Annotated in this window: 56 protein-coding genes and 2 pseudogenes (2 of these 58 running past the window's edge); 25 read left to right on the forward strand and 33 right to left on the reverse strand. The window is 41.9% G+C overall.

What is annotated here, in order from left to right:
- Both C3007_RS07570 and dusA read left to right on the forward strand, forming a co-directional pair.
- Window positions 1-1,027: the 3' portion of a chloride channel protein gene (locus C3007_RS07570; protein WP_103853879.1), read on the forward strand. Its footprint begins 380 nt before the window's first position; 1,027 of the gene's 1,407 nt are visible here — the last part of the coding sequence; the start codon falls outside the window, past its left edge; the stop codon is at window positions 1,025-1,027.
- Window positions 1,027-2,025, forward strand: coding sequence for a tRNA dihydrouridine(20/20a) synthase DusA (dusA, locus tag C3007_RS07575; protein ID WP_103853880.1), 999 nt, complete (start codon window positions 1,027-1,029; stop codon window positions 2,023-2,025). Before C3007_RS07570 ends, dusA begins: the two co-directional genes overlap by 1 nt.
- A gap of 53 nt (window positions 2,026-2,078) precedes the next feature.
- Here the strand turns inward: dusA and C3007_RS11845 are convergent.
- From C3007_RS11845 to C3007_RS11460, 4 genes and pseudogenes are all read right to left on the reverse strand, one after another.
- A pseudogene (locus C3007_RS11845) lies at window positions 2,079-2,282 on the reverse strand (IS3 family transposase).
- Entirely contained in the window at window positions 2,242-2,565 is a 324-nt protein-coding gene (locus tag C3007_RS07585; RefSeq protein WP_103853882.1) for a DDE-type integrase/transposase/recombinase, read from the reverse strand. The pseudogene C3007_RS11845 and the gene C3007_RS07585 overlap by 41 nt, the downstream one beginning before the upstream one ends.
- Window positions 2,562-2,819, reverse strand: coding sequence for a helix-turn-helix domain-containing protein (locus tag C3007_RS11850; RefSeq protein ID WP_103853883.1), 258 nt, complete (start codon window positions 2,817-2,819; stop codon window positions 2,562-2,564). Before C3007_RS11850 ends, C3007_RS07585 begins: the two co-directional genes overlap by 4 nt.
- 103 nt (window positions 2,820-2,922) lie before the next feature.
- Entirely contained in the window at window positions 2,923-3,114 is a 192-nt protein-coding gene (locus C3007_RS11460; protein ID WP_123772535.1) for a hypothetical protein, read from the reverse strand.
- 203 nt (window positions 3,115-3,317) lie between these two features.
- Between C3007_RS11460 and mprA the strand changes: the two genes are divergently transcribed.
- Genes mprA through C3007_RS07605 form a run of 3 tightly spaced genes read left to right on the forward strand, consistent with a single transcriptional unit; the run spans window position 3,318 to window position 6,516 of the window.
- On the forward strand, window positions 3,318-3,821 hold the full coding sequence (gene mprA, locus C3007_RS07595; RefSeq protein ID WP_103853884.1) for a transcriptional repressor MprA: 504 nt from the start codon (window positions 3,318-3,320) through the stop codon (window positions 3,819-3,821).
- Window positions 3,822-3,833: 12 nt separating this feature from the next.
- Window positions 3,834-5,000 (forward strand): EmrA/EmrK family multidrug efflux transporter periplasmic adaptor subunit, encoded by a 1,167-nt coding sequence (locus C3007_RS07600; protein ID WP_103853885.1) that lies wholly within the window; start codon window positions 3,834-3,836, stop codon window positions 4,998-5,000.
- A 1-nt stretch (window position 5,001) separates the two neighbouring features.
- Window positions 5,002-6,516 (forward strand): DHA2 family efflux MFS transporter permease subunit, encoded by a 1,515-nt coding sequence (locus C3007_RS07605; protein ID WP_103853886.1) that lies wholly within the window; start codon window positions 5,002-5,004, stop codon window positions 6,514-6,516.
- Between the two features lie 75 nt (window positions 6,517-6,591).
- Here C3007_RS07605 and crp read toward each other — a convergent pair whose 3' ends face one another.
- From crp to coaBC, 5 genes are read right to left on the reverse strand one after another with little or no spacing between them, the layout of a single operon-like run.
- A complete protein-coding gene (crp, locus tag C3007_RS07610; RefSeq protein ID WP_103853887.1) occupies window positions 6,592-7,236 on the reverse strand; it encodes a cAMP-activated global transcriptional regulator CRP in 645 nt (214 codons plus the stop codon).
- An 18-nt stretch (window positions 7,237-7,254) separates the two neighbouring features.
- Entirely contained in the window at window positions 7,255-7,479 is a 225-nt protein-coding gene (locus C3007_RS07615) for a YheU family protein (RefSeq protein ID WP_103853888.1), read from the reverse strand.
- Between the two features lie 21 nt (window positions 7,480-7,500).
- Window positions 7,501-8,199, reverse strand: a complete 699-nt coding sequence (slmA, locus tag C3007_RS07620; protein ID WP_103853889.1) for a nucleoid occlusion factor SlmA — start codon at window positions 8,197-8,199, stop codon at window positions 7,501-7,503.
- Between the two features lie 7 nt (window positions 8,200-8,206).
- Window positions 8,207-8,662 (reverse strand): dUTP diphosphatase, encoded by a 456-nt coding sequence (gene dut, locus C3007_RS07625; protein ID WP_103853890.1) that lies wholly within the window; start codon window positions 8,660-8,662, stop codon window positions 8,207-8,209.
- A gap of 19 nt (window positions 8,663-8,681) precedes the next feature.
- On the reverse strand, window positions 8,682-9,893 hold the full coding sequence (gene coaBC / locus C3007_RS07630; protein WP_103853891.1) for a bifunctional phosphopantothenoylcysteine decarboxylase/phosphopantothenate--cysteine ligase CoaBC: 1,212 nt from the start codon (window positions 9,891-9,893) through the stop codon (window positions 8,682-8,684).
- 173 nt (window positions 9,894-10,066) lie between these two features.
- On the opposite strand from coaBC, the gene radC reads away from it, so the two are divergent.
- From radC to mutM, 4 genes are all read left to right on the forward strand, one after another.
- Complete coding sequence (gene radC, locus C3007_RS07635; RefSeq protein WP_103853892.1) at window positions 10,067-10,723, forward strand: RadC family protein; 657 nt, start codon at window positions 10,067-10,069, stop codon at window positions 10,721-10,723.
- Between the two features lie 226 nt (window positions 10,724-10,949).
- On the forward strand, window positions 10,950-11,186 hold the full coding sequence (gene rpmB / locus C3007_RS07640; RefSeq protein ID WP_011608297.1) for a 50S ribosomal protein L28: 237 nt from the start codon (window positions 10,950-10,952) through the stop codon (window positions 11,184-11,186).
- Window positions 11,187-11,197: 11 nt separating this feature from the next.
- Window positions 11,198-11,368 (forward strand): 50S ribosomal protein L33, encoded by a 171-nt coding sequence (gene rpmG / locus C3007_RS07645; protein ID WP_005542835.1) that lies wholly within the window; start codon window positions 11,198-11,200, stop codon window positions 11,366-11,368.
- A 163-nt stretch (window positions 11,369-11,531) separates the two neighbouring features.
- Window positions 11,532-12,347: a bifunctional DNA-formamidopyrimidine glycosylase/DNA-(apurinic or apyrimidinic site) lyase gene (gene mutM / locus C3007_RS07650; protein ID WP_103853893.1), complete on the forward strand. Its 816-nt coding sequence runs from the start codon at window positions 11,532-11,534 to the stop codon at window positions 12,345-12,347.
- 85 nt (window positions 12,348-12,432) lie between these two features.
- Here the strand turns inward: mutM and folA are convergent, their stop codons facing one another.
- The 3 genes from folA to C3007_RS07665 are packed head-to-tail and all read right to left on the reverse strand — an operon-like array spanning window position 12,433 to window position 14,212.
- Window positions 12,433-12,930: a type 3 dihydrofolate reductase gene (folA, locus tag C3007_RS07655; RefSeq protein WP_103853894.1), complete on the reverse strand. Its 498-nt coding sequence runs from the start codon at window positions 12,928-12,930 to the stop codon at window positions 12,433-12,435.
- A gap of 32 nt (window positions 12,931-12,962) precedes the next feature.
- Window positions 12,963-13,427 (reverse strand): threonine/serine exporter family protein, encoded by a 465-nt coding sequence (locus tag C3007_RS07660; RefSeq protein WP_103853895.1) that lies wholly within the window; start codon window positions 13,425-13,427, stop codon window positions 12,963-12,965.
- Window positions 13,424-14,212, reverse strand: a complete 789-nt coding sequence (locus C3007_RS07665; RefSeq protein WP_103853896.1) for a threonine/serine exporter family protein — start codon at window positions 14,210-14,212, stop codon at window positions 13,424-13,426. The genes C3007_RS07660 and C3007_RS07665 overlap by 4 nt, the downstream gene beginning before the upstream one ends.
- A 158-nt stretch (window positions 14,213-14,370) precedes the next feature.
- Here C3007_RS07665 and proB point away from each other — a divergent pair, with 158 nt between their 5' ends.
- Complete coding sequence (gene proB / locus C3007_RS07670) at window positions 14,371-15,474, forward strand: glutamate 5-kinase (protein WP_103853897.1); 1,104 nt, start codon at window positions 14,371-14,373, stop codon at window positions 15,472-15,474.
- 56 nt (window positions 15,475-15,530) lie between these two features.
- Here proB and C3007_RS11855 read toward each other — a convergent pair.
- From C3007_RS11855 to galT, 4 genes and pseudogenes are all read right to left on the reverse strand, one after another.
- Window positions 15,531-16,597 (reverse strand): annotated as a pseudogene (locus C3007_RS11855) (Abi family protein).
- 146 nt (window positions 16,598-16,743) lie between these two features.
- A complete protein-coding gene (galM, locus tag C3007_RS07680) occupies window positions 16,744-17,772 on the reverse strand; it encodes a galactose-1-epimerase (protein ID WP_103853898.1) in 1,029 nt (342 codons plus the stop codon).
- Complete coding sequence (gene galK / locus C3007_RS07685) at window positions 17,766-18,923, reverse strand: galactokinase (protein ID WP_103853899.1); 1,158 nt, start codon at window positions 18,921-18,923, stop codon at window positions 17,766-17,768. The genes galM and galK overlap by 7 nt, the downstream gene beginning before the upstream one ends.
- A gap of 20 nt (window positions 18,924-18,943) precedes the next feature.
- Window positions 18,944-19,987 carry a galactose-1-phosphate uridylyltransferase gene (galT, locus tag C3007_RS07690; RefSeq protein WP_103853900.1) on the reverse strand — a complete coding sequence of 348 codons (1,044 nt, stop codon included), beginning with the start codon at window positions 19,985-19,987 and terminating at the stop codon, window positions 18,944-18,946.
- A gap of 219 nt (window positions 19,988-20,206) precedes the next feature.
- Here galT and C3007_RS07695 point away from each other — a divergent pair, with 219 nt between their 5' ends.
- The 4 genes from C3007_RS07695 to mglC all read left to right on the forward strand — a co-directional run bounded on the left by C3007_RS07695 (window position 20,207) and on the right by mglC (window position 24,945).
- Complete coding sequence (locus tag C3007_RS07695; protein WP_103853901.1) at window positions 20,207-21,208, forward strand: substrate-binding domain-containing protein; 1,002 nt, start codon at window positions 20,207-20,209, stop codon at window positions 21,206-21,208.
- Between the two features lie 145 nt (window positions 21,209-21,353).
- Complete coding sequence (gene mglB, locus C3007_RS07700) at window positions 21,354-22,346, forward strand: galactose/glucose ABC transporter substrate-binding protein MglB (protein WP_103853902.1); 993 nt, start codon at window positions 21,354-21,356, stop codon at window positions 22,344-22,346.
- A gap of 52 nt (window positions 22,347-22,398) precedes the next feature.
- On the forward strand, window positions 22,399-23,916 hold the full coding sequence (mglA, locus tag C3007_RS07705; RefSeq protein WP_103853903.1) for a galactose/methyl galactoside ABC transporter ATP-binding protein MglA: 1,518 nt from the start codon (window positions 22,399-22,401) through the stop codon (window positions 23,914-23,916).
- Between the two features lie 18 nt (window positions 23,917-23,934).
- On the forward strand, window positions 23,935-24,945 hold the full coding sequence (gene mglC / locus C3007_RS07710) for a galactose/methyl galactoside ABC transporter permease MglC (RefSeq protein ID WP_103853904.1): 1,011 nt from the start codon (window positions 23,935-23,937) through the stop codon (window positions 24,943-24,945).
- 1,413 nt (window positions 24,946-26,358) lie between these two features.
- Here the strand turns inward: mglC and C3007_RS07715 are convergent.
- From C3007_RS07715 to C3007_RS07730, 4 genes are all read right to left on the reverse strand, one after another.
- A complete protein-coding gene (locus C3007_RS07715) occupies window positions 26,359-26,628 on the reverse strand; it encodes a hypothetical protein (RefSeq protein WP_103853905.1) in 270 nt (89 codons plus the stop codon).
- A gap of 528 nt (window positions 26,629-27,156) precedes the next feature.
- Window positions 27,157-27,945, reverse strand: a complete 789-nt coding sequence (locus tag C3007_RS07720) for a TatD family hydrolase (RefSeq protein WP_103853906.1) — start codon at window positions 27,943-27,945, stop codon at window positions 27,157-27,159.
- Between the two features lie 11 nt (window positions 27,946-27,956).
- Window positions 27,957-28,574, reverse strand: coding sequence for an NUDIX hydrolase N-terminal domain-containing protein (locus C3007_RS07725; protein WP_103853907.1), 618 nt, complete (start codon window positions 28,572-28,574; stop codon window positions 27,957-27,959).
- Window positions 28,575-28,673: 99 nt separating this feature from the next.
- The gene (locus C3007_RS07730; RefSeq protein WP_103853959.1) at window positions 28,674-29,183 is read right to left on the reverse strand and encodes a peptidylprolyl isomerase; all 510 of its coding nucleotides are present in this window, start codon (window positions 29,181-29,183) and stop codon (window positions 28,674-28,676) included.
- Window positions 29,184-29,297: 114 nt separating this feature from the next.
- Here C3007_RS07730 and cysS point away from each other — a divergent pair, with 114 nt between their 5' ends.
- The gene (cysS, locus tag C3007_RS07735) at window positions 29,298-30,674 is read left to right on the forward strand and encodes a cysteine--tRNA ligase (protein WP_103853908.1); all 1,377 of its coding nucleotides are present in this window, start codon (window positions 29,298-29,300) and stop codon (window positions 30,672-30,674) included.
- A 251-nt stretch (window positions 30,675-30,925) separates the two neighbouring features.
- Here the strand turns inward: cysS and hmpA are convergent, their stop codons facing one another.
- On the reverse strand, window positions 30,926-32,125 hold the full coding sequence (gene hmpA, locus C3007_RS07740) for an NO-inducible flavohemoprotein (protein WP_103853909.1): 1,200 nt from the start codon (window positions 32,123-32,125) through the stop codon (window positions 30,926-30,928).
- Window positions 32,126-32,263: 138 nt separating this feature from the next.
- Between hmpA and C3007_RS07745 the strand changes: the two genes are divergently transcribed.
- Complete coding sequence (locus tag C3007_RS07745; RefSeq protein ID WP_103853910.1) at window positions 32,264-32,692, forward strand: RrF2 family transcriptional regulator; 429 nt, start codon at window positions 32,264-32,266, stop codon at window positions 32,690-32,692.
- A gap of 119 nt (window positions 32,693-32,811) precedes the next feature.
- Here the strand turns inward: C3007_RS07745 and glyS are convergent, their stop codons facing one another.
- From glyS to C3007_RS07790, 9 genes are all read right to left on the reverse strand, one after another.
- Entirely contained in the window at window positions 32,812-34,980 is a 2,169-nt protein-coding gene (gene glyS, locus C3007_RS07750; RefSeq protein WP_103853911.1) for a glycine--tRNA ligase subunit beta, read from the reverse strand.
- 323 nt (window positions 34,981-35,303) lie between these two features.
- Entirely contained in the window at window positions 35,304-35,636 is a 333-nt protein-coding gene (locus C3007_RS07755; RefSeq protein WP_103853912.1) for an endonuclease domain-containing protein, read from the reverse strand.
- 20 nt (window positions 35,637-35,656) lie between these two features.
- Window positions 35,657-36,079 (reverse strand): hypothetical protein, encoded by a 423-nt coding sequence (locus tag C3007_RS07760; protein ID WP_103853913.1) that lies wholly within the window; start codon window positions 36,077-36,079, stop codon window positions 35,657-35,659.
- A gap of 32 nt (window positions 36,080-36,111) precedes the next feature.
- Window positions 36,112-37,149: a PDDEXK nuclease domain-containing protein gene (locus C3007_RS07765; protein WP_103853914.1), complete on the reverse strand. Its 1,038-nt coding sequence runs from the start codon at window positions 37,147-37,149 to the stop codon at window positions 36,112-36,114.
- A gap of 42 nt (window positions 37,150-37,191) precedes the next feature.
- Entirely contained in the window at window positions 37,192-37,455 is a 264-nt protein-coding gene (locus tag C3007_RS07770) for a hypothetical protein (RefSeq protein WP_103853960.1), read from the reverse strand.
- Window positions 37,456-37,484: 29 nt separating this feature from the next.
- A complete protein-coding gene (gene glyQ / locus C3007_RS07775) occupies window positions 37,485-38,393 on the reverse strand; it encodes a glycine--tRNA ligase subunit alpha (RefSeq protein WP_103853915.1) in 909 nt (302 codons plus the stop codon).
- Window positions 38,394-38,673: 280 nt separating this feature from the next.
- Window positions 38,674-44,265: a YadA-like family protein gene (locus C3007_RS07780; RefSeq protein ID WP_103853916.1), complete on the reverse strand. Its 5,592-nt coding sequence runs from the start codon at window positions 44,263-44,265 to the stop codon at window positions 38,674-38,676.
- Window positions 44,266-44,960: 695 nt separating this feature from the next.
- Window positions 44,961-45,542 (reverse strand): aminotransferase class IV family protein, encoded by a 582-nt coding sequence (locus tag C3007_RS07785; protein ID WP_103853917.1) that lies wholly within the window; start codon window positions 45,540-45,542, stop codon window positions 44,961-44,963.
- Complete coding sequence (locus tag C3007_RS07790) at window positions 45,542-46,537, reverse strand: aminodeoxychorismate synthase component I (RefSeq protein WP_103853918.1); 996 nt, start codon at window positions 46,535-46,537, stop codon at window positions 45,542-45,544. The genes C3007_RS07785 and C3007_RS07790 overlap by 1 nt, the downstream gene beginning before the upstream one ends.
- A 58-nt stretch (window positions 46,538-46,595) precedes the next feature.
- Here C3007_RS07790 and C3007_RS07795 point away from each other — a divergent pair, with 58 nt between their 5' ends.
- Window positions 46,596-47,165 (forward strand): anthranilate synthase component II, encoded by a 570-nt coding sequence (locus tag C3007_RS07795; protein WP_103853919.1) that lies wholly within the window; start codon window positions 46,596-46,598, stop codon window positions 47,163-47,165.
- Window positions 47,166-47,283: 118 nt separating this feature from the next.
- Entirely contained in the window at window positions 47,284-47,763 is a 480-nt protein-coding gene (locus tag C3007_RS07800) for a Dps family protein (protein WP_103853920.1), read from the forward strand.
- Window positions 47,764-47,875: 112 nt separating this feature from the next.
- Here the strand turns inward: C3007_RS07800 and adhE are convergent, their stop codons facing one another.
- Entirely contained in the window at window positions 47,876-50,500 is a 2,625-nt protein-coding gene (adhE, locus tag C3007_RS07805) for a bifunctional acetaldehyde-CoA/alcohol dehydrogenase (protein ID WP_103853921.1), read from the reverse strand.
- A 296-nt stretch (window positions 50,501-50,796) separates the two neighbouring features.
- Here adhE and C3007_RS07810 point away from each other — a divergent pair, with 296 nt between their 5' ends.
- The 3 genes from C3007_RS07810 to C3007_RS07820 all read left to right on the forward strand — a co-directional run bounded on the left by C3007_RS07810 (window position 50,797) and on the right by C3007_RS07820 (window position 52,449).
- A complete protein-coding gene (locus C3007_RS07810) occupies window positions 50,797-51,291 on the forward strand; it encodes a hypothetical protein (protein WP_103853922.1) in 495 nt (164 codons plus the stop codon).
- Window positions 51,234-51,530, forward strand: coding sequence for a hypothetical protein (locus tag C3007_RS07815; RefSeq protein ID WP_123772536.1), 297 nt, complete (start codon window positions 51,234-51,236; stop codon window positions 51,528-51,530). Before C3007_RS07810 ends, C3007_RS07815 begins: the two co-directional genes overlap by 58 nt.
- A gap of 199 nt (window positions 51,531-51,729) precedes the next feature.
- Complete coding sequence (locus C3007_RS07820) at window positions 51,730-52,449, forward strand: pirin family protein (protein ID WP_103853924.1); 720 nt, start codon at window positions 51,730-51,732, stop codon at window positions 52,447-52,449.
- Window positions 52,450-52,556: 107 nt separating this feature from the next.
- Here C3007_RS07820 and ypfJ read toward each other — a convergent pair whose 3' ends face one another.
- On the reverse strand, window positions 52,557-53,387 hold the full coding sequence (gene ypfJ, locus C3007_RS07825; protein WP_103853925.1) for a KPN_02809 family neutral zinc metallopeptidase: 831 nt from the start codon (window positions 53,385-53,387) through the stop codon (window positions 52,557-52,559).
- 189 nt (window positions 53,388-53,576) lie between these two features.
- On the opposite strand from ypfJ, the gene lysM reads away from it, so the two are divergent.
- The 4 genes from lysM to clpX all read left to right on the forward strand — a co-directional run bounded on the left by lysM (window position 53,577) and on the right by clpX (window position 57,522).
- Window positions 53,577-54,020, forward strand: a complete 444-nt coding sequence (gene lysM, locus C3007_RS07830) for a peptidoglycan-binding protein LysM (protein ID WP_103853926.1) — start codon at window positions 53,577-53,579, stop codon at window positions 54,018-54,020.
- A 194-nt stretch (window positions 54,021-54,214) separates the two neighbouring features.
- Window positions 54,215-55,513 (forward strand): trigger factor, encoded by a 1,299-nt coding sequence (gene tig / locus C3007_RS07835; protein ID WP_103853927.1) that lies wholly within the window; start codon window positions 54,215-54,217, stop codon window positions 55,511-55,513.
- Between the two features lie 182 nt (window positions 55,514-55,695).
- Window positions 55,696-56,286, forward strand: a complete 591-nt coding sequence (clpP, locus tag C3007_RS07840; protein WP_103853961.1) for an ATP-dependent Clp endopeptidase proteolytic subunit ClpP — start codon at window positions 55,696-55,698, stop codon at window positions 56,284-56,286.
- 3 nt (window positions 56,287-56,289) lie between these two features.
- Window positions 56,290-57,522: an ATP-dependent protease ATP-binding subunit ClpX gene (gene clpX, locus C3007_RS07845; RefSeq protein ID WP_103853928.1), complete on the forward strand. Its 1,233-nt coding sequence runs from the start codon at window positions 56,290-56,292 to the stop codon at window positions 57,520-57,522.
- A gap of 70 nt (window positions 57,523-57,592) precedes the next feature.
- Here clpX and rluC read toward each other — a convergent pair whose 3' ends face one another.
- On the reverse strand, window positions 57,593-57,671 hold the end of the coding sequence (gene rluC, locus C3007_RS07850; protein ID WP_103853962.1) for a 23S rRNA pseudouridine(955/2504/2580) synthase RluC. 899 nt of this gene lie beyond the right edge of the window; the window shows 79 of its 978 coding nt (coding positions 900-978); its start codon lies beyond the right edge, outside the window — the gene reads right to left on this strand; the stop codon is at window positions 57,593-57,595.

Consider the following 57,671-nt stretch of genomic DNA (forward strand, 5'->3'; position numbering starts at 1 on the left):
GTTTTTAGCGATGTTATTTGGTGCCTCTGTGGGGCGTGAAGGGCCGTCTGTGCAAGTGGGCGCGGCGGTAATGTATGCGTGGGGCAATGTGTGTCGCCGCCACGGCTTGGCATTCAAAGGCTTAAATGCCAATGAATTAATGGCAACAGGTGCGGCAGGCGGTTTAGCGGCAGCCTTTAATGCGCCGTTGGCTGGGGTGATTTTTGCTATTGAAGAATTAGGCCGGGGCATTTTGTTACGTTGGGAACGCCGCGTGTTACTCGGCGTGCTGACCGCAGGGTTTATTTTGGTTGCCATTGAAGGCAATAACCCTTATTTCCCGAATTATCAAGGGGAAACCTCCGTGCCTTATATGTTCTTATGGGTGATGTTATGCGGTGTAGCGAGTGGCATATTTGGTGGCATTTTTGCTAAATTATTAGCCAAAGGCGTGGCAGGCAGCGCTCCTGCGAAAATTCGTGGTTGGATTCGCCGCCACCCTATTTATACCGCCTTTATTTTAGGTTTAATCCTTGCGGGGCTTGGTACATTCACTCACGGACAAACTTACGGCACAGGCTATGATGTGGTTACCCAAGCACTGAGCGGCACAGAAATTGGCAGCGAAGTGGGGATAAGCAAACTGTTTGCTACAGTTGCCACTTATTGGACTGGCACAGCAGGGGGGATTTTCACCCCATCATTAACCACAGGCGCAGGCATTGGCGCGCAGATCTGGGCGCTGACTGGCGGCATTGTCGATCAGCGTTTACTGGTTTTATTATGTATGGCGGCGTTTTTGGCTGGCGCAACCCAATCCCCGGTTACGGCAAGTGTGGTGGTAATGGAAATGACATCAAGCGAACCCGTGCTATTTTGGCTCTTGATTTGTAGCCTTATCGCTTCTATTATTTCACGCCAATTTAATGCCAAACCGTTCTATCATTTTGCTGCAGGGCGTTTCCGTCAGCGTATTCAAGAACAGGCAAAGCAAGATGAGCTGAAACAGCAAGAACAGCAAAAAGCCGTACAAGAAGAAAACAAATAATGAATCAACAACAATTAACAAAAAAACCACCGCACTTTTATCGTGGGCGATTTTCTGTCGCCCCAATGCTGGATTGGACAACACGCCATTGTCGTTATTTTCATCGCCAATTTAGCCAACACGCCTTGCTTTATACGGAAATGGTTACCACAGGCGCGATTATTCACGCCAAATACGATCATTTAGCATTTGATCTGGCAGAAAACCCCGTGGCGCTTCAGCTTGGCGGCAGCGATCCCGAGCAGTTACAACATTGCGCAAAATTGGCCGCCGAACGTGGCTATCAAGAAATTAATCTGAATGTGGGCTGCCCCTCTGATCGTGTGCAAAATGGAATGTTTGGCGCGTGCCTAATGGCAAAAGCGAATTTAGTTGCTCAGTGCGTGCAACAAATGCAAGCGGTGGTGGATATTCCTGTTACAGTGAAAACCCGTATTGGTATTGATGATTTAGACAGCTATGAATTTCTTTGTGATTTCGTGCAGAAAGTGAGTCAAGCTGGTTGCCAAGAATTGATCGTTCACGCACGCAAAGCGTGGTTAAGTGGTTTAAGCCCAAAAGAAAATCGTGAAATTCCACCGCTGGATTACGAGCGTGTTTATCGGCTAAAACGCGATTTCCCACAACTTTTGATTAGCATTAATGGCGGCATTAAAACCCTTGAAGAAATGCAACAGCATTTGCGTTATGTGGACGGCGTTATGGTGGGGCGTGAAGCCTATCAGAACCCAAGTTTATTAGGTTATATTGACCAAACTTTGTTTGATCCACAAAGCCCCATTGTGCGCCCAAGAGAAGCGGTGGAAAAAATGTTCCCTTATATTGAGCAACAGCTTTCGCAAGGTGTTCATCTCAACCACATCACGCGCCATATGCTCGGAGCATTCCAACACTGTAAAGGCGCACGCCAATGGCGCAGACACCTCAGCGAAAACGCCCATAAAACAGGGGCTGGCATTGAAGTGGTGGAACAGGCTTTAGCCTTTGTGGAAGCCTAATTGTGCTGGATATTGAAGTAAAAAAAATGATCTGCACCCCAAATCCTAGACACCTAGGAAGTTAAATATTGAGCTCTGTATTGCACAGGGCTCAAATTGTTTAATGCGGGTTTAATCCGCAATTCGTTATATTAGCGAATATATTCGTGCAGCGCCTCCTCCAGCTCTACGATATTGGCAAAACGATTCGGGTAAAAACATTCCGACTTCACAATGCTAAAAAAGCGCTCTATCATCGCAATTCCCCTTGCGACCATGCTTTGAATCTTGGTCGCACTGAATCAGTGGAGCTGCGCCAGAATCTCGCTTCGATAAGGCTTCTTTAAGCATTTTTGAAACAAGCCCAAAACGTTGTCGCCGTCCGATTTGGTAGGCAATAATCTCACGGTTCGCCAAATCCATCATCGGTGAAAGATACAGCTTTTCATTCCCTACACGAAATTCGGTCACATCAATGACCCACTTCTCGTTTAGCGCCTTCGCTTTAAAATTTCTTGCCATCAAATTTGGTGCGAGATAAGCGGCTCCTCCCATCTTCATACACTTTTTCGCTTTACGCAGGAGTGGATATTTAGGTGACGCATTCGTTTCAGCATCGTTTTTCCACTTAGATAATGCCCTTGCTCGTGTAGCTTTGCTCGAATAATACGGTAACCATCTCGTCCTTGACTCGCCTTAAATATTTCCAGTATCAAGTTATTAATATCATCTAACCCATTGATTTTTCTTGCATAATAGAATGTAGTGCGAGGCAGTTTCGCCACTGTCAGTAATACGGAAAGGGGAAATTGCACCCTTAACTCTCGGACGGTGGCACACTTTCCGCTTGAGTTTGAGGCCTATGAGCGCCAAAGACTTTTTTAAATAGGAATTCTCCGCACGAAGATACTCAAGTTCTTATAATAAAAGTTCTTTTTCAGCGGTTTTGACGGGGCGTTTGGGTAATCTCATCACATTCTTCTTCCGATTAGGCTGACGGATGAGCCCATTAATACCGTATTTCTTGTATTTCTTAACGCGTTGCAACCAAATCACAATTTGGCTATGATTGGAAAGAGAACAATATTCCGCTGCCTGACGTACGCTCATTCCCTACTCAGAGACTAACGATATCGCCCACAGTTTAAACTCTGTTGAATAATATTTTCCCATAAAAAATCCGCTCCTTAATTTGTGGATGCTGTCCAACTTTTGGGGAGCAGATCACTTTACACTAAAGTGCGGTATTTTTTTTGACTTAAATAGTAACCAGAGTTACTATTACGCAGTTTATTTTCTACTTGGTTATTATTATGTCTATGCCGATTTCGTTTTCAGAACAAGAAAGGTTAATTCGTCAATCTGCGCAAAATAATCCCGTGATGCCTGTGGAGCAAATTTTGTTGGCGCGTTTGTTGCTACACAACAGTAGCCATTATGTGGAAAGACGCAATCAGTTATTAAAAAAATATCAGCTCAATGACACCCTATTTATGGCGTTGGCCGTGCTGTATTGCCAGCCAAATCATTCTTTGCAGCCGAGCAAATTAAGTGAGATTTTTGGTTATTCTAAAACCAATGCCACACGCATTGCTGATGAATTAGTGAAGCGGGAATGGTTAGAACGCACGGAAGTAGCAGGCGATCGCCGTGCTTTTTCTTTAAAACTCACAGCGCAAGGTGTGCAGTTTTTGGAGCAACTATTGCCAAATCAATGGAAACAAGTCAATGACATTTTTTCCGTGTTAGACAAGCAAGAACAACAGCAGTTAAAGCAATTATTACTCAAACTGCTCAGCAATTTAGAAAATCTTTAATAGGTAAATAAAATGACCGAACAAACAGACTACAAAAAACCGGCTTCGCCAAAAGCCAAACGTAAAAAAGCCCTTGGCTATTTCATTACGATTTTGCTGCTGATCGCGATTATCACGAACGTATATTGGTTTTTCTTTGTGCGAAATTATGAAGAAACGGAAGATGCCTATGTGGCAGGCAACCAAGTGATGATTTCGGCACAAGTGAGCGGCAATGTGAGCAAAATTAATGTGGACGATATGGATTTTGTCCACGCAGGCGATGTGTTATTGCAACTTGATGATACGGATCTCAAACTGCATTTCCAGCAGGCGCAAGATAATCTCGCCAGCAGCGTGCGTCAAATTGAGCAGTTAGGTTTTACGGTGAAACAATTACAATCCATTTTGAACGCAAAAAGCACCGCACTTAATAAAGCCAAAGGTGATTTGCAACGCCGTGAGCAATTAGCCAAAACGGGATCTATTGATAAAGAAACCTTACAGCACGCCAGAGAAGCGGTGAATATGGCGCAAGCAGATCTGCAAGCCACGCAAAATCAATTAGCAGCCAATCAAGCCTTATTAAAAGATTTGCCGCTACGAGAACAACCTGCGGTGAAAAATGCGGTGAGTGCCTTAACCCTTGCTTGGTTGAACTTACAACGCAGTCAAATTGTCAGCCCTGTTGATGGTTATGTGGCGCGCCGTAATGTGCAAGTGGGGCAAAAAGTCGCGGTGGGCAGCCCATTAATGGCGGTGGTGTCCAATCAACAAATGTGGGTGGACGCGAACTTTAAAGAAACCCAGCTCGGCAAAATGCGTATTGGTCAGCCTGTGAAATTAGTCTTTGATTTATACGGTGATGATGTGAGGTTTGATGGTAAAATCAGCGGTATTTCAATGGGAACGGGCAGCGCATTCTCTCTTTTGCCTGCACAGAACGCCACAGGGAACTGGATCAAAGTGGTGCAACGTGTACCAGTGCGTATCGATCTCGATCCTGAACAAGTAGAAAAATATCCGTTGCGCATAGGGCTTTCTGCCACGGTGGAAGTGAATGTGGCAGACACGCAAGGCAAGGTGCTGCGTGAATCTCGTCCAAACCAAGTGCTATATGAAACCAAGGTGTTAGATTACGATTTAAGCCCTGTACATCAATTAGCCGAACAAATTATTCAAGCCAATGCAGGTGAATAAAATGCAAAAACCGATTCAGGGCGCAGCCCTTGCGGTGATGACCATTGCCCTATCCTTGGCAACCTTTATGCAAGTGCTGGATTCCACCATTGCTAATGTGGCAATACCCACCATTGCAGGGGATTTGGGTGCATCGTTCAGTCAAGGCACTTGGGTGATTACTTCATTCGGCGTGGCAAATGCGGTGTCTATTCCCATTACAGGCTGGCTGGCTAAACGCTTTGGTGAAGTGCGCTTGTTTTTAATCGCCACTGGATTATTTGTGCTGGCTTCTTGGCTATGTGGCATTTCTCATAGCCTAGGAATGTTGATTTTATGCCGCATCTTCCAAGGGCTAGCAGCAGGGCCGATTATTCCCCTTTCACAAAGTTTATTGCTCAATAATTATCCCCCTGCAAAACGCAGTATGGCACTGGCGTTTTGGTCTATGACCGTGGTAGTTGCACCAATTTTTGGCCCGATTCTTGGCGGTTGGATCAGTGATAACCTGCACTGGGGCTGGATTTTCTTCATTAATGTGCCGATTGGGCTATGTGTGATTTTTCTCAGCTGGAAAATCTTAGGCAAGCGAGAAACCAAAACTTTCCAACAGCCTATTGATATGATTGGCTTAATTCTGCTTGTGGTAGGTGTGGGCTGTTTGCAATTAATGCTTGATCAAGGACGCGAGCAAGATTGGTTTAATTCCACTGAAATCGTGGTGCTAACTATTGTTTCCGCCATCGCCTTAATTGCGTTGATTATTTGGGAATTGACGGACGAAAACCCTGTGGTGGATATTTCCCTGTTCAAGTCACGCAATTTCAGCGTTGGCTGTCTGTGTACCAGCCTTGCGTTTTTAATTTATCTCGGCTCGGTGGTGCTGATTCCTTTACTGTTACAACAAGTGTACGGCTACACTGCCACTTGGGCAGGGCTGGCGGCTGCACCAGTGGGTTTATTCCCAATTTTGCTTTCGCCAATCATCGGACGTTTTGGCTACAAAATTGATATGCGCATTTTGGTTACAATCAGTTTTATGGTCTATGCGCTAACCTTCCATTGGCGTGCCGTAACCTTTGAACCTGCGATGACCTTTGCTGATGTCGCCTTGCCGCAGCTAATTCAAGGGATTGCCGTAGCGTGCTTTTTTATGCCGCTCACCACCATTACGCTATCAGGCTTACCGCCAGAAAAAATGGCGTCTGCATCAAGTTTATTTAATTTTCTGCGCACCCTTGCCGGTTCAATTGGCACATCGCTGACCACCTTTTTATGGTATAACCGTGAGGCGGTGCATCACACCCAATTCACCGAAGCGATTAATCCTTATAACCCCAATGCGCAAGCCTATTACGATACAATGGCGCAAGTGGGTTTGAATGATACGCAAACATCAATGTCCTTAGCGCAAAGTATTACTGCGCAAGGATTTATCATCGGCGCCAATGAAATTTTCTGGCTGTCTGCCATAATGTTTATGTTGCTTTTCGTTGTGGTGTGGTTCGCCAAACCGCCTTTTGGTAATAAGCACTAGTGGCGAAAGTGAAAAAAAGAAAGAGCGGTGAAAAATTTCTAAATTTTCCACCGCTCTTTTCGTTAATAGATATTTTTATCTTGAATGATAAACCACAATAGTTTTGCCGTGAGCAGAAATAAGATGTTGATCTTCCAACATTTTCAAAATTCGCCCTACGGTTTCACGAGAACAGCCGACCATTTGACCAATCTCTTGTCGTGTAATTTTGATCTGCATTCCTTCAGGGTGGGTCATTGCGTCAGGCATTTTTGCTAGATTTAGCAAGGTTTGTGCTATGCGACCAGCGACATCAAGGAAAGCAAGGTTGCGAACTTGTCTTGATGTATTTTGTAAACGACGTGCAAGCTGCCCTGATAAATACATTAAAATTTCAGGGTTTACTTGAATAAGCTGGCGGAATTTTTTGTACGAAATTTCTGCCACTTCACAAGTCGTCTTCGTTTTCACCCAAGCGGAACGTTCCTGACCTTCTTCAAATAATCCCGCTTCGCCGAAGAAATCCCCTTGATTTAGGTAAGTTAGGATCATTTCTTTGCCGTCTTCATCTTTCACCAAAATCGCTACAGAGCCTTTGATGAGATAATAAAGGGTTTCCGCTTTTTCACCTGCGTGAATAATTGAGCTTTTGGTTGGGTATTTGTGGATATGACAATGGGATAAAAACCACTCTAAGGTTGGATCCATTGGTGGAGTGTGTTGCCCTTGTTGTTCCTGCACGGTGTCCTCCTACATTTATCATCTATGATTAAGAAATTCCATTTTATCTTTAATGTCAATGGACTCGTGTAATTCCGACCAAACAATTACAGCCTTTCCTTGACGTATGTTGGTCAGCAAGTTTTGAGTTTTCTGTTGCAGAGAAAGCTCCTGTTCACCGTAATCCGTCCCTTCACGCAGAATGAAACTTTCTGCAATATTAATGAGCGTTTCTTCTTCTAAATCTTGCCAAGGAATGATCATCATCTTACCTAAAAATTACTATTATGCAAAGTGTACCGCAATAAGTTTCCACTGTTGTTCAAAGTTCTGGTTTGAATTATGGCGAAAATTCGACCGCACATAACGCATAAACTGCCCTTCGCAGAGATTGACTAAATAAGTGGCGATGATACGCTCATCAATGCTAAAGGCGCGCCCTTCACGCAGTTTGCGCATTTGTAAAATATTCACAAATTGGAATTCTAGGCGATCGAAAAATTGCGCCACGCGTGCTTGTAATTTTGGATCTTCAAACATTAAGGCGTGGCCTGTTAGCACTCGGGTTAGCCCAGGGTTTTTGCGTGCAAAATCTAAGATCATTTGTAAAATATCGCGCACGCGGTTCATTGTGTTGGTTTCGTTTTTGATTGATTGGTTAATACGGCTAAATAATGTGCCTTCCAAATTTTCAATCAAGGCCTCGAACATTTTGGTTTTGCTTGGGAAATAGCGATATAACGCGGCTTCAGATACCCCCACTTTTTCTGCAAGACGTGCTGTGGTCATTCGTTCCATTCCTTGTTCTGAATGAAGCATATGAGTGAGTACAGTTAGCACTTGCTGACGGCGTTCTTTTACACTGCGTTTGTCGCTTTTCGGTGCTTTTTCTGTATTTTTTTCGCTGAGCTTAGCTGGATTATTTTGCTTAGTTTGCTCAGGCGCAGGCTCAATGCCTGCAATTTCCAGTTGTTCTTCGACCATAGTTCCTCTATTGTTTGCCTGAATGGCCAAATCCGCCTTCGCCACGTTCTGTTTGTTCAAAATCACTCACAATATTAAATTCTGCTTGCACCACTGGCACGAAAACTAGCTGCGCAATGCGATCGCCCACTTCCACTTTAAAAGGCTGCGAGCCACGGTTCCACATTGATACCATTAACGGCCCTTGGTAGTCTGAATCAATTAAGCCCACCAAATTGCCCAATACAATCCCATTTTTATGCCCAAGCCCTGAACGTGGCAAAATTACTGCCGCAAGGTTAGGATCGCCGATATAAATAGAAAGCCCAGTGGGGATTAATTTGGTTTCCCCCGGTTGAATTTCAAAACTTTCTTCCACCAACGCACGCAGATCTAAGCCCGCTGAACCGCTTGTGGCATAAGCTGGCAAGGGAAATTCTGTGCCAATTCGGCTATCTAAAATTTTTACGTCAATCTTTTTCATTTTTCGTTTATTCCTTCGTTCAAACTTGAGCTTGAAAGCGTTCTACAATCTGTTGCGCAAGTTGCACCGCCAGATCTTTTTTACTGCTACGCGGTAATTGCACGCTGCCATCACGCCAGAAAAGCTGGAGCTGGTTGTCATCACCATTAAAGCCTTGTCCGTTAGACACATCATTGGCGCAGATCAGATCTAAATTTTTACGCGCTAATTTGTCTTGTGCATATTGTGCAACATTTTGCGTTTCTGCCGCAAACCCCACCACAAATGGGCGATTTTCATTCAGCGCCGCCACCGCCGCAATAATATCAGGGTTTTTCACCAATTCTAAGGTGAGTGTATCGCTATCGGCAGTTTTCTTCATTTTTTGCTCGGCGATTTGCGCGATACGGTAATCCGCCACTGCAGCGCAACCAATAAAAATATCCACTTGTGGTGCAAGGGAAAGAGATGCGTCTGCCATTTCTTGCGCGGAAATCACATCAATTCGTTCCACTTGAGCTGGCGTAGGCAAATTCACTGGCCCTGCAATTAATTTGACTTTCGCGCCCCGTTTGGCAAAAGCTTCAGCGATAGCAAAGCCCATTTTGCCCGAACTATGATTGCTAATATAACGCACAGGATCAATGGCTTCGCGAGTTGGGCCAGCGGTGATAGCAATGGTTAAATGGCTAAGATCTTGTGGTGGTAACAAGATTTCGCAAAGTGCGGTGTAAATTTCCGCAGGTTCTGACATTCGCCCAAAGCCCATATCTCCACAAGCCTGTTCACCACTGTTAGGCCCAATGGTTGCAATGCCACGGGCTTTTAAACTGGCCAAATTTTGTTGGGTAATGGGTTGGCGGAACATTTGCTGATTCATCGCAGGCGCAAGCAAAATCGGTGCGCTAGTGGCAAGACAAATAGTCGTGAGCAGATCATTGGCCATTCCTGCATTTAAGCGTGCCATAAAATCTGCGCTGGCAGGGGCGATTACAATGAGATCTGCCCATTTCGCTAGTTCAATATGCCCCATTGCCAGCTCCGCTTGGGGATCAAGCAATGACTGCGCCACCGCATTACCTGAAATGGCTTGCAAGGTGAGTGGCGTAACAAATTCTGCCGCCGCTGGTGTGAGAACCACACGCACTTCCGCTTGGCTTTTGCGTAACAAGCGAATTAGCTCAATGCTTTTATAAGCCGCGATCCCACCTGTTATGCCAACAACAATACGTTTTCCTTGAAGATCTTGCATTATTTCCAATCAATCCAAATTAAAAGTGCGGTTAATTTTACTGTAATTTTCCCCAATAAAAAATTCAATTTTTCGATCTGGATCGCAAAAGTCGTAGGGAAGCCTGTCAGAACACAGCTGTCTATGTTAAAAAGATCCGCAATTTGATATTAAAAATGAAATGATCGCCACAAATGACCATCTTAATGCCACGGGAAAAACTGATAAAATTTGGCGCAGAAGCCCTTAATGATAGCGAATTATTAGCTATTTTTTTACGCACGGGAATCAAGAATTGTTCGGTAATGGAATTATCTCGTGTGGTTCTTGAACATTTTGGATCGTTGCGGCAATTAATCAGTGCGGATCAAAAAGCCTTTTGCAACGTTAAAGGCTTAGGCATTACACAATTTATCCAGCTGCAAGCCAGCACAGAAATGACAAAGCGTTATTTATTGCAAGAATTGGAAATGGCGCAGGCATTTACTCGCCCAGAGTTGGTGAGAATGTATTTGCAAACAGAGCTAGAACATAAAGAGCGGGAAGTTTTTTTGGTACTTTTTTTAGATAATCAGCATCGTCTGATCAAAAAAGAAGAAATGTTTTTAGGTACGATTAACACAGCCGCGGTGTATCCTAGAGAAATTGTTAAAAGCGCACTTTTTTGTAATGCGGCGGCGATTATTTTGGCGCATAATCACCCATCAGGCATTGCAGAGCCGAGCAATTCCGATCGGATCATCACGGAAAAGATCCAAAAAGTGGCAGAATTAGTGGAAATTCGCGTGCTGGATCATTTTGTGATCGGCAAAGGCTGTTATGTTTCTTTTAGTGAAAAAGGGTGGTTATAATAGCCATTCTGCAAGAATGAAGCGGTGGAATTGCTGATTTTTTTGTCATTTATTGCGTTAATTAAGTGATTTAGGCTTGAGTATAGCAAATAAAGTGAGTATAATTTGCCACCTTTAATATAGTATGCGGGTCGGTTACAGCGACCTGACGAGGTGGCTTGCAAACCTAGTTTGCAGTAATCCGAACCCTAAGCTCGAGCTTATATTTGATTTATTGGAGATTAATATGTCTAGAGTCTGTCAAGTAACAGGCAAGCGTCCAGCAGTTGGTAACAACCGCTCACACGCAATGAACGCGACTCGTCGTCGTTTTCTTCCTAACTTACACACTCACCGTTTCTGGGTTGAGTCTGAAAAACGTTTCGTAACTTTACGCTTAACAGCGAAAGGTATGCGTATTATTGATAAAAAAGGCATTGATGCAGTGTTAGCTGAAATCCGTGCTCGTGGCGAGAAAATCTAAGGAGCTAAAAAATGGCAGCTAAAGGTGCTCGTGAAAAAATCCGTTTAGTTTCAACAGCTGAAACCGGTCATTTCTACACAACAACTAAAAACAAACGTAATATGCCAGAAAAAATGGAGATCAAAAAATTTGATCCTGTTGTGCGTAAACACGTTATTTACAAAGAAGCTAAAATCAAATAATTTGGCTTTGATGAATTAGAAAAACCCGACTTGTTCGGGTTTTTTTATGTCTTTTATAGGCGCTTTTCTTGGATTTTAATTGATTGCCCCTATTTATAGCGTAACGCAGAGAGATTTTCATTAGAACCCAAACCCTATTTACCCCTATTCGCACGGAGAAAAAATGCCTGAATTACCTGAAGTTGAAACCACTAAAAATGGGATTTCCCCTTATTTAACCGGATTTACCATTGAAAAAATCGTGGTACGCAATCCTAAATTACGTTGGGAAGTCAGCCCACAATTAAGTGAGTTTAAGCAGGTTAAAGTGAGCCATCTTTCCCGCCGTGCAAAATATCTGATCATTCATACGGAAAAAGGTGTGATCATAGGGCATTTGGGAATGTCGGGATCTTTGCGTGTAGTGCCACAGGATAGTCCCATTGATAAGCACGATCATTTAGATATTGTGATGAATAATGGCAAGGTGCTGCGTTATAACGATCCTCGCCGTTTTGGTGCGTGGCTTTGGACGGATAATCTGGCAGATTTTCATCTTTTTGCCAAACTTGGCCCAGAACCCCTTTCAGCAGAATTTACTGGGGAATATCTGTTCAAAAAATCTCGTAAAAAACAGACCGCACTTAAAACCTTTTTAATGGATAATGCGGTGGTGGTAGGCGTGGGCAATATTTATGCCAATGAAACGCTCTTTTTGTGCGGTTTACATCCGCTGAAATTAGCCAAAAACTTAACCAAATCTCAATGCGAATTGCTGGTTCAAACCATTAAACAAGTGCTTGCCACCGCCATTGCGCAAGGTGGTACAACCTTGAAAGACTTCTTACAACCTGACGGCCGCCCCGGTTATTTCGCCCAAGAACTACGGGTTTACGGCAATAAAGATAAGCCTTGTCCAACGTGCGGGACAAAAATTGAAAGTTTAGTTATCGGACAACGTAATAGCTTTTTCTGCCCGAAATGTCAGAAAAAAGCATAAAAATAGTTAAAAAAAGCACCGCACTTTTGTATAAAGCTAATTAACCAAACGAAGGAAGGTAAGCCAAATCGACCTTCCTTTTTTGTTATGGATGCGTTCTATTAATTCGTTGTAAAATTAAAAACCGACAATCATAAGGATTATTTTCATCGGCGGGGCGATATTGCTCAAATTCAATTTGCCATTCTGTCCAATCAATTTGTGGAAAAAACGTATCGCCGTCAATTTCTGCTTGAATTTCAGTAAGATAGAGTTTATCCGCGATAGGAAGATATTGTTTAAATAGCTCACCACCGCCGATAAGCATTATTTCAGGAAAATCTTTGACAAAATCCACCGCACTGGCAAAATCACTTTTCCAAATCACGCCTTCGTGCTGAAAAGGGGAACGGGAAAGCACAATATTGGTGCGTTTTGGCAACGGACGACCAATGCTCTCAAAGGTTTTTCGCCCCATAATCACCGGCTTGCCTTGCGTATTTTGGCGAAACCACGCAAGATCAGCCGGCAAATGCCACGGCATTTGATTATCTTTCCCGATCACATTATTTTTCGTCATTGCCACAATTAAACTGAGCGTCATTTGCTTTCCTTTTATTTACCTTGCTTTGCCTATTATATTACAGGTTTTTGTCGATAGAACAATAAGCCCGGTAGCGCCAAGCCAAAAACCAATGCACCTAAAATAAAGCCAGTTTTAATAAAATAATCAATCATTTGGGCAAATAACACATCGGAAAAGCCATAATGGTGAATTTGCACAATGGCGATCATCGCTTTATAAGCATAAACCCCTGGGATCATCGGAATAATCGCCGCGACGGTAAACACTTTTGGGTGGGCAAGATAACGGTGGGATAAATGCACGCCGATAAAACCAATTAAACTTGCGCCTGCAAAAGTGGCAAACACTAAGGGCACATCAAAATGCACGAGCAAGGTTCGCAAGCCGTGTCCTAACGCGCCTAAAATCGCACAATATTTCAAAGCCTTAGGCGGAACATTAAAAACTAAAGCAAAGCCCACCGCAGGAATGGCGGCAAACAGCATATCATCGAATAAATTCAGCAATAAGGTCATTTTAATTCTCCCCAATAGGGAATGTTCAACAACGCTAGGGCAAAGACAATGCCCAAACACGCGCCAAAGGTGAGAATGGTGGCAATCGTCCAACGCCCTAAGCCCATACCAACGTGGCCTTTGAGAATATCCGCCAGCGAATTAATCAATGGAAAGCCCGGCACGAGCAAAAGCACGCTAGAAGCAAGGGCGATTTGCGGATCATTGCCTAACTGATATTTCAGCGCCATTCCTGAAATAATCGAGGCGATAAAGGCTGTAATGGAAAACACAATAATCGGATTGTAATGCCGATGGGCAAGGGCTTGGCGAATAAACATCGCAATGGCTGCGGCAACAAAGGTGATGAGTGAAATCCGACTATCACCGCCAGACAAATGGGCAAAACAGGCGCAAGATAAGCCAATCATCAGCACCACAAGATAACGGTTATACTTAAATGGCTTAATTTTCTCAAGGCGTTTTTTCACTTGGTGCAGATCATAAATACGGCGTTCGGCAGTAATCACCACCCGCTGCACTTCCGTAACAATATGCATATTTATGCCCTGATCAACATTTTTGCGTGCGGTGGTAATACAATGATTATGATAGAGCGTGGTGATAATCACCGCGTTGGGTGTTAATGCACATTCCACACTATCCATTCCCAAGGCGCGTCCTAATCTATGCGACATTTGCACCACAACAGCACTTTCTGCCCCGTGTTGAAGTAGCATTAATGCGACTTTTATACATAACCTTGTTACTTCACGTTGGCGTTCAATACGACTTTGCTCTGACATTTTGGCTAAGATAAGTTGATTAAAAAATGTCGATATTATAACGCTTTTTAGGTAACAAAGATTGTTTTAAATCATAGAAAGTGCGGTGAAAATTTAATGAAATTTTTCTCATTTAATGATAGGGTTTCGGGCATTCAACATTAACAGGAAAATTTTGTATGGAACAAAAGAAAACCATTGTCGTGAAGTTTGGTACAAGCACCTTAACCCAAGGCACAACCAAGCTTCATCGTCCACATATGATGGAAATTGTACGCCAAATCACCCAACTGCACCAAGCAGGCTTTCGCATTATTATTGTTACTTCTGGCGCAATGGCGGCAGGGCGCGATTATCTCAACCACCCACAACTTCCGCCTACTATTGCATCAAAGCAATTATTAGCTGCCGTGGGGCAAAGCCAGCTAATTCAAACTTGGGAACAGCTATTTTCCATTTATGATATTCACATCGGGCAAATTTTGCTCAGCCGTGCTGATATCGAAGATCGCGAGCGTTTTCTTAATGCGCGAGATACCCTTAACGCCTTATTAGATAACGGCATTATTCCTGTAATTAATGAGAATGATGCTGTTGCTACGGCCGAAATTAAAGTGGGCGATAACGATAATTTATCAGCACTGGTGGCCATTTTGGCACAAGCGGAGCAACTTTATTTACTCACCGATCAACAAGGCTTGTTCGATAGCGATCCAAGAAAAAATCCGCAAGCCAAATTGCTTTCCGTGGTGGAAAAAATCACTGATGATATTCGCCAAATTGCTGGCGGAAGTGGCACAACCCTCGGCACAGGCGGAATGTCCACCAAAGTCATCGCCGCGGACGTTGCCACCCGTTCGGGCGTGGAAACCATTATCGCCCCCGGCAATCGCCAAAATGTGATTGTGGATCTGGCTTATGGGGAAAATATCGGCACCAAATTTACCGTACAAACAGATCGCCTTGAAAGCCGTAAGCAATGGCTTTTTGCCGCGCCATCTGCAGGCACGATCATCATTGACGAAGGGGCAACAAGTGCGGTGCTAATTCAGCATAAATCCTTGCTTCCAGCAGGCATTGCACAAATCGAAGGGCGCTTCTCGCGCGGCGAAGTGGTGAAAATCCAACAGCCTAACGGTAAAGTTATCGCCCTTGGTATTCCACGCTACAACAGCGATGCGTTGAATTTAATCAAAGGCAAAAAATCGCAAGATATTCCGCAAATTTTGGGCTATGAATACGGCTCTGTCGCGGTGCATCGTGATGATATGGTGGTGTTGTAGATAAATCCGGGAAAAAACTACCGCACTAGAAAAGAGCGGTAGTTTTTTCATTGTTTTTATTTTAAGGCATTTTTCCAAAAGCTATCTTGATGCCAATTCTCAGGGATTCCCATATTAAACAAAGAGAGTTGGGGATATTTCTCTATTAGTGCTTTTAATCGTTTTGCCCAGCTGGATTTAGGACTTACGGTATAAAGTATTGTTTGTAGTGCTACCAATATAGAATAAATCCGGCGCTCAAATTGGATATTATTAAGCTGGTTTCGTTGTGGAATAACAGATAGCCAGCGGATTTTAGTAGAATGAGGTATTTTAATTGCAATTCCTAATTCACGATTCCAAAGGCGGCTATGGTGTGCACAAATATTGCGAATCGTATTAAACGCTTTTAGCCAAGATTCCAATATTTCCCTAGTTACGCCTAAATTAGTAGCAATTTGTTTTTTAAACTTGATGAACGTAAATGTGCGTATAAATTACTTAATTCACCCCAAGTAAGCATTTCAACCATCATCCAGCAAGGGGGAAGTTTGGGATTGTCATATTGGGATACATAATGGCGTACAAAGTTTTCTTTTTGGGCTTTTTCTATTAGGGTTTCTTTCTGCTCTCTAGAAAGGTGTTCTCTTTTTTCAATCTTTTTAATATCACGCTCTAGTTTATTCTTTTCATCTAGAAGATGTTTTTCTAGCTTTGACAAAAACTGAAAATGAGCGAATTTATGCAGAAAATGTTTCCCTTCTAAATACCAAAAAGCGCCTAAAGAATCTTTATTGTCATCTTTTTGTAAAGAAAGTACGTTACAAATTTGCGTACGTATCGCGACTTCGATACGTTCTATCGCGTCCATAACTAATAACCGAAGCTCTCTATCAAAGATATACAAATTTAAAATATCATCAAATGTAGTATTTGGCTTAAACTGATGAGGTTGTGTAGAAGATGGGGTTTGAAAAGGAATCGTATAGGCTGAAAGTCGATAATAACTAATGAATTCTAAATAACGTTCCGCGCGTTGTTCATCAGGAATGGTTAATCCTCTTTTCTTCCATTCTTTAATCAACTCAGTATTACTTTTTTCGGGTTTCTTAAAAGTAAGCATTTTATTATTGACATTCCTCATATATAAAAAAACTCGCCGATTTGTGCAATATCATTGTATATACAATGATAAGAGGCCTGGCGAGTGTGTTACTGAAGATTTTACTCAAGATAATAGTTCTTTACAAGAACTATTAATGTGTAAGGCTATACTCCAATCAAAACCATTTAATTGTTTACCCCAAACTGATACTCAATCCATTGCTTGTAAGGCCGATTTTTCTTACCAATGCCGCCGTATTTTTGCCATTCTGGGTGATTTGGGGTATCAGGCAGGTACTCGGGTTCAAGGGCGATGCCTTGATAATCTTGGTAAGTATAGCCTAGGCGATTTGGCGTGCCAGCCAGATAATTCCCTGTGTAAATTTGCAACGCTGGTTGCGAGGTGGAAAGGGCAAGGGAAAGCTGGCGATTGCTGGAAGTCAGTACAGCGCAAGGTTGCGTGCTATTGAGTAAAAAGGCGTGATCATAGCCTTTGGTGAGCTGCTGTTCTTGTTGTAAGAAATCTTGCGCGAGCGTTTTTTCTTGGCGGAAATCAAAGCTTGAGCCTTGCACTGTTTTGAGTGGCGCGTTAGGAATGCCTTGTTCGTCCACGGGTAAAAAATAGTCCGCATTCAGTTGCAGAAAATGTCCGCGTACGTCTGTGCCTTGGCTTGCGTTATCTAAATTAAAATAGGCGTGATTGGTGAGATTAAGCGGTGTGTCTGCATCACTTAGGGCTTCAAATTCAATGCGAACGCTATTTTGTTCCGTTAAGCGATAAGTGGTTTTCACTTGCACATTGCCGATAAAACCTTGATCGCCATCTGGCGAGAACAGAGAAAATTGGACAAAATTATCACCGCACTTTTCCACTTGCCAACGGCGTTTATCAAAGCCTTCGCCGCCGTGAAGTTGGTGTTTGCCTTGATTGGCGTTAAGGTAAACCGTTCTGCCATTTAAACGAAAACGGCTGTTGGCAATGCGGTTGGCATAACGCCCCACGGTGACACCTAAATAGGCTTGTTGTTTTAGGTAATCAGGCACTTGCGCGCCCAATAGCACTTCTTGTAAGCCGCCATTAACAGGCACTTGGCAAGAAAGCCAAGTTGCGCCCCAATCCATTAATTGAATGCGCATTCCTTGTTGATTGGTTAGGGTAAATAGGTTGAAGGGCTTGCCGTCTGGCGCAAGCCCTGTGTGAGATTGTCTTAACATACGGCGACCCCTTGTGAGGCGGTGCAAACATAGAAATCTTCTTTTAATCCTGTTTGTTTTTCATAGTTTTCTGCGATGATGTTACGCACGGCGTCCACCTTATCCAACGGCGCCACCACCACGATACAACCACCAAAGCCACCGCCTGTCATTCTTGCGCCGCCTGTGTTACCCACGGCAAGTTGGGCTAGTTCCACCAAGTAATCAATTTGTGGCACGGTGATCTCGAAATCATCGCGCATTGAATCGTGGGATTGTGCCATTAATTGCCCAAGTTTTGTGAGATCGCCTTGTGTTAAGGCTTCCACTGCGGCAAGCACGCGTGCATTTTCGCTAACAACGTGTTTGGCGCGTTTGGCTACGATAGGATCAAGTGCGGTGAGTTTTTCTTCCATTTTTTCGAATTGTTCTACGGACACATCACGCAAGGCTTTCACACCAAAAAATTCTGCCGCTTGTTCACATTGCGCGCGGCGTGTGTTGTATTCACCTGCCACTAAATCGTGTTTAACGTGCGAATTGACAATCATCACTGCTACATCATTGGGGACAGGGGTTGGCTGAGTTTCAAGGCTGCGGCAATCGATCATTAATAAATGATCTTTTTGTCCAAGGGCAGAGATCAGCTGATCCATATTACCGCAATTCGCGCCCACAAATTTGTTTTCTGCTTGCTGCCCGATTAATGCCAGCTGGGTATCGCTGAGTGGAAGTTGTGCGAGCTGTTGGCAGAATTTTCCCACCGCCACTTCAAGAGAAGCTGAAGAACTTAAGCCCGCAGAAAGTGGGACGTTACCACTAATCACTAAATCCGCGCCTTGTTTGAAGTCGGGACATTGCGCTTGAATAAATTTCACCACGCCACGCACATAGCCTGTCCATTTGTGGGCGGGATTAGGCTCGATCGGTTTGGCAAGATCAAATTCGTCAAATTCATCAAGATCGGCGGCATAAACACGGAAAAGGCTGTCATCACGCTTTGCACCGCATACTGCTGTGCCGTAATTAATCGCGCAAGGCATTACAAAGCCGTCATTGTAATCCGTATGCTCGCCGATAATATTGACACGCCCAGGGGCATAAACACGCAGATCAAAAGTGCGGTGGAATTTTTCGGAAAATAATTGTTCTGCTCGTTGTTGTGGGTTCATTGATTATCTCCTTTTTTGATTTAGCGTAATTTGTAATGAATATCGCTTAAGGCGCGTAATCTTTCTGCCGCTTGTTCTGCGGTGAGATCGCGCTGGCTTTCGCCTAGCATTTCATAGCCCACCATAAATTTGCGCACCGTGGCAGAGCGTAATAATGGAGGATAAAAATGCGCGTGCAGCTGCCAATGATCATTTTCTTTGCCATTAAATGGGGCAAAATGAAAACCCATTGAATAAGGGAAAGAGGTTTCAAACAGGTTGTCATATTTGGTGGTGAGCAACTTCAAGGCAAGCGCCAAATCTTGCTGTTGTTCAGGGCTGAGCTGAGCGAAATTTTTAATATGAACTTTTGGCAGTAATAAGGTTTCAAAAGGCCATACAGCCCAATAAGGTACAAGGGCAACCCAGTGTTTGGTTTCCACCACAATGCGTTCTTTCCGCGCTAATTCACGTTGCACATAATCCACCAATAGCACTGAACCGTGTTTTTCAAAGTAACGTTGTTGCGCTAAATCTTCTTGCGCTACTTCATTCGGCAGAAAACTGTTTGCCCAAATTTGTCCGTGCGGGTGCGGATTGGAACAGCCCATTGCCGCACCTTTATTTTCAAAGATTTGTACCCAAGGATAACGCTGCCCTAGCTCGTTAAGCTGAGCTTGCCATACGTCAATCACACCAACAATTTCTTCCACCGTGAGTAATGGTAAGGTTTTGCTGTGATCCGGTGAAAAGCAAATCACGCGGCTTTCCCCTTCAGCAGCGGCAGTTTGGAAAAGGGGATCATCACTCGGCGCGGGGGCTGGCGTTTGTTCTAACAAGGCGGAAAAATCATTTTTAAACACAAAGGGTTTGCGGTAATCTGGGTTTTGTTCGCCTGTAATGCGTTTATTGTTTGGGCAAAGGTAACAGCTTGGATCATAGCTCGGTTTTTGCTTTTCTTCATTTTTTTCTTGCTGACCTTGCCATGGACGTTTTGCTCGATGGGGAGAAACCAATACCCAGCGATCGATAAGCGGATTATAGCGGCGGTGTGGATGATCTGCCGCAACAAATTGTTCAGACATAATGTTCTCCTTAAGTGAAAATATGAAAGCGGTTACAAAAATAAACTGTTATAAAATAGCAGATTGCCAAAAATAAACTATTAACTAGATCACAAATTGAGAAAGAAGTGCGATTTTTTTGTGATGTAGTTTTCATTTTTTAAAGTAAGCGTTTTCAATCATAGAAAATTCTTTATATGATAAGTGCGGTGTAAATTTGCAGAATTTTTAGGGGAGAAGATGATTACCATTCGTGATGTAGCAAAACAAGCGGGCGTTTCAGTGGCAACGGTTTCGCGCGTGTTGAATAATCATTCTTCTGCCAGTGAAAAGGCACGCCTTGCAGTGCAAAAAGCGGTGCAGGAATTGGGCTATCACCCGAATGCTAATGCGCAAGCCCTTGCCTTGCAAAACACTGACACCATTGGCGTGGTGGTCACTGACGTTACCGATCCTTTCTTTGCGATTTTAGTGAAAGCAGTGGATAAAGTGGCGGAACAGCACAACAAAAGCATTTTGATCGGCATTGGCTATCATAATGCGGAAAAGGAACGTAACGCCATTGAAACCTTGCTACGCAAGCGTTGTAGCTGTTTGGTGGTTCACGCCAAAGCCTTGAGCGATGAAGAACTTAGCCAATATTTAAGCCGCATTGCGGGAATGGTGGTGATTAATCGCGTGGTACAAGGCTACGAAAATCGCTGCGTGAGCTTGGATAACACCAAAGGTACGTTTATTGCCACGGAAAATTTAATCCGCCTTGGGCATAAGCACATTGGTTATATTGGTTCAAATCATAAAATTAATGATGAAAAAGAGCGTATTCAAGGTTATTTGAATGCCCTTGCGCAGCACAATTTGCCAATGGCAGAACACCGTATTGCGCACAGTTCCCCTGATTTTGAAGGAGGCGAGCAGGCGATGATCCATTTGTTGAGCTACAATTCTGATCTAACTGCTGTGGTGGCTTATAACGACACAATGGCGGCAGGAGCAATTTCAGTGCTGAATGAAAACAATATCAACGTGCCGAAACAATTTTCCATTATCGGCTTTGATGATATGCCCATTGCCCGTTATCTGATCCCTAAGCTCACCACGATTCGCTATCCCATTGATTTAATGGCAACTTATGCGGCAAATCTGGCGTTAAGTTTGGTGGATACTCGCGTTAATACGCCGATTCATACCCAATTTAATCCCACCCTAGTCAGACGATTTTCCACAGAACCCTGCGATTAATTTATGATCACCGTCACATTTTTGAACATTTTTTGTAATCGTTTACAGTAAGTGTGAGAGGGATCACAGTCTTACAATTTATTTTCTTATATGCTTAATTGCGCTAGAGGTAAATTTTCCACTAAACAATTAAGGAGCTATCCCTATGAAAAGAATCTCATTAAAAATCACCGCACTTGCTTTAACCTTGGGGCTTGCTGGTACTGTTGCTCAAGCAGCGAATCGTGTGGGGGTAACTATTTATAAATATGATGACAACTTTATGTCATTAATGCGTCAAGAAATTGACAAAGAAGCTAAACAATTTAAAGACATTGAATTGTTAATGAACGATTCGCAAAATGCCCAGTCGGTGCAAAATGACCAAGTTGATGTGTTGATTTCTAAAGGGGTGAAAGCCCTTGCGATTAACCTTGTGGATCCAGCGGCTGCGCCAACCATTATCAAAAAAGCACAGTTAGAAGATGTGCCTGTGATTTTCTTCAATAAAGATCCTGGTGCGAAAGCCATTGGCAGTTATGAGCAAGCTTATTATGTAGGGACTGAGCCGAAAGAATCTGGCGTGATCCAAGGCCAATTAATTGCGAAACACTGGAAAGCTAATCCTGCCTATGACTTAAATAAAGATGGCAAAATTCAATATGTATTATTGAAAGGTGAGCCAGGCCACCCAGATGCGGAAGCGCGTACGAAATATGTGATTGAAGAGCTAAATAAAAACGGCATTGAAACCGAACAACTCTTTATCGACACAGGAATGTGGGACGCGGCATTAGCTAAAGATAAAATGGATGCGTGGTTATCAAGCCCGAAAGCCAACGAAATTGAAGTGATTATTTCTAACAATGACGGTATGGCAATGGGCGCATTGGAGGCCACCAAAGCACATGGTAAAAAATTACCAATCTTTGGTGTAGATGCCTTACCAGAAGTGTTACAGCTAGTTAAAAAAGGTGAAATGGCAGGTACAGTGTTAAACGATGGTGTAACACAGGGTAAAGTGATTGTGCAATTTGCCGATAACCTAGCAAAAGGTAAACCAATTGCAGAAGGCACAAACTGGAAATTAGAAAACAAAGTATTGCGTATCCCTTATGTTGGCATTGACGCAGACAACTTAAATGATTTCTTAAAATAATTTTATGGGCATATAGGGGAAGGCTTTCTTCCCCTTTTCTATGGGGTTGGCTATGACAGAACACACACCAAATACCCAAGAAGTCTTGCTTACAATGACCAATGTAAGCAAAACCTTTCCGGGCGTTAAAGCTTTAGACCGGGCAAATCTCACCGTGCGTTCTCACTCAGTACACGCATTAATGGGGGAAAACGGTGCGGGCAAATCCACCTTGCTGAAATGTTTATTTGGCATTTATGCTAAAGATGAAGGTGAGATTCTCTTTTTAAATCAACCAGTTAATTTCAAAACGTCAAAAGAAGCACTTGAAAACGGCATTTCAATGGTTCACCAAGAACTCAATCTTGTGCGCCAGCGTAATGTAATGGATAACCTTTGGCTAGGGCGTTATCCACTAAAAGGCGTGTTTGTCGATCACGGCAAAATGTATCGCGATACCAAAGCCATTTTTGATGAATTGGATATTGATGTTGATCCTAAAGAAAAAGTGGCAAATCTCTCTGTTTCACAAATGCAAATGATTGAAATTGCAAAGGCTTTTTCTTATAACGCAAAAATTGTGATTATGGACGAACCCACTTCATCACTATCTGAAAAAGAAGTGGAGCATTTATTTAAAATCATCGAAAAGCTCAAAGAACGCGGTTGTGGAATTATTTATATTTCGCACAAAATGGACGAAATTTTCAAAATTTGCGATGAAATTACCATTTTACGCGATGGCAAATGGATCAACACCGTGCCAGTCAAAGGCAGCACGATGGACGAAATTGTGGCAATGATGGTAGGGCGTGAGCTCACGCAACGTTTCCCTGAAAAAACCAATACACCACAAGAAGTGATTTTAGAAGTGGAACACCTAACGGCACTGAACCAACCTTCTATTCAAGATGTCAGCTTCCAGCTTCGTAAAGGGGAAATTCTTGGCATCGCAGGACTTGTTGGGGCAAAACGGACAGACATTGTGGAAACCATTTTTGGCGTGCGTGAACGTAAAACGGGCGAGATCAAATTGCACGGAAAAACAATGAAAAATCGCACCGCACTTGAAGCCATTAATAACGGTTTTGCGTTGGTGACGGAAGAACGCCGCTCCACAGGGATTTATTCTAACCTAAATATTGAATTTAACTCATTGATTTCAAATATGAAATCTTATTTAGGGCAGCTAGGCTTGCTAAGTGGTGAGAAGATGAAAAGCGACACCCAGTGGGTGATCGATGCAATGAACGTGAAAACGCCATCGCACAAAACCACCATCGGATCGCTTTCGGGCGGAAACCAGCAAAAAGTGGTCATCGGGCGTTGGTTGCTTACTCAGCCTGAAATCTTAATGCTTGATGAACCAACGCGTGGCATTGATATTGGGGCAAAATTTGAAATTTACCAACTAATTATGGAACTCGCTAAAAAGGACAAAGGCATTATTATGATTTCTTCTGAAATGCCAGAACTGCTAGGCGTAACAGACCGAATTTTGGTAATGAGTAACGGAAAAGTGGCGGGAATTGTTGAAACCGCAAAAACTTCGCAAGAAGAAATTCTGCAACTTGCAGCGAAATATCTCTAATTTAGAAGGAAATGAATTATGTCAGCTTTAAAACAAAATAAATCGCTAGATTTCCTTAAGCAAAACGCTATTTACTTTGTGCTGTTGGTACTTCTTGGCATTATCATTATGCAAGATTCCAGCTTTTTGAGTTTAAGAAATTTTAGTAATATTCTTACCCAATCTTCTGTGCGTTTAATCATCGCTCTTGGTGTGGCAGGCGTGCTGATCACACAAGGGACAGACTTATCCGCAGGACGTCAAGTGGGGCTTGCTGCGGTAATTTCAGCCACATTGCTACAAGCAATGGATAATATGAATCGCGTCTTCCCAAATTTAAGTGAAATTCCTATTCCTGTGGTGATTCTTACCGTCTGTGTGGTGGGCGCAATTATTGGCTTAGTAAACGGGATTGTCATCGCTTATCTTAATGTAACGCCATTTATTGCCACAATGGGAACGATGATCATCGTGTACGGGATCAACTCGCTTTATTATGATGCGGTGGGCTCATCACCAATTGCAGGTTTTAACGAACAATTCTCTACCTTTGCCCAAGGCTTTTTCCGCTTAGGTAGCTTTAAACTTTCCTACATCACCATTTATGCGGCCATTTGTGCTGTGTTTGTGTGGGTGTTATGGAATAAAACACGCTTTGGTAAAAACATCTTTGCCATTGGTGGAAACCCAGAAGCGGCGCGTGTTTCAGGGGTAAACGTAACCCGTAATCTTGTGGCTATTTATATGATTGCAGGGGTATTCTATGCTTTTGGTGGTATGCTTGAAGCAGGGCGTATTGGTAGTGCCACTAATAACCTTGGTTTTATGTATGAACTTGATGCCATTGCAGCTTGTGTGGTGGGCGGCGTATCCTTCGCTGGTGGTGTGGGAACGGTGCTTGGTGTGGTAACTGGGGTATTGATTTTCACCGTGATCAACTATGGTTTAACCTACATCGGCGTAAACCCATATTGGCAATATATCATTAAAGGTAGCATTATCATCTTCGCTGTAGCTATTGACTCGCTCAAATACGCGAAGAAAAAATAAGTGCGGTGAAAAATTCGCAAAAAAATTACCGCACTTAATCTTTCCTAATTAAATAAGATAATGCTACATCAAATGGGCTGACACATAGGTCAGCCCTTACATTTTTGTATTATATATTCTAGCGTGGTGTTAGGTAGAATATGTTTATTGCTCTATATTTTGTGATTTTGTTTTTGTTGGTAAATTGTCTATTTTCAGGTGGGGCGGACCAATGTGTTCGCCCGAAATAATATGGATTGATTTTGATGGATTACAAAAACTTCCCCAAAAAACACCGAGCTTAATCTTTCCTACATTAACTAAGATAATGCTATATCAAACGGGCTGACACATAGGTCAGTCCCTACATTTTTGTGTTCTCTATTCTAGAGTGGTGTTAGGTAGAATATGTTTATTGCTCTATATTTTGCGATTTTGTTTTTGTTGGTAAATTGTCTATTTTTAGGTGGGGGCGGACCGATGTGTCCGCTCGAAATCATATGAATTGATTTTTTAATGGATTACAAAAACTTACCAAAAAACACCGCACTTGGTTTTTCCTACATTAACTAAGACAACGCAACATCAAACGGGCTGACACATAGATCAGCCCCTACATTTTTATATTCTATATTCTAGCGCGGTGTTAGGTAGAATATGTTTATTGCTCTATATTTTGCGATTTTGTTTTTGTTGGTAAATTGTCTATTTTTAGGTGGGGGCGGACCGATGTGTCCGCCCGAAATCCTATGAATTGATTTTTAATGGATTACAAAAACTTCCTCAAAAAACACCGCACTTAATTTTTCCTACATTAAATAAGATAACGCAAACATCAAACGGGCTGGCACATAGGTTAGCCCCTACATTTTTATGTTCTATATTCTAGCGTGGGGTTAAGGTGGGATATGTTTATTGCTCTATATTTTGCGATTTTTTTTGTTGGTGAATTGTTTATTTTTAGGTAGGGGCGGACCGATGTGTCCGCCCATATATCGTTTTCAATAATATGCGTTGATTTTTTAACAAAGCCGTTAAGTAGGGGGGGCTTTAGCCTACCGAAAGGATAAATTGTGTTGAACGGTGGGCTGAAGCCCACTCTACCCACACATACTATAAAGCAAAAAAACCTTGTAATTAAGCAAGATTTCTTCTGTTGAGCTATGTATTTATTAACGTGGGCGTGCTCTAGTACCACGTTTCTATAATAAGAGTAAAAAAATCAAACATTATGAATTTGTTATTTTCTGATAAATGATAAAATACACATACGGAATATAAAACGGTTAATAAAATGTTAATGAAGCATCTTGAACTATGAATTGCTCTTTATCACAACGTTTTTTACAGAGAAAGCCCATTGCTAAATGAAATCGTCCTTACCATTAAGAACAAATTTATTCAATTACCGTTTTGAATTGAATATTTAGTCGTTTAGTTGATGTCAAGGATATCCAAACGGATAGCATGCGTTAAGCTGTTTTCATCAATAAGTTGTTCAAATAACCTTATTACAGTTGCTGATTTAGTATTAGGCAAGCCTTCATAAAGGAGTAAAAAGCGGCTGAAGTTATCACTGATGGTTAAGGAATAACACCATTTTTTATTACCTAACAGGAATTGCCCTTTGAAATTTGCGTTCCATGTTGTGTTTGGCGCTGGCATATTCGAAAAGGTAACGATGTTATTAGGTTGTACTACCAATCTCCCCTCTTTAGTAAAGAGGGGAGATTGTTTTTAAAGACACTTCGTCTCTTTTAAACATTCAAAAATACCCACCGCACTTTAAAATTTAACCAATCTATTCCTCGTCCAAACCGCCCGAATGGAAATAAAATTTTTAGAAAAATCACGCCGAGCGAGAGCATAGCGAACATCAGGCTGATTTTTCGTTAAGAAAATTTTATTGGAATGAGGAAAAGTGAGTTCGTCAAATTTCTCACTTACAGACAAGGCATTTTGTCGAAGACAGTACTTCAGTACGGCAAGGCAAAATAACGCAGTCTGGAAGTAAGAGAAATTTGACGATGATCGGGGTTCTTTTCTTTGCTTACTCTCTTTTGGGTAAGCAAAAGAAAGTAGGTCGCTCAACCAGCGAAACTCGTTCTTAACTACAAAGAGAAAAGCGATTTTACGATAAAACAAAAACCTTACTTTTCTCCATTCGGGTAAACAAAAGAAAGGAAGTCGCCAACGGCGAAATCCGTTATCAATCCCAACGAAAAACAACAATCACCCAAATAACCCAACACTATTCCCCCAAATCCGTGCTTCAATCTCATCTGGGCTTTCTGCCCTTAATTCACATAACACCTTGAATGTTTCTCGCACGCGCATTGGGCGGTTCGGTTGGCCTTGGAAACCGAATACTGGCATATCGGGGCTGTCGGTTTCGAGTAATAAGCTGTCTAACGGCAGGCGTTTGATGGTTTCGCGGGTTTTGTTGGCGCGGGCGTAGGTGATGACGCCGCCTACACCGATTTTATAGCCTAAATCGACAAAGCGTTTGGCTTGTTCATAGCTGCCTGAAAAGCCGTGTACCACGCCGGTAACGCTAAGTTGTGCGGTTTTTAAGAAGCGATAAAGATCTTCGTGGGATTTGCGCGAATGTAGATTGACAGGTAACTGATTGGCTTTGGCTAGGCTCAGTTGCGCTTCAAAAAATTCGCATTGTTTTTGCCATAATTCAGGGGTTAATAACTCTGGCACGCCTTTTTCTAAGCCAATTTCCGCCACGGCAGAGAGATTTTTAGGACGATTGACAAGACGTTGCGCCAATAAGTCTAAATCCGCTACGCGATGCTGCTTGATATATAACGGGTGCAAGCCCAAGCCATAGTAAAGCTGCTGGGGATAAAGTGCGGTGATTTTTTCAATATTTTTAAAATCCTCTGCTTGCACTGCTACCACGAGCATTTTCTCAACGTCAGCTTGTTGGCTTTCTTCCATCAGTTCTGCCAACGGCTGTTGGGTTGTCGCGAGTAAATAATCGAGGTGAGTGTGAGTATCAAAAAATGGCACGGGAATTCCTGTTAATCAAAAATGGTCTGCCAATGCTCGGCTTGGTGTGCCTGAAAACACATTTTTATTTGTGCTTCCGTGGTTTTGCCTGTAGCCAAAGGCGGTAAGTCGTGTAAGGAAAAATAGCCACTGGCTAAAGTTTCGCTGTTTGGCATAAATTCTCCCCCTGTAGCGCGGCAGTAAATAAACACTTTACACACATTATGCGCAAGCGCTGGTGGATTATTTTTCGCGTGATCTTGCAAGGCGATAACAAATTCAGCAACGGCATCTAGCCCCGCTTCTTCCTTGACTTCTTTCACCACATTTTCTTTTACCGTGGCAATCACATCACACCAGCCGCCGGGTAATGCCCATAAGCCATTTTCTTCTTGCACGAGCAAAATTTGGTCATCTTGAAAAATTGCCGCTCTGGTATCAATTTTTGGCGTTTGATAGCCCGTTTCGTTGCAAAATAGCTGGGTTACGCGCGCTAAAGGCAAATCCGATTGAGCTTGCAACATTTCGGCGCTGATTTCTCTGATACGTTGAAAACGCTCCAAATCAAATTTATTGTTAGAATAAAACAAGCCCGCTTGTGCCAAGCCTTGCAATTCGATTATCCATTGCAACCATTTTTCATTTTGCATTGTGATCTCCTTAGCAAAGTGCGGTAAAAAAAGTGCGGTGGAAATTTTGGCTATTTTAAAAGGAGGCAAGCCTCCTTTATTCATCAATATGCGTCAATCTTATTCTACGGTAACAGACTGGATCACTACGTCGTCCACTGGCACGTCTTGGTGGAAACCTTTGTTGCCTGTTTTCACACCTTTGATTTTATCCACCACGTCCATTCCTTCAATCACTTCACCGAACACGGCATAGCCCCAATCTTGCACCACTTCTTTGCCAAACATTTCTTTTGAACGATAATTCAAGAACGTGTTGTCTGCCACGTTAATAAAGAATTGCGCCGTTGCAGAATGTGGATCAGAGGTGCGCGCCATTGCGATTGTGCCACGTTTGTTGCTTAGGCGATTGTTGGCTTCATTTTTGATTGGCGCGTTGGTATTTTTTTCACGCATACTCGCTTCCATTCCACCACCTTGGATCATAAAACCATCAATAACACGGTGGAAAATTGTGTTATCATAAAAGCCATTTTTGCAGTAATTTAAGAAGTTTTCCACGGTGTTCGGCGCTTTTTCACTGTTTAATTTAATTTTGATGTCGCCCAAATTTGTGTGTAATGTAACCATTGTCATCGTAATATTCCTCTTGTGTATCAAAGGCGGTTATTATTTCACAAAAGTGCGGTATAATTCCAGCTCATTTATTTTGTCTAATTTCATCACTTCAAGAGAAACAAACAAATGCTAAAAATTTTCAATACCTTAAGTCGAGAAAAAGAAGTTTTTACCCCCATTCACCCGAATAAAGTGGGAATGTATGTGTGCGGCGTAACCGTTTATGATTTATGCCATATTGGCCACGGACGCACCTTTGTTTGTTTTGATGTGATTGCACGTTACTTGCGCTATTTGGGTTACGATCTCACTTATGTGCGCAACATTACCGATGTGGACGACAAAATCATTAAACGTGCCTTAGAAAACAAAGAAACCTGCGATCAGCTTGTGGATCGTATGGTAACAGAAATGTACCGCGATTTTGATGCGCTCAATATTTTGCGTCCGAATGTTGAACCGCGCGCCACCCACCATATTCCAGAAATCATTGATATTGTTGAGAAATTAATTCAACGTGGACACGCTTATGTGGCAGAAAATGGTGATGTGATGTTTGATATTGAAAGTTTTCCGCAATATGGCAAATTATCGCGTCAAGATCTCAGCCAACTGCAAGCAGGCGCACGAATTGAGATTTCAGAAATCAAGAAAAACCCGATGGATTTTGTGCTATGGAAAATGTCTAAACCGAATGAACCAAGCTGGGATTCCCCTTGGGGCAAAGGCCGTCCGGGCTGGCATATTGAGTGTTCCGCAATGAACAGCAAACAGCTAGGCGATCATTTTGATATTCACGGCGGTGGCTCCGATTTAATGTTCCCACACCACGAAAATGAAATTGCCCAATCTTGCTGCGCGCACGACGGCCCTTATGTCAATTATTGGATTCACTCGGGAATGATTATGGTGGATAAAGAAAAAATGTCGAAATCTCTTGGCAATTTCTTCACCATTCGCGATGTGTTAAATCACTATAACGGCGAAGTGGTACGTTATTTCTTACTCACCGCCCATTACCGCAGCCAGCTTAATTACAGCGAAGAAAACCTTAACCTTGCGCAAGGCGCATTAGAGCGTTTATATACCGCATTACGCGACACCGATGCTACTGTCGCCCCACAAGGCGGTGAAGAATTTGTCGCCCAATTTAAAGAGGTGATGGACGATGATTTCAATACGCCAAATGCCATTTCTGTACTATTTGAAATGGCGCGTGAAATCAATAAATTAAAAGGCGAAGATAAAACCAAAGCAAATCAACTTGCTGCACGTTTGCGTGAATTAGGCGATATTTTAGGCTTATTACAACAAGATCCTGAAAGTTTCTTACAAGCAGGTGCTGACGATGATGAAGTGGCAAAAATCGAAGCCTTAATCAAACAACGCAACGAAGCCCGCGCTGCCAAAAACTGGACCGCCGCCGATGAAGCCCGCAATCAACTCAACGCAATGGGCATTGTGTTAGAAGACGGTGCAAATGGTACGACTTGGCGTAAGTAATCTTGATAATAATGCAACTTACGGTAGTTTCATTTATTATGTGGTAAGCTTCTATCATTATTGAATTTGCTTACCATAACTTGCTTTTCATATTTTGAATTTGGGTTATCAATGGCATTTACTATATATAGTGAGAATTTTCTCTCGTTGAGTTAAACTTTTTAAAGCCATACCTAACAGGCTTAACGTTTCACTAAAAACAGGGCTGAATATTCCATTCCACCCTGTTTTCTTATATTAGCGCGAAAGCATTAATCCAACTTAACGCCACCTGTATTAAATGCCTCAAGGTGAATTTGCTCTGCAGGCACACCTAAATCCACTAAAGATTTGTACTGCGTTTGCATAAATGCCATTGGGCCACAGAGATAGTAATCCGCGTCTTTCGGTAAAAGTGCGGTTGGAATTTGGCTTAAATCTAAACGCCCAGTTGCGTCTGCTTGCGCATCTTCCACTTCATAAACGGTAAAAGTGCTAACATTTGGATATTGCGCTTTTACCTCATCAACGTGCGCTTTCATTGCGTGTACATCGGCATTACGACAAGCGTGGATAAAGCTCACAGGCGAAGGCATATTTTGCTCTACTAACTGGTTAAGCATTGCAATCATCGGGGTTAAGCCCACGCCACCACTGATAAACACATTTGGTTTTTGGCTATCAATTAAGAAAAAGTTGCCCGTTGGTGCGGTGGCTTCAATTTCATCGCCTTCATTTAATCCGTGTAAGGTGGTCGAAACCCAGCCGCCTGCTAGCTCACCTTTTGGATCTTCACGTTTAACTGAAATGCGTAAATAGTCTGATTTTGGATTATCAGAAAGGGTATATTGACGCGGTTGTTTTAAGCCTAATTCTGGAACGAAAACACGCACGGAGATATATTGGCCTGCTTTATAAGCTGGCAAATCGCCGCCATCAACAGGCTGCAAATAGAAAGAGGTAATTTCACTGCTTTCTTCCACTTTCTTGGCAATTTTGAATTTACGCCAGCCTAACCAACTCCCTTTAGTTTGCTGATGCTCGTCATAAATGGCTTTTTCTGTGCTAATCAAAATATCCGCTAATTGATTGTAGGCAGCTGTCCAAGCTTCAATTAATGGATCATCCATTGAAATTTGCAATACTTCACTAATTGAATGAAGTAAGTTATTGCCCACAATGGCATAATCAGGGGCTTGAATATCAAGGCTAACGTGTTTATGTGCCATTAATTCAACTGCTGGCAATAGCACGGCTGGATTTTCAATATTTTCCGCATAAGCTAATACTGCATTTGCTAAAGAACGCGCTTGCGCACCGCTGCGTTGGTGTCCAAGGTTAAACACTTGTTTTAATTCAGGGTGATTGGTGAGCATTCTGTTATAAAAATAAGAAGTGAGCGCAACACCGTTTTCGCGTAGCACTGGCACTGTGGCTTTCACTAATTCAATTTGATCTGCTGTTAATGACATAGAAAGTCCTTTTGGTTTATTAAAGATGTATTTAAAATACATTTTTAATGCTAGGCTGGCAAGTGATTATTTATCAATAAGCTATAATCTAGCGAGAAGTGGTGAAATAGACTACAATGCGCTACCTAAGGAGTTGCAATGCAAATTAATAAATTTACTGATTATGGTTTTCGTGTGCTGATTTATCTTGCGCGTCAGCAGGAACGCACGCACACAATCGCCAGCCTTGCCAAGCAGCTTCACCTTTCACAAAATCATCTGGTCAAAATCGTCCATTTTATGGCGAAGCAACAATGGCTGATTACCAGTCGTGGCAAAGGCGGCGGTATTCGTTTGGCGGAAAGCACCTTAGATTTGTCCTTAGGCGAGATGCTACGCACCTTTCAAGGCAATGAGCCGTTGGTAAACTGCGTTTCTCCTAAATGTGGATTACAACCACAATGCCAATTAAAGCATTTGTTGGACAATGCCCTCGAGCAGTTTTACCAAAATCTTAACCAATACCCATTGCGAAAAGTCATTAGCAATCATTCACAAGACAGGATTAATTTTATTTCTTATCTGTAATTTCAATAAGATATAGAAAATGTTGTGCATAGCTTATTTAAAGTGCGGCGCTTTTTTCAGAAAAATTTACAAAAAAAGCCCCGCACTTTGCAGAACGGGGCTAGGCTTAAAAAGAGAAACTATTGCAATAAGGAAATATCCGCCACTTGTAAGAATAATCCTTGCAAGGTTTTCAGAATGGCTAAACGATTTTGACGAAGTTGTGGATCTTCGGCGTTCACCATCACTTTCTCAAAGAAATTGTCCACCGGTTGGCGTAAGTTGGCGAGTTTATCCAACACTGCCACATAGTCGCCTTTGGCAATCAACGGCTGCACTTCGCTTTGTAACGCTAGCACACTTTCCGCCAAGGCTTTTTCTTCAGGCTCGACACAACGATCTAAATGGATCTCGCCAATCTCACCTTCTGCTTTGGCTAAAATATTGCTTACACGTTTATTCGCAGCGGCTAAGGCTTCTGCTGCGTCAAGGGTGCGGAAATGTGCCACCGCACGCACCCGCGCATCAAAATCAGCTGGGCGAGTAGGACGGCGAGCCAGCACCGCTTGAATGACATCGACCGCAATGCCTTCTTCTTGATACCACGCACGGAAGCGGCCAAGCATAAAGTCCACCACATCTTTGACAACGTTTTTGTTACTAAAAGGGAATCCCATTGCTAGTAATCTATTTTGCTGTTCTTGCAAAATAATTAAATCATTTTCATTATCTTTGTGAAGCTTTAACTCATCTTTAAAATCATTATCTCTCTGGTCAATATAAATTTGTACAGATTTATCTACCAAATCTTGAATATCTAATGGTAATTTTTTCTCTACGATAATACGTAGCACGCCTAATGCGGCACGACGTAAGGCGAACGGATCTTTATCCCCTTTCGGGTGCTGACCAATACCAAAAATCCCTGTCAAGGTGTCTAATTTATCCGCCAATGCCACTGCACAAGCCACAAGAGAATGTGGTAACTCATCACCGGCAAAACGCGGCATATATTGCTCATTCAACGCCACTGCCACTTCTTCATCTTCCCCATCGTGGCGTGCATAGTGCATACCCATCACGCCTTGCGTATCAGTGAATTCAAACACCATATTGGTCATTAAATCACATTTTGATAACAAGCCTGCACGCTCTGCTTTTGCCACGTCCGCCCCAATTTGTGCCGCAATTTCACCACTGAGTTTTTCGATACGCTCCGTTTTATCAAATAGCGTGCCGAGTTGTTGCTGGAATAACACGGTTTTGAGGCGTGGCAAGTTGTCTTCTAAACGCTGTTTTAAATCGGTTTTGAAGAAGAACTCCGCGTCCGTTAAGCGTGGACGCACCACTTTTTCGTTTCCTTCAATAATCGCCGTTGGATCTTGCGGATTGATGTTCGACACGAAAATAAAGTGCGGTAATAATTTTCTGTTTTTATCGTAAATCGGGAAATATTTTTGATCGCCTTTCATTGTGTAAACCAAGGCTTCCGCAGGCACAGCAAGGAAACGCTCTTCAAATTTTGCGGTTAGCACATTTGGAAATTCCACCAAGGCGGTAACTTCATCAAGCAGGCTTTCCTCAATATCCGCCACGCCTCCAAGTGCGGTGGCTTTTTGTTGCGAATTTTCTAGAATGATCGCTTTACGGCGTTCAAAATCGGCGATTACGCTGCCTTTTTGCTCTAAAATGGCAGGATATTGATCGGCATTGTCAATGGTAAATTCTTGTTCGCCTAAGAAACGGTGTCCGCGAATAGTTTTACCACTAGCAACGCCAAGAATTTCACCTTCAATTAGCTCATCACCAAATAACAGGGTTACGGTATGTACAGGGCGGACGAATTGCTCGCTTTTATCGCCCCAACGCATTGTTTTTGGAATGGGCAATTTCGCAAGGGCATTGCTGATAATGCCAAGCAGAAGATTTTTGGTCGGCTGCCCTTCAATTACCGCACGATGCACCAGCCATTCGCCTTTATCGGTAACCAAACGCTCCGCCTGATCCACGCTAATACCACAACCACGCGCCCAGCCTTCTGCCGCTTTGGTTGGCTTGCCTTCCGCATCAAACGCCGCCACAACCGCAGGCCCCCGTTTTTCCACTTCTTTGCTTGGCTGCGCTTCCACCAGCCCCAACACTTTCACCGCTAAACGGCGTGGGGCGGCAAACCATTCTACTTTATCAAATGCCAAGCCCGCTTGATTTAGCTCCTGCTCAACATTGTCCTTAAACGCCACCGCTAATTTTTTCAGAGCCTTCGGTGGTAGCTCTTCTGTGCCGATCTCGGCGAGGAAGTTTTTTGTCATTTTGGTTTTCTCTTTTAAAATATATCTGGTATGGGACAAATCTCCCCTAACCCCTCTTTACTAAAGAGGGGGATTTTTCTTTAGTAAAAAAGATTAAGAGCGTTTTTACTATTCCTTTAATAATTATAGCAAGATAAATTTTGCTATATGTATTAGTCAATATTTTCAAATCTCCCCTAACCCCTCTTTGCTAAAGAGGGGAATTGTTCTTTAGCAAAAAATGCTTTATAAACTATTCTGCATTTCGGGTACTATATATTCCATTCTCATTATTCTAACTAACCAGTCCCCCTCTTTAGCAAAGAGGGGTTAGGGGAGATTTGTCAATCCTCTGAGACACTAAGGGAAATGTGTTCTAGAAATAAATAAATCTGTTCTACAACACCCTCAATCTCATAATAAATCTCATCATCTCTTAACCGATCTTTTTCTTGGTATTCTGGCTCATAATGATGACCACCATCTAGTTCAATAACGAGTTTTGCCTTTGCGCAATAAAAATCAACAATATAATTTAATAAAGGCTTTTGGCGATTAAATCGAAATCCTAATAACTGATCTCGATTAATCCTTTGCCATAATTTACGTTCCGCATCAGTCTGATCTGAACGCAATTTCTGTGAAAGTTCTTTTAAGTTCTTAGAATAAGGCTGCATTCTATTTAGAATATAGCTTGTCACTTCACTTTATATTCAGTCAATTTATTCGCAGGTTTCCATTCAACTTGTCGATATAATTTTGCGCAATCACCTGGTCTTGTTTTATTTAAATAGCCGCCTGTGCCAACAAGTTTATCTTTATAGAAAAAGCCGATTAAAAATTCATCATGAGGATTAGGCGTTTTTTCAGCACCTGTTTTGCACCATTGTAAAACCTTGCCTTGGCCTTTGGTTTGTGAATGAATTGGACGTCCCAAAAGTTTGATGGCGTATTGCTCACTTGAGCCTTTTTTCAACTTTGCCGCTTTTTCAATAGGTTGATAAGTTGCACCAACAGAAAGTACGATGTCCTTTGCTGAAGATGCATTGTTTCCTTCTGCTTGAGCTAACATAGGTACGGCACAAAGTACAGGCATAACAAATTTAATTAATTTTTTCATTTTTAAACTCTCTTAATTACATTGAATATAATTTATTTAACAAATTTATCTTTGGCATTTTTTACCGCCAAATGTAATCGATGTTCTAGGATTTCTTTACTCGGTAATACCGTTAAATATTCCGCAATATGAATATCAGAATGCTTTAAATCTAATAATTCAACTTGCTCTTGCTTTTTAGATGTACACAAAATAATGCCTAAAGGTGGATTTTCGTCTTCTTCTTGTTCATATTTTGCTAACCACGCAAGATAAAGTTCCATTTGGCTTTTATGCGAATGTTTAAAGGCCTCCGTTTTCAACTCGACAGCAATTAAACGTTTCAACTTACGGTTATAGAAGAGCAAATCAATATAAAAATCATCATTATCAATTTGGATACGTTTTTGGCGGGCAATAAAAGTAAATCCTGCACCTAACTCTAAAAGAAATTGTTCAATTTCTCTTAATATGGCATCTTCCAAATCTCTTTCTAAATAACGATCATTGAGTTCTAAAAAATCCAAAACATAAGGATCTTTTAATACCATTGATTGGTTATATTCGCCTTTTTCTCGCAAAATAGTTAATTCTTGCGTAATGGTTTCATCAGGCTTTTTAGAAAGTGCTGTCCGTTCAAAAAGTAATGAACCAATGCGAGATTCTAACGTCCGCGTACTCCAACGTTCTTGGGCTGCCATTGTGGCATAAAAATCTCGTTTTAGTGGGTCATCAATAACAAATAATTTAGTAAAGTGCGTCCAGCTTAATTGTGCAATCAGTGATTGCACAATTTGAATATCGGGAAAAGCTGTTGCAAATTGCATCATATAATTTAAATTTCTATTCCCCCACCCCTTACCAAACTGTTCCGTCAAACTTTTTGATAAATTTTTGATGATTTCCTTACCATATTCTGCACGTTCATTTTGCAAAATATGCTGATTAATTCGCTGCCCGATATGCCAATAAAGTAAGGTAAGTTCTGCATTCACCGTTACGGCAACGCGTTGCTTGCTGTTTTGAATTAATTGGCTAATTTCGCCAACTAATTGGTGTTCATTAATTGCAATGTGTTTTTCTTTTTCCATTTAATGCAAAACTCCTGCAAAACCTACCGCACTTTATTTAATTTACTTAAAAACGTCCGCCAATTTATCCGCATCTAACACAAGGCTATCATTATTCAATAGCAAGGCTGGAATCCCAATAGATCCACGCGCTTTCACCGCTTCAAACTCTGCACGGCTATCACGCAAAGCGAGGAAGCGTTTGAGATTGCCTAATGATGATTGAATTTCTATTGGCTCATATTGCACGCCTAATTCTTGCAAGCGGGCCACAAAAGGCGCGGTATCAGGGCAAGTTTCGGCGAAAAATAAAACGGGTTTATCCATCATAAAAATTCCTAAATTTTTGACCGCACTTATTTTTTACACCCAGGGAAACCCAATGCTTCACGGCTGGCGTAATAGGCTTCTGCGACACCTTTGGTTAAGGCGCGGATACGCAGAATGTAGCGTTGGCGTTCGGTCACGGAAATGGCTTTGCGTGCATCGAGCAAGTTAAAGCTGTGTGCGGCTTTTAAAATGCGTTCGTAGGCAGGCAGTGGCAATGGTTTTTCTAGAGCTAATAATTCTTGCGCTTCTTTTTCATATTGCTCAAAGGCTTTGAATAAGAAATCAATATCAGCGTATTCAAAGTTGTAAGTAGATTGTTCCACTTCGTTTTGGTGGAACACGTCGCCGTAGGTGGTTTTGCCGAGTGGGCCGTCTGACCAAACTAAGTCATACACGCTATCCACGCCTTGAATATACATCGCTAAGCGTTCTAAACCGTAGGTGACTTCGCCCGTAACCGGTTTACATTCTAAACCGCCCACTTGTTGGAAATAGGTAAATTGGGTCACTTCCATACCATTTAGCCATACCTCCCAGCCTAAGCCCCACGCGCCAAGGGTTGGGTTTTCCCAGTTGTCTTCCACAAAACGAATATCGTGTTGTGTGGGGTCGAAGCCGAGCATTTTTAATGAGCCAAGATAAAGCTCTTGAATGTTGTCTGGAGAAGGCTTGATCACCACTTGGAATTGATAATAATGCTGCAAGCGGTTTGGGTTTTCGCCATAACGCCCATCAGTTGGACGGCGTGAAGGTTGCACATAGGCGAACGCCATCGGCTCTGGCCCAATCGCACGCAATGCCGTCATTGGGTGGGACGTGCCTGCCCCCACTTCCATATCAAAAGGTTGCACAATGGTACAGCCTTGCTCTGCCCAATAAGCCTGTAAGGCAAGGATCATTCCTTGGAAAGTTTTTACGTTAAATTTTGTATCCATAAGTGTTCTGTTTTCATAAGTTAAAGAAATGCGCTCATTATACTGGATAATAGGGAATTATCCCAGTGTTGCGTAAGGTTTATGTGATGATCACAATACAAATTTAGGATAAGGAAAATCAGCAGAGATAAGAGCTAACAAAGGAAAGAAAATCGCATCTATCATTTGGAGTTAAATGATAAAAAATAAGCCCCGCAATATGCAGGGCTTAAAATTTTGAAAAATCCGACCGCACTTTAGAAATTAAGTAAAATCAAAGTGCGGTGGTATTTTTTGGCAATTACCATTGATAGCCGACAGAACCACCCACAATGTAATTGTTACGAGTATTTGCCGATGCACCAACTTTAATCACCCATTTCTCATTGTCAGATACACGAGAAACCCCTAATGCAACCGCTGATTCGTTGCGGTAAGTTGTACCACCAACAGAAACCATTGATTTACCTGGTCTAGTTGGTTGAGGCAACATACCTAACGCCGCCGCACCTGCGATACCTGCACGGAGTTTTTTATCCATACGTTTCATATCGCCAGCAACTTTATTCACTTTGTTGTCAAGGTGATTTGCAACATTGCTAAGCTGTGCAACGTTCACTGCATCTGTTGGATCTTTACCTGGTGCAACGTTAGTAATTCTATTACCGCCGTTGTTTAAGCCATTTTGCGTTAAGCTCACTGCTTTATCACCCGTGCCGATAGTTACGCCATCGTTATTCACAACAGTGTTACCAGCAGTTACGCTATCAACTTTAAGGTTTTTGTTCAACGCAACTTTAACGCCAGATGAAGTAACAGAAGTGGTAATGTTTTCATCACCATTAACAGCTACTGTATCACCTAATTGACGGTTAAGTGTTTTGCCGTCATCTGCAGTAAAGTTCAAGCCTTTGTTGATCGCCGCAGTGTTGTTTGCAATGTTCGCAGCATTTTTCGCTACGTTTTGGTTAGTTTCGTGTAATTGACTACCGTTCACTGCATCAGTGCTATTTGCATCAATATTACCAGCTTTCACGCCTATGATTTTCGTGTTACCCGCATCAATACCATCGTTATTTATGCTAACGTGCGTACCAATTTTTGCACTATCAAATTTCACATCTTTTGCAGTGGATACGGTATAAATAGTTTGACCATCACTACCAACATCTGAATCAACAACGATATTATCACCTTCTTTTACTTCTGTTTTCACTGCTTTCGCGGCTTGTTGAACAGTGTAAAGCTGACTACCGTTTACTGCATCTTTGCTATTCGGGCTAATATCACCATCAGCAACATTGGTAATTTTGTTACCGCCATTATCTAAGCCATCTTTGCTTAGTTTCACTGGAGAATCACCATTGCTATTGGAAATCGTAATACCATCCGCATTGTTAATTTTGGTATCACCCATTGTTACGCTACCATCTGAACCAAGATCAATGTCTTTTGATAACTTAACTGTCAAGGTGTCTGAACCATCTGAAACAACGCCAATATTCTTCTCTGTCAGTTTACTTTCATCTGCACCACCTCTTACGTTCACTTTACTACCAAGTTTACGTTTAAAGTCTTTCGATGTATTGTCCCCTGAGAATGTTAACGGTGTTGTTATAGCTTTATCTAACGCTTCAATTGCATCACCTACAGAATGAACCTCTTTCGTATTGCCAGTTCCATCTGTTAAATCAGTAACCTTATAAGTAGGCTTACTTACTGTACCATCTGGATTTACTGTTGAATTACCACCCAAGGCGTTTGCTACACTTTCCGCAGTGTTATAAAGCTGGCTACCATTTACAGCATCTGAACTGTCTTTATTGACATCGCCTGCGTTCACACCTGTCACCTTGGTATTTCCCGCATTAATGCCATCATTGTTAATGCTCACGTTATCTCCGATCTTCGCACTATCAAATTTCACATTTTTCGCGGTGGATACGGTGTAAATAGTCTGACCATCGCTGCCAACATCTGAAGTAACAACGATATTATCGCCTTCTTTTACTTCTGTTTTCGCTGCCTTAGCTGCTTGCTGAACAGTGTAGAGCTGACTACCATTTACTGCATCTTTGCTATTCGGGTTAATATCGCCATCAGCAAGATTGGTAATTTTGTTACCGCCATTATCTAAACCATCTTTGTTTAGTTTCACTGGAGAACCACCATTGCTATTGGAAATAGTAATACCATCTGCATTGCTAATTTTAGTATCTCCCATAGTTACACTACCATCAGGACCTAAGTTAAGATTTTTAGCTAATTTCACAGTTAGTTTTGCATTATCGCCATCTTGTTCAGCAACAATACCGATATTATTGTCAGTCAGATTACTTTTATCTTTAACACCACCAACAATGGTAGCAGTTTGGTTTAATTTGATTGCAGCGTTTCCTATATCGCCAGCATATTTCACGCCGTCATTTAAGGTTGCCACTTGCTCATTATTCACTTCTAAACGAGGTTTCGTTGGACCATCTTTGCCATCAACGCCTGGCTTACCATCTGTTTTTGTCGTTAAGGTTACGCCATCTGCACCATCTTTACCGGCAATACTGATACCTGGTTTACCGTCATTGCCTGTATCGCCTTTAATGGATACGCCATTCTTACCATCTTTTCCAACCACATTAATTGTGCCTGCCTCTTTCGGAGCATTTGGATTTGATGGGTCTTCTGGGTTTCCAACAGTAATTTCATTACCAAGGGCAATTTTAAGTTGCTTATCTGCTGCATTTGCAGTAACCGTAATTCCTTTCTCGCCTTTCAGTTGAATAGATTTACCTAAGCCTTGCTTAACTTCAGTTTTACTATCATCTGTTAGAATAAACCCACCGTTAGTTGCATTAGTAATGTTATTTACAGCATTACTTAATTTATCTGCAACAACATAAAGTTGCGAGCCATTAATTGCATCAGTTGAATCTTTGTTAATACGTCCTGCCGCAACATTCGTGATAGTACGTTCTTTACCAGCGGAACCAACACTTAATGTTGCGATCGGTGAAGTTCCGGCAAAGCCATTGTAGGTAATCTTATTTACTGTTGCTTGTGTTGTTGGAACCGCAGCTTCGGTAATTGCGCCTGCTCCTAGTGCAACATCATTCTCATTTTTCGCTTGGGCATTTAACCCAACAGCAATAGCGTTATCTTTTAAGGCTTGTGCATTATTTCCTAAACTAATTGAATCGTTTACTTCACGCGTATCAGAATCACCTGATTCAAATATTGGGTTATTAGGATCGCTATTTACAACAACAGCGGTACCTGCTTGACGACCAATTGCGATATTATTGTTCCCATTTAGGTTTGCGCCAGCGGCATTACCTAATGTAACATTATCATTACCATTTAAAGCATTACCTGCTGAGATGCCTAAAGAAAGGTTATTTGAACCATTCAGTCCACCGCCAGCATAAATACCCATTGCGACATTATGGTTAGAGTCTGGATTTGTTTCACCAATTCCGATGCCTGCACCATCTCCAATCCCAATATTTGAGTATCCTGTCGCAGAATTTCCTGAATTTGTACCAATCCAAATGCTATTTTCAGCATTGCTACCAAGCCCTGCAGAATATCCCATAGAAACTACATTAGTACTCAGAGCCTCTGCAGAATCTCCCACTGCAATAGCCCCTGCAGCGGTTGCTTTTGCGTTATGGCCTACAGCAACAGCTGCTGGTTCATTTACATTATTACTAGAATCAGCAAGAGCATTGCTACCTATAGCAACATCATCAGCCCCTATAGCGTTGGCTCTTACACCCGCAGCAAGTGCGCCTTCACTTTTCGCTCCATTGTTATTGTAGTTTGCACTTTGCTTACCACCGTCGTTTACACTGTAATAACGTGTTTTTGCTACTTTAATTGCGTCATTAATAGTGTTTTGACCTGTGCCACCAATATCCGTCATTGTAATATTGCCAGTATTTGGATCTAATGTCGCATTGCCACCTAAAATATTTGTGGTAGTGTTTGCCACATTGCCAAGGGTGTTTGCCACCATATAAAGTTGCGAACCATTGATCGCATCGGTAGAAGCGGGATTAATACGCCCTGCTGCCACATTTTGAATTTGGCGTTGTTGATTTTTTATAGCTGGGGTTGTATCAGTAGCAGCTGCATCTGCAACACCGACAGAAACCACGCGGCTAGTTCCAATATTTGAACCAGCAAAACCAGAATAAGTAATGCCATTTACCGTTGCACTTGCTGTTTTAACCGCTCTACCTGTTACACTGTTTTCACCTAATGCCACTGAGCCAGCTAAGCTTGCATTTGCGGCATAACCCAATGCTAACGCCCCACCTTTCGCAGCAGTAGCGGAATAACCTAATGCAACAGCATTATTTTCTGACGCAATAGCCCCAGGCCCCACCGCTGTGCTAGAAGCACCTACAGCTTGGCTATATTGCCCCACAGCCATTGAGTTATTACCTTCAGCTTTAGCTACAGCACCAACGGCTAATGTTGTATTACCTGTAGCTTGGGCTTGCTGCCCTAAAGCAGTAGATGATACTCTAGCCACTGTATTTGAACCAATTGCGACAGCCTGATCTCCACTTGCATTTGCTTTATTACCTATTGCGGTAACAAAATTGCCCTCGGTATAAGTTCCTGTACCAATCGCAATAGAATCATTGTCATTTACCGTAACATTACTACCAATACCTATTACTCTTGCACTTGTTCCTGCTTTATCTTTTTGCACTTTGACGTCATTTCCAAGAACAAAAGATTCTTGCCCATTTACATAGTTGTTATTACCAACAACTCGGCTCGCTGTTGCTTGAGCTGTAAGTGCATTATTATTACCAAACACCCCTGCGTTATCTACAGAAATAGTACCGTTTTCATTACCCATACTATGGGTGCCAGAACCTGTAATAGTTGTTGAAATACCAATTGCGCCAGAGTTTGAGCCTCCAACCACGTTATTATTACCAATAGAAATTGCATTATTTGCCATTGCTTGAGCATTAATACCTATAGCAGTTGCATTTGTAGCCGTCGCCAGTGCTTCTGAGCCAATCGCGATAGAGCTTTCGGCGCTCTCTGTCGTACGAGCACTAGCACCAAAGGCAATAGAACGCTCACCTAATGCTTGAGTGTTAGTTGATGCGTCATAATTAGTTATGCGAGCTCCACCTTCATCTACTCCTCCAACAACATCTGCACTACCAATTGCAATTGCTCGATGTCCCGCAGCTTGAGAAGATTGTCCTATTGCCAAGCTACCTTTACCCGAAGCCCAGGATACGTTACCAATTGCCATTGCATAATCATTGGTTGCAGAAGATTGGCGCATCATCGCAAGAGAATTGAAACCTGAAGCACGAGAAGCAGTACCAATTGCAGTTGCACCTGTATGACTACCAATAGCATAAGGCCCTAACGCAAAACTCAATGCGCCAGATGCTTTTGAATAATCCCCTATTGCAACTCCTGAAGATTCGCCAGCTACATAATTACTCTGTGCTGTTGCCATCGCATTGGCACCTGTACCAATCGCAATACCATGAGCCGCTGGCAACAAGCCTGAATATAAGCCATTATCATTAGCTCTTGTAGGATCTAAATAACTCAAATTGCCAGGGTTCTTATAATCTAATGCCGTATCTCCCACTTGATCAGACGCTGCACTATTGGATATACTCACAGAACCATTTGATGTATTACTAATAGCTACATAAGCATTTGCTATTAAAGGAAAACTTGTTAATACACTTAACGAGATTAAATTAAAGAAAAAGTTTTTTACAGTTCGTAGAGGTTGTAGCGAGAAATCAACAAAAGTGCTTGATTTACCTTGCCGAGATGCTAATTCTGAAGCTACTATCCAATTTTGTTCAGCGTAATTCCAAATAATACGAAATATTTTATTCATAATATACAATACCTATTTTGAGTTACAAGAAATATCCATTTAAAAAATAAATGCATCCAAAATTCAAGTCGCGGATAATAACATGGAATCAGCACATTACTAGGCAATATAACGTAATTAATTGTAAATTTTATGTAAAGTAAAAAACATTAATTAGTTAAAAATATTTTTATAACCTACATTCATTTTTTCCTAAATTTTTTATAACAATAAATCATTTGGATACTCAGAAATAGTTAATTCTTCAGGAAAACAATTTATAATTATAAAAAATTTATAATACTCAATATTAAGTATAAAATATCATATTATAGATACCACCAAATAGAATTCGAAGCATCAACAAGAAAATTAGTACAATGGACTTACCTACGATGCAATTTTGTTGCAAAATACCGAACAGAACTATACAGAGTTATACTTCTCTAACTGCAGTTTTTCTCTTGATAAAACTATTTAGCCAAATTCAACCAATAGCATAAGAATTCTTTTATAAGATCAAGCTACCATAAAGCAAGGCTTTCATTATAGTCATTATTAGAAATGATAATCGGGCGGATGCATAAGTCCGCCGGTTTTAGTTTTTCATTTGTTGTCTGAAAAACATTGTTTGGTGACAAATCCCCCTTAATCTCTATTTGATCAGGTACATAAACCTGTCCTACGGAAGGAAGAGGAAATATTTGTAGAAAAATTCAAAAGGGATTTAACGCATTAATCAGGCGGATTTCCTCATAGTCAGCTAAATCCGTGAGAAAAATTGACCGCACTTTGATTTTATTTTGTTGCAGTAATGCGGTGCGTTGAGTGCCGATTAATAAGGGGCTGTCGGGGGTGAACCATTGTGAGCCTTGGCGAAGTATGAGATTGCCAATGGTACAGTCGGTGATTTTGCCTTGTTTCACGATAATGATTTCATCACAATCGCCTTTTTGTTTTAGCAATTGGTTGAAAATGGCGCGGTCGCTGTACTTCAGGTGGTAGTCAATGTCATCGCAAATCACGGGCTGGAAGCGTTGGTAGGTTTTGCGTTGATAGGGAAAACATTGCAGATGATATTGCGTGGCATTGTAGTCGATACGGCAGCGGATAATTGGGCTTTGAAGATTTGCCCAAAGTGCGGTGTTTTTTTGCAGAATTTTTGCGAGGGAAAAAATTTCATAAGGTTGTCCTGCATAAAATTCACGCAGGCTGTTTTCATAACGCTGTTGGTGCAAGGCTAGATTTTGCACTTGCCCGTTTTCAATGCACAGGGTTTCGAACAGGGGAAAATCCATTATTTTGTTCCTTGTTGAAATTTAAGTGGCACATAAATTTTCTCTAACAATTCTTGATATTCTTGCGAGGCACTGCTTTGAATGGTGATGCCGCCGCCACTGTGAAAAGCAGTGTTTCCGTTTTGCTGAGAAATAAAGCGAATTGCCACCGCACTTTCTAGGCTTTCACCGTTAAAAATACCAAACACGCCAGTGTAATAGCCCCGTGGTGCTAGTTCGGCTTGTTGAATGGTGGCAACGGTTTTTTCTTTCGGCGCACCGCTGATTGAGCCTGCGGGTAAAAGCTGGCTGAGCATTGTGCCGATGTTGGCTTGCCAGTTTTCCTTAAGATCGGCACAAATTTCAGAACTTGTCTGCCAGATCGCACCACGTTCGGTGAAAATCTTTTCTAAATAACGAAAACGCTTCACTTGCACATTTTGCCCGACGATAGCCAGATCATTACGCATTAAATCCACAATGGTATAATGTTCCCGTTGCTCTTTTTCGCAATTGAGTAATTGATTTTCTGCATCGGGAAGGTCTGCGTTAATCGTGCCTTTCATTGGATAAGTGAAAATTTGGTTATGCGCGATTTTCACGAAAGGCTCAGGGGAAAAGCAGATAAACTCGTTTTTAAACAAGAGTTTATATTTCGCTTGCGTAGCATAAAAAAGCGTAGTGAGATCGTAATTTATCACAATCGGCGTGGCATAAGTCAGATTAAGCAAATAGGAATTGCCTTGCTGTAGCGCCTGTTGCACAATCTCAAAACCTTGCTGATAAGTGGCGAAATCAATGGGAAATTTTTCTAACTTAAAGGGCTGTTTTGGGGCTGCTTTTTGTGCCGTTGCAAGATTATTTTGGCTAGCAAATTCAAACCAAATGCCTTGCTCTGCACATTGTGTAAGGGGGCAAATGATGGGCTTTTGCTGTTCAAAATCAATCAAAAAGAAAAAGGGCGTGCGTTGCGCACCTAAATGGTTGGCTTGCTGCACAAAGTGATTAAATGGCATAAGGACGATGAATCAAGTAAGATAACAAACATTTTGGTCATTGTAGTGAATCCCTGAGATGAACACAAATTTATTAATTATCAATAATCACGATTCTTTTACCTATAATTTAGTGGATTTAATTCGCCAATTTGACGTGCCGTTTTCTGTGGTGAATGTGGAACAGCTAAACCTTGATGAAGTGGACAATTTCAGCCATATTTTGATTTCCCCCGGCCCTGATGTACCGAGTGCTTATCCACAACTGTTTGCGATGCTGGAGCGCTATCAGCATCGCAAATCAATTTTGGGTGTTTGCCTTGGGCATCAAACCCTGTGCCAGTTTTTTGGTGCAACCTTGTATAATTTGCCGCAGGTGCGACACGGGCAAGCAAGGCAAATCAAAGTGCGGTCAAATTCTGCCTTATTTTTCGGCTTGCCTACGCAATTTCAAATTGGGCTTTACCATTCGTGGGCGGTCTCGCAGCAGGATTTTCCGCCACAATTGGAGATTACCGCCACTTGCGAAGATGATGTGATTATGGCTATGCAGCATCGCCATTTGCCGATTTTTGGCGTACAATTTCACCCAGAATCCTATATTTCAGAACAGGGCAAGGCGTTAATTGCTAACTGGCTGAAAACTTAAAGCTATCAATGGATTGGTGATGAATAGTTTTAAGCTATTAAATCTATCATTTATATCCATTTTATTTGTAAGGGATTAATCCCTATTATATTTCCAACAAAACAGAGGAGAACATACTATGGCAACAAATATCGGCTTAGACAAAGCAACTTCAGAAAAATTAGCACAAGAACTCAATAACTTACTTGCGACTTATCAAGTATTTTATATGAACGTGCGCGGTTATCACTGGAACATTAAAGGGGTAAACTTCTTTGAATTACACGCAAAATTTGAAGAAATTTATGATGATTTAGTGGTGAAAGTGGACGAAATCGCAGAGCGTATTTTGACGTTAGGTTACACCCCAAGCAATGCATTCAGCGAGTATTTAACCAAATCTTTAATCAAAGAACACACAGGCGTGAGTGCAGCACAAGACTGTTTAAGTGGCACATTAAGCGGTTTCAAAACCTTGTTAAAACAACAACGTGAAATTCTTGCTTTAGCAGCAGATGCTGATGATGAAGGGACAGCTTCACAAATGAGCGATTATATTAAAGAACAAGAAAAATTAGTGTGGATGTTTACTGCCGCTTGCGAAAGCTGCAACAGCTAATTTTTCTCGTAAAAAAGCAAATAAAAAGCGAATAAAAAACCACCGCACTTTAAAAGAGCGGTGGTTTTTTCATTTCTTTTTACTGATTAGGATCAATCAGCCTTATAGCCAATTAATATTGGCTTGGATCATAACCGTAATAAGCATTGGTTAAGATCACTTCCATATCTTCCACTAATGGCAAGCGTGGGTTCGCCGGTGAACATTGATCCTCAAAGGCAAGCAAGGCAATATCACGGCGTGCGTCAAGCCAAGTTTGCTCATCAATGCCTTGTTCTTTGAAGGACATTTGAATTCCTACGCTAGCGGCTAAATCATAACAAGCTTGGGCGAAAGATTTCACGCCCTCTTCTGGGGTTGCGCAAGGCAAGCCGAGCATACGCGCGATTTCTTGGTATTTCACATCAGCTTTGTAATGATTGTATTTCGGCCAAGTTGCCACTTTTTGCGGACGTGTGCCGTTATAACGAATCACGTGCGGCATTAAAATCGCATTGGTACGTCCGTGTGGTGTGTGGAAACGACCGCCAATTTTGTGCGCGAGCGAGTGGTTCATTCCTAAGAACGCATTGGCAAATGCCATTCCCGCCATTGTTGATGCATTGTGCATTTTTTCGCGCGCTTCTGGATCTCTTTCTTTCACTGAACGTTCAAGATTTTCAAACACGAGTTTAATCGCTTGCAAGGCTAAACCGTCAGTAAAATCGTTGGCGAGTACAGAAACATAGGCTTCCGTCGCGTGTGTCAGTACATCTAAGCCTGTATCTGCGGCAACGTGAGCTGGCACAGTCATTACCAAAGCAGGATCAACAATAGCAACCGTTGGAGTGAGTGAGTAATCGGCGATTGGATATTTTTTATCCCCCTCGGTGATCACCGCAAATGGGGTTACTTCAGAACCTGTACCTGAAGTGGTTGGAATACCAATAAAGCGTGCTTTGCGTCCTAATTGTGGGAATTTGAAGGCACGTTTACGAATATCCATAAATTTCTGTACGAGATCGCGGAAATCCACTTCAGGCTGTTCATAGAATAACCACATTACTTTCGCCGCGTCCATTGATGAGCCACCGCCTAGGGCAATAATGGTGTCTGGTTTGTAGCTGCGGATTAGCTCAACCCCACGGCGTACGGTTTCAATGCTTGGATCTGGCTCAACATCGGCGAATAATTGATAGGTAACGTGATTGCCGCGTGCGGTGATTTGTTTCGCAATTTTTTCTACAAAGCCTAAATCTACCATTGTGCGGTCGGTGATGATTACCACACGTTCCATTCCTTTCATTGATTGTAAATATTGGATTGAATCCCGTTCAAAATAGATTTTTGAAGGCACTTTAAACCATTGCATATTATTTCTCCGTCTGCCTACTCGTTTAATATTTAATAAATTCACCGCACTGACGTTGTTGCCTACGGAGTTTTTACCGTAAGAACCACAACCAAGGGTTAAAGATGGCAAGAAGGAGTTATAAACGTCCCCGATACCACCGAAAGTGGACGGTGAATTCCAAATCACACGAATGGCTTTCACTCGCTCACCAAATTCTTTGGCAAGGGCTGCATCTTTGGTGTGAATGGCAGCGGAATGGCCTAAACCGTTAAATTCCACCATTTGCTCGGCAAGTTTCACCCCTTCTTCACGGGAATGGGATTTAAGCAAAGCTAGCACTGGGGAAAGTTTTTCACGGGTGAGTGGCTCTTTTGGCCCAACTTCTTTACATTCAGCTAACAGAATATTGGTTTTTTCTGGCACTTCAAAACCTGCTTGTTGCGCGATCCAATGGGCGGGTTTACCCACTACGTTGGCGTTTAATTTTGCCCCTGCACAGTTTGCGCTGTTTGCTTTTGCGCCGAACATAAATTCTTCCAACATCGCTTTTTCTTTTTTATTGACTAGGTAAACGCCGTAAGATTTCATCTCTTTAATGAAATCGTCATAGATTTCCGCATCAACAATCGCCGCTTGTTCAGATGCACAAATCATTCCGTTATCAAAGGCTTTGGACATCACAATATCGTGTACCGCTTGTTGAAGATCTGCGCTTTTTTCCACATAAGCTGGCACATTTCCTGCCCCTACGCCTAAAGCAGGTTTACCGCAAGAATAAGCCGCTTCAACCATTGCGTTACCGCCTGTGGCTAAAATAGTTGCGATACCAGGGTGTTTCATTAACGCTGCTGTGCCTTCCATTGATGGTGTTTCAATCCATTGAATACAATGTTTTGGCGCACCCGCTGCCACCGCAGCATCATAAACAATACGTGCAGCGTGAGCGGAAGATTGTTGTGCCGAAGGGTGGAAAGCAAAAATAATTGGGTTACGAGTTTTAAGGGCGATAAGGGCTTTGAAGATGGTGGTGGAAGTTGGGTTAGTGGTCGGCGTGATACCGCAAATCACCCCAACAGGGTCGGCAATTTCGGTAATGCCTGTGACATCATCTTCACTAATCACCCCAACGGTTTTGAGATTCCGCATATTATTCACCACATATTCGCAGGCAAATAAATTTTTCGTTGCTTTATCTTCAAACACACCGCGCCCAGTTTCTTCATAAGCGTGCATTGCAAGCACACCGTGCTGATCGAGCGCCGCTACCGAGGCTTTCGCCACAATGTAATCAACCTGTTCTTGGTTGAGCTGGCGGAATTCTTCTAAGGCAACTAAGCCTTTTTCCACCAAGGCGTTCACTTCTGCTTGAGCTGGGCTAATTGTGTTTTCAACCACGTTACTCATAATGATTTCTCCTAAAGTTTTAAATTGATAATTTTTTTCTGCGAAAAATTATACCTACTTGGAGGGATAAGAGCGTAAACAATTTTGCATTAAAAGAGTAAACTGTGATCTAGATCAAATAGCAAAAATACGCTTATTTTACAAGCATTTAACTCCATTTTAACAAATGGCAAAATTGCCTTATTTTTTAAAGAGATCCAACCATCAGCAAAGCAAAGTGGAATTAATTTAAAAGGTGAAAAAAATCGCTTAAAATCTGTGTAGTTGATAATTATTCCTATTTGTTGAGGTTAAGTATGAACGAACGTATTTCTTTTGCTCAATTACTCAATTCTTCTATTTTACTCGGCTTTCTCGTGCTGGTTGGCTGGTCGGTGGCTTATTGTTATAACTGGGGATTGGCTTGGTATTATGGCTACCCTTGGGAAATCGTGGAAGTCGGAAGATCGGACATTGCACGCAGTTTATTCCACGTTCTCGGCGTATCTGCGTTTATGCTGCTGACCTATGTTTTAGGGATTAAACTATTGATTTTATTGAAAGCGAAACTCTCATCATCGCCTTTTAACTTTGTTCGCACGTTGCTAACTTGCTTCATTTTAAGCTTCCCATTATTTTTGGAAATTACCGTGCTGATTAAAGTGTTCACGCTTTATAGCTTATTAATTTATCTTGCTGGGCTGCTCATCATCAGCCTGCTACTATGCCGTTTTTCACCCGTTACAACATCTGTATGCTATGGCAATTTCTCACCACAAAACAAATCAACATCGTGCCGACAATGGTGGTGATTTATTTTTACTTTGTGATCCTTGCTTGTCTTGTGGGTTACCTGCGTCCTTTTAACAAAGAGATGTATCACAAGCTAGAGATCAATGCCGAGCAGTATTTTATCCTAGCCAAGAACTGCAACAGCCTGATTTTAGGCAAAAGCTATGAAAAGGGTGGTAAGGATTTCTATTTAATGCCTTGTCATTACGGTAATAAAGGGGATATTTGCCATATTGTGGCGGGTATGGCAGAAAAATAGCTTCTTTCCTCAACAAAAAAAGTGCGGTGGAAAATACCGCACTTTTTTTGCCATTTTATTTATAAAACCAAAGAATTTTTGCTTTATTGTTTACTAATAAGAAAAAAAGTATTCACGAAAGGGGGGCTTTATCTCCCAATTCTGCGGCGTAAAATATCCCCCGTAAAACAAATTAACGAACAGAATTAGGAGCGTAAATATGAACACAGTATTTCATTCAGCAGATAGCCGTGGCAATGCAAATCACGGTTGGTTAAAAAGCCGTCATACCTTTAGCTTTGCCAATTATTATGATCCAGCGCGTATTCATTTTGGTGCATTGCGTGTGATCAATGATGATTATGTAGAAGGGGGAATGGGCTTTGGCACACACCCACACGACAATATGGAAATTATTTCTATTCCATTAAGTGGTGATTTAGCACACAAAGACAGTATGGGGAACGGCAGTGTGATTCGCCAAGGTGATATTCAAGTGATGTCAGCTGGAACAGGCATTACACACAGCGAAATGAACCCAAATGCGGACACACCAGTGCAATTTTTACAAATTTGGGTGTTTCCAAATCAACGTAATGTGACACCACGTTATCAGCAAATTAGCATTGCTGAAGGGGAAAAACGCAATGATTTCCAACAAATTCTTTCACCGAATGCCGATGATGAAGGCGTGTGGATTCACCAAGATGCGTGGTTCTCTCTTGCGAAATTTGATCAAGGTACGAGCAAAACTTATAACCTTCATAAAGCAGGCAACGGCGTGTATGCTTTTGTATTAAAAGGCAACGTGACGATTGCAGGAAAACCGCTATCAAGCCGTGATGGTTTAGGTATTTGGGATACCGAAAGTTTCGATGTGGTGGCCGATTCCGACACAGAAATTCTGTTAATGGAAGTGCCAATGGAATTACCACAATAAGGGCTTAAAACATAAAATCGCTTATCTTTCGGGATAAGCGATTTTTTTATAAAACAGAAGTGCGGTGGAAAATTTCCGAATTTTTCACCGCGCTTTATCTTTTGCCGTTAGTTAAAGGTGTTACATTGGCTTGGCTCACCAGTTTGCAAACCACGTTTAAACCAAGTTAAACGCTGTGCAGACGTGCCGTGGGTAAAGCTGTCTGGCACGGCATAGCCTTGTGAGCGTTTTTGTAAGCGATCGTCCCCAACCGCTTCAGCAGCGCGGAAGGCTTTTTCTAAATCGCCTGTTTCAAATAGGCCAGTTTTGGCGGCTTGATTAGCCCACACACCGGCAAAACAATCTGCCTGCAATTCTAATTTAACCGAAAGCTGATTGGCTTGTGCTTGGCTAAGGCTTTGTTGCGCGCGATGAACTTTCGGCAAAATACCAAGCAAGTTTTGGATATGGTGTCCGACTTCGTGAGCGATCACATAGGCAAAAGCAGATTCCCCTTCCGCACCGAGTTGATGTTTCATATCACTATAAAAAGACAGATCCAAATAAACACGATGATCGTTCGGGCAGTAGAACGGCCCCATTGCAGATTGTCCTGTGCCACAGGCGGTGGAGGTCGCGCCATTGTACAGCACCATAATAGGCGGGGCATAACGCTGATTTTGTTGTGCGAAATAATTTCCCCACACGGTTTCTGTATCCGCTAATACCACCCGAGAAAGGCTGTTAAGCTCTTGTTCTTCTTGGCTACTTACCGTATGGTTAGCTTGACTGCCAAAATCAGGTGTGCCGACAAGCCCTGATAAATCAACGCCATAATAAGCACCAACCAATAAAATAATAAAGCCGAGCACGCCCGTTTTTTTACCGCCGCCGAAACCGCCTCTTGCACTTCTTCTGTCTTCCACATTGGAACTTTCTCTACGACTTTGCCAACGCATAATTTTTCCTCAGTTACTAAAATTGGCGGCTATTTTAGTATAAAAGAAAGAAAAGTGCGGTGCTTTTTTGCGAAGAATTTTCAATTAATGTAAAGATCAAGATTATTTACAGAAGGCATATAGACTTATGAAGATGAATTGGGTAGGCTTAGCAGCCTAACTCAATGTTTTATAAATAAGGAGCTAAAAATGGGTTTATTTGATTTTGTTGGCGATATTGGTCGCAAACTTTTCTCTAAAAAGGAAGACGCCTCTGAGGCCGTGGAAAAGCACATTGCGGAAGATAATCCTGGGGTGGAAAATCTTTCGGTTAAAGTGGAAGATGGCGTGGCTAAAATTGAAGGGAATGCAGCTTCTGCGGAAGCCTTAGAAAAAGCGATTTTAATGGCTGGTAACGTGGTAGGCATTAATTCAGTAAATGTCGATGGTGTAGCCATTGAGAACGGTGAAAGTTTGGCAACTGATGAAGAATTTTATGTGATCCAAAAAGGCGATACCCTTTGGAAAATCGCAGAAAAAACCTATGGCAATGGAGCAAAATACACAGCCATTGTTGAAGCAAATAAAGAAGTGATTAAAGATGCGGATAAGATCTTCCCAGGTCAGAAAATTCGTTTACCAAAATCACTTTAATTAAGCATATAGCAAAAGCCTTATTCTGTAAGGCTTTTCTTTTTTAGCGTAAAAAATAGCCAGTTGTGGTTTTTTATTTCTCAATATCTCGACGGGCGAGCGTTGTATCGCTATAATTTGGTGTCTTTTTAACTTTTTACTAACGTGTTCGGTGTTAGTGTTCGCCGAGTGCAAATTCATTTTGAGGTAACATAATGTCATTTAATATTGAAACAACTCAAGGTCTTGAGCGTCGTGTAACTATCACCGTTCCTGCTGAAACCGTAGATCAAGCGGTGCGTGAAGAATTAAAACGTGTCGCAAAAAATGCACGCGTAGATGGTTTCCGTAAAGGTAAAGTTCCACCACATATTATTGAAAAACGTTTTGGTGCATCTGTGCGTCAAGATGTGTTAGGTGATTTATTACAAAAACACTTCTTCAACGTGCTTGTAGATAGCAAAGTGAATCTTGCTGGTCGTCCAAGTTTCAATGTTGAACAGTTTGAAGCAGGTAAAGATCTTGTTTTCACTGCCACCTTTGAAGTGTATCCAGAAGTAGAATTAAAAGGTTTAGATCAAATTAAAGTAGAAAAACCTGTTGTTGAAATCAGCGAAGCAGACATTGATAAAATGGTTGATGTGTTACGCAAACAGCAAGCAACTTGGGAAGAAACTCAAGAGCCAGCAAAAGCCGATGATCGTGTAACCATTGATTTCGTTGGCACTGTTGATGGCGAAGAATTTGAAGGCGGAAAAGCAACAGACTTCGTATTAGCAATGGGCCAAGGCAGAATGATCCCTGGTTTTGAAGAAGGTATCATTGGCCACAAAGCTGGTGATCAATTTGATATTGATGTCACTTTCCCTGAAGAATATCACGCAGAAAACTTAAAAGGTAAAGCAGCGAAATTCGCTATTACCTTGAAAAAAGTAGAAGTGATGGTATTGCCTGAATTAACAGACGAATTCGTAGCAAAATTCGGCCCGAACACTAAAACTGTGGCAGATTTACGCGCAGAAATCGCGAAAAATATGCAACGTGAATTGAAAAATGCGTTAACTGCACGCGTTAAAAATCAAGTTATCGAAGGGTTAATTGAACAAAATCCAATTGATGTACCAGCTGCAGCCGTTGAACAAGAAATTGAAGTGCTACGCCAACAAGCAGTGCAACGTTTTGGTGGCAATGCACAACAAGCGGCACAATTACCACGCGAATTATTTGAAGAGCAAGCAAAGCGCCGCGTTCAAGTTGGCTTATTGCTTTCTGAAGTGATCGCATCAAATGAATTAAAAGCGGACGAAGCACGCGCTGACGCAATGATTCAAGATATTGCTTCTGCTTACGAACAACCAGCAGAAGTAGTGGAATACTACAAAAACAACAAAGAATTAATGAACAATATTCGTAACGTTGTTTTAGAAGATCAAGCCATTGATGCCGTGTTAGCGAAAGCACAGGTAACTGAAAAACCAGCATCATTTGATGAAGTAATGAATCCACAAGCATAATTTGCTGTAACTTATTGATTTCAAAGTGCGGTCGTTTTTTTCACAAAAATGACCGCACTTTTGTTATATAATTCACCCTTCAAGTGGCTTGAACTTAACTCAGTGTAAAGCAATGGTTTAAATTCAATTTACTATAATTTTTATAACCCTTTGATAGAAAAGGAAAACCAATGGAGAATACAATGGCTTTAATTCCTATGGTGGTTGAACAAACCGCGCGTGGCGAACGTTCTTACGATATTTATTCACGTTTATTAAAAGAGCGTATTATTTTTCTAAGCGGTCAAGTTGAGGACAATATGGCGAATTTAATCGTGGCTCAACTGCTGTTTTTAGAATCAGAAAATCCAGATAAAGATATTAGCCTGTATATTAATTCACCGGGCGGTGTAGTAACGGCAGGAATGGCAATTTATGACACAATGCAATTCATCAAACCTGATGTGCGTACCCTATGTATTGGGCAAGCCTGCTCAATGGGCGCATTTTTGTTAGCGGGCGGTGCACCAGGTAAACGTGCAGCATTGCCAAATGCACGCGTGATGATTCACCAACCGTTAGGTGGCTATCGCGGACAAGCTTCGGATATTCAAATCCACGCACAAGAAATCTTGAAAATTAAGCATACTTTAAATGAAAGATTAGCGTTTCACACAGGACAGCCTTTTGAAAAAGTGGAACAAGATACCGACCGCGATAATTTTATGGCCGCCGAAGAAGCGAAATTATACGGTTTAATTGATGAAGTATTAGTGAAAAGAGAAACGGAATAAGTTATGACAACAGAACAACAGCTCCATTGCTCAATGTGCGGCAAGGAGCGCAGTGAAGTGCAAAAATTGATCGCAGGTGAAGACGGCGCGATTTGTAACGAATGTATTGAGCTTTGCCATAATTTGCTGGTTGATGCTGAAAAGCAAGAGCAAGCGGAAGCAAATCAAACCACAGAATTACCAACCCCACACCAAATTCGCGCCCATTTAGATGATTATGTTATCGGGCAAGATTATGCCAAAAAAGTGCTAGCGGTAGCGGTATATAATCACTACAAACGCCAGCAAGTAGGGTATAAATCAGATGACGTGGAATTAGGTAAAAGTAACATTTTGCTAATTGGCCCAACAGGAAGCGGAAAAACCTTGCTCGCGGAAACCTTAGCAAGAACCTTAAATGTGCCTTTCGCAATGGCAGATGCCACCACGCTAACCGAAGCAGGTTATGTGGGGGAAGATGTGGAAAACGTGCTGCAAAAATTATTGCAAAATTGTGATTATGACATCGAAAAAGCAGAAAAAGGCATTATTTACATTGATGAGATTGATAAAATCACGCGTAAATCTGAAAACGCCTCAATCACTCGTGATGTATCAGGGGAAGGCGTGCAACAAGCCTTGCTGAAATTAATTGAAGGCACAATTTCGTCTATTCCACCACAAGGCGGACGCAAACATCCACAGCAAGAAATGTTACGCCTTGATACGTCTAAGATCTTGTTTATTTGTGGTGGCGCGTTTGCAGGCTTAGAAAAAATTGTAGAAAAACGTGTTCACGTTGGCAGTGGTATCGGTTTTGGCGCGGAAGTAAAAGGGCAGAACGATAAAGCCACGCTGACCGAATTATTCACTCAAGTTGAGCCAGACGATTTAATGAAATTTGGCTTAATTCCAGAGTTTATCGGACGTTTACCTGTGATCGCACCCCTTGCAGAATTAGATGAAGAAGCCCTTATTCAAATTCTTACCGAGCCGAAAAACGCACTTACTAAGCAATATCAAGCCTTGTTTGGGTTTGAAAATGTTACCCTTGAATTTACTCGCGAAGCCTTAGTGGCAATGGCGAAGAAAGCGTTAGAGCGTAAAACTGGCGCACGCGGCTTGCGTTCTATCGTAGAAGGCTTGCTGCTTGACACAATGTATGACTTGCCATCAATCGAAAATCTTGAAAAAGTGATTATTGATGAAAATACCGTTGTGGATAATGAACCGCCGAAAATGATTTACAAATCTTAAGGCAAAAGGCTTAAATGCGTCTAAAATAAGTGCGGTGGAAATTTTTCAATTTTTCCACCGCACTTATTTTTTAGCTAAATTTTTGTTGGCGTAAGCGTTTTAAAATCTCTTTGAGCTTACTTTCAAGTGGCGCAGTGAATGTTAAGGTT

Origin of the sequence: Avibacterium gallinarum, assembly GCF_002921135.1 — a bacterium.
Lineage (GTDB): Bacteria > Pseudomonadota > Gammaproteobacteria > Enterobacterales > Pasteurellaceae > Avibacterium > Avibacterium gallinarum.

Excerpts from the sequence above, each read along its gene's own strand:
- dusA (WP_103853880.1), top strand. The coding sequence starts at position 1,027 with ATGAATCAACAACAATTAACAAAAAAACCACCGCACTTTTATCGTGGG.
- C3007_RS07585 (WP_103853882.1), bottom strand. The coding sequence starts at position 2,565 with ATGAAGATGGGAGGAGCCGCTTATCTCGCACCAAATTTGATGGCAAGA.
- C3007_RS11460 (WP_123772535.1), bottom strand. The coding sequence starts at position 3,114 with ATGAGCGTACGTCAGGCAGCGGAATATTGTTCTCTTTCCAATCATAGC.
- mprA (WP_103853884.1), top strand. The coding sequence starts at position 3,318 with ATGTCTATGCCGATTTCGTTTTCAGAACAAGAAAGGTTAATTCGTCAA.
- C3007_RS07600 (WP_103853885.1), top strand. The coding sequence starts at position 3,834 with ATGACCGAACAAACAGACTACAAAAAACCGGCTTCGCCAAAAGCCAAA.
- C3007_RS07605 (WP_103853886.1), top strand. The coding sequence starts at position 5,002 with ATGCAAAAACCGATTCAGGGCGCAGCCCTTGCGGTGATGACCATTGCC.
- C3007_RS07615 (WP_103853888.1), bottom strand. The coding sequence starts at position 7,479 with ATGATCATTCCTTGGCAAGATTTAGAAGAAGAAACGCTCATTAATATT.
- slmA (WP_103853889.1), bottom strand. The coding sequence starts at position 8,199 with ATGGTCGAAGAACAACTGGAAATTGCAGGCATTGAGCCTGCGCCTGAG.
- dut (WP_103853890.1), bottom strand. The coding sequence starts at position 8,662 with ATGAAAAAGATTGACGTAAAAATTTTAGATAGCCGAATTGGCACAGAA.
- coaBC (WP_103853891.1), bottom strand. The coding sequence starts at position 9,893 with ATGCAAGATCTTCAAGGAAAACGTATTGTTGTTGGCATAACAGGTGGG.
- radC (WP_103853892.1), top strand. The coding sequence starts at position 10,067 with ATGACCATCTTAATGCCACGGGAAAAACTGATAAAATTTGGCGCAGAA.
- rpmB (WP_011608297.1), top strand. The coding sequence starts at position 10,950 with ATGTCTAGAGTCTGTCAAGTAACAGGCAAGCGTCCAGCAGTTGGTAAC.
- rpmG (WP_005542835.1), top strand. The coding sequence starts at position 11,198 with ATGGCAGCTAAAGGTGCTCGTGAAAAAATCCGTTTAGTTTCAACAGCT.
- mutM (WP_103853893.1), top strand. The coding sequence starts at position 11,532 with ATGCCTGAATTACCTGAAGTTGAAACCACTAAAAATGGGATTTCCCCT.
- folA (WP_103853894.1), bottom strand. The coding sequence starts at position 12,930 with ATGACGCTCAGTTTAATTGTGGCAATGACGAAAAATAATGTGATCGGG.
- C3007_RS07660 (WP_103853895.1), bottom strand. The coding sequence starts at position 13,427 with ATGACCTTATTGCTGAATTTATTCGATGATATGCTGTTTGCCGCCATT.
- C3007_RS07665 (WP_103853896.1), bottom strand. The coding sequence starts at position 14,212 with ATGTCAGAGCAAAGTCGTATTGAACGCCAACGTGAAGTAACAAGGTTA.
- proB (WP_103853897.1), top strand. The coding sequence starts at position 14,371 with ATGGAACAAAAGAAAACCATTGTCGTGAAGTTTGGTACAAGCACCTTA.
- galM (WP_103853898.1), bottom strand. The coding sequence starts at position 17,772 with ATGTTAAGACAATCTCACACAGGGCTTGCGCCAGACGGCAAGCCCTTC.
- galK (WP_103853899.1), bottom strand. The coding sequence starts at position 18,923 with ATGAACCCACAACAACGAGCAGAACAATTATTTTCCGAAAAATTCCAC.
- galT (WP_103853900.1), bottom strand. The coding sequence starts at position 19,987 with ATGTCTGAACAATTTGTTGCGGCAGATCATCCACACCGCCGCTATAAT.
- C3007_RS07695 (WP_103853901.1), top strand. The coding sequence starts at position 20,207 with ATGATTACCATTCGTGATGTAGCAAAACAAGCGGGCGTTTCAGTGGCA.
- mglB (WP_103853902.1), top strand. The coding sequence starts at position 21,354 with ATGAAAAGAATCTCATTAAAAATCACCGCACTTGCTTTAACCTTGGGG.
- mglA (WP_103853903.1), top strand. The coding sequence starts at position 22,399 with ATGACAGAACACACACCAAATACCCAAGAAGTCTTGCTTACAATGACC.
- mglC (WP_103853904.1), top strand. The coding sequence starts at position 23,935 with ATGTCAGCTTTAAAACAAAATAAATCGCTAGATTTCCTTAAGCAAAAC.
- C3007_RS07725 (WP_103853907.1), bottom strand. The coding sequence starts at position 28,574 with ATGCAAAATGAAAAATGGTTGCAATGGATAATCGAATTGCAAGGCTTG.
- C3007_RS07730 (WP_103853959.1), bottom strand. The coding sequence starts at position 29,183 with ATGGTTACATTACACACAAATTTGGGCGACATCAAAATTAAATTAAAC.
- cysS (WP_103853908.1), top strand. The coding sequence starts at position 29,298 with ATGCTAAAAATTTTCAATACCTTAAGTCGAGAAAAAGAAGTTTTTACC.
- hmpA (WP_103853909.1), bottom strand. The coding sequence starts at position 32,125 with ATGTCATTAACAGCAGATCAAATTGAATTAGTGAAAGCCACAGTGCCA.
- C3007_RS07745 (WP_103853910.1), top strand. The coding sequence starts at position 32,264 with ATGCAAATTAATAAATTTACTGATTATGGTTTTCGTGTGCTGATTTAT.
- glyS (WP_103853911.1), bottom strand. The coding sequence starts at position 34,980 with ATGACAAAAAACTTCCTCGCCGAGATCGGCACAGAAGAGCTACCACCG.
- C3007_RS07755 (WP_103853912.1), bottom strand. The coding sequence starts at position 35,636 with ATGCAGCCTTATTCTAAGAACTTAAAAGAACTTTCACAGAAATTGCGT.
- C3007_RS07760 (WP_103853913.1), bottom strand. The coding sequence starts at position 36,079 with ATGAAAAAATTAATTAAATTTGTTATGCCTGTACTTTGTGCCGTACCT.
- C3007_RS07765 (WP_103853914.1), bottom strand. The coding sequence starts at position 37,149 with ATGGAAAAAGAAAAACACATTGCAATTAATGAACACCAATTAGTTGGC.
- C3007_RS07770 (WP_103853960.1), bottom strand. The coding sequence starts at position 37,455 with ATGGATAAACCCGTTTTATTTTTCGCCGAAACTTGCCCTGATACCGCG.
- glyQ (WP_103853915.1), bottom strand. The coding sequence starts at position 38,393 with ATGGATACAAAATTTAACGTAAAAACTTTCCAAGGAATGATCCTTGCC.
- C3007_RS07780 (WP_103853916.1), bottom strand. The coding sequence starts at position 44,265 with ATGAATAAAATATTTCGTATTATTTGGAATTACGCTGAACAAAATTGG.
- C3007_RS07785 (WP_103853917.1), bottom strand. The coding sequence starts at position 45,542 with ATGGATTTTCCCCTGTTCGAAACCCTGTGCATTGAAAACGGGCAAGTG.
- C3007_RS07790 (WP_103853918.1), bottom strand. The coding sequence starts at position 46,537 with ATGCCATTTAATCACTTTGTGCAGCAAGCCAACCATTTAGGTGCGCAA.
- C3007_RS07795 (WP_103853919.1), top strand. The coding sequence starts at position 46,596 with ATGAACACAAATTTATTAATTATCAATAATCACGATTCTTTTACCTAT.
- C3007_RS07800 (WP_103853920.1), top strand. The coding sequence starts at position 47,284 with ATGGCAACAAATATCGGCTTAGACAAAGCAACTTCAGAAAAATTAGCA.
- adhE (WP_103853921.1), bottom strand. The coding sequence starts at position 50,500 with ATGAGTAACGTGGTTGAAAACACAATTAGCCCAGCTCAAGCAGAAGTG.
- C3007_RS07810 (WP_103853922.1), top strand. The coding sequence starts at position 50,797 with ATGAACGAACGTATTTCTTTTGCTCAATTACTCAATTCTTCTATTTTA.
- C3007_RS07815 (WP_123772536.1), top strand. The coding sequence starts at position 51,234 with ATGCTATGGCAATTTCTCACCACAAAACAAATCAACATCGTGCCGACA.
- C3007_RS07820 (WP_103853924.1), top strand. The coding sequence starts at position 51,730 with ATGAACACAGTATTTCATTCAGCAGATAGCCGTGGCAATGCAAATCAC.
- ypfJ (WP_103853925.1), bottom strand. The coding sequence starts at position 53,387 with ATGCGTTGGCAAAGTCGTAGAGAAAGTTCCAATGTGGAAGACAGAAGA.
- lysM (WP_103853926.1), top strand. The coding sequence starts at position 53,577 with ATGGGTTTATTTGATTTTGTTGGCGATATTGGTCGCAAACTTTTCTCT.
- tig (WP_103853927.1), top strand. The coding sequence starts at position 54,215 with ATGTCATTTAATATTGAAACAACTCAAGGTCTTGAGCGTCGTGTAACT.
- clpP (WP_103853961.1), top strand. The coding sequence starts at position 55,696 with ATGGCTTTAATTCCTATGGTGGTTGAACAAACCGCGCGTGGCGAACGT.
- clpX (WP_103853928.1), top strand. The coding sequence starts at position 56,290 with ATGACAACAGAACAACAGCTCCATTGCTCAATGTGCGGCAAGGAGCGC.